This is a genomic window from Naumannella cuiyingiana (assembly GCF_013408305.1).
GTDB classification, from domain to species: Bacteria; Actinomycetota; Actinomycetes; order Propionibacteriales; family Propionibacteriaceae; genus Naumannella; species Naumannella cuiyingiana.
In genome coordinates this window covers 959,352-1,015,182 of sequence record NZ_JACBZS010000001.1, presented here as the reverse complement: position 1 = coordinate 1,015,182, position 55,831 = coordinate 959,352, and the positions used below count along the sequence as shown (strand labels likewise).

The 55,831-nt window shown below is 70.9% G+C and carries 55 protein-coding genes (2 of these 55 only partly in view); 34 read left to right on the top strand and 21 right to left on the bottom strand.

Features of this window, described 5'->3' with window-relative positions:
- A protein-coding gene (gene glmM, locus GGQ54_RS04640) for a phosphoglucosamine mutase (RefSeq protein ID WP_179444329.1) crosses the window boundary here: on the top strand, positions 1-430 show its end. Its footprint begins 923 nt before the window's first position; only the last 430 of its 1,353 coding nucleotides appear in the window; the start codon falls outside the window, past its left edge; its stop codon occupies positions 428-430.
- On the opposite strand, the gene coaA is transcribed toward glmM, so the two are convergent.
- Positions 427-1,419 (bottom strand): type I pantothenate kinase, encoded by a 993-nt coding sequence (gene coaA / locus GGQ54_RS04635; protein WP_179444328.1) that lies wholly within the window; start codon positions 1,417-1,419, stop codon positions 427-429. The two genes, glmM and coaA, sit on opposite strands and share 4 nt — an antisense overlap.
- Positions 1,420-1,527: 108 nt before the next feature.
- On the opposite strand from coaA, the gene GGQ54_RS16660 reads away from it, so the two are divergent.
- From GGQ54_RS16660 to GGQ54_RS04600, 8 genes are all read left to right on the top strand, one after another.
- The gene (locus tag GGQ54_RS16660; RefSeq protein WP_218843701.1) at positions 1,528-2,562 is read left to right on the top strand and encodes a carbohydrate ABC transporter permease; all 1,035 of its coding nucleotides are present in this window, start codon (positions 1,528-1,530) and stop codon (positions 2,560-2,562) included.
- Positions 2,559-3,464 carry an ABC transporter permease subunit gene (locus GGQ54_RS17550; RefSeq protein WP_218843699.1) on the top strand — a complete coding sequence of 302 codons (906 nt, stop codon included), beginning with the start codon at positions 2,559-2,561 and terminating at the stop codon, positions 3,462-3,464. The genes GGQ54_RS16660 and GGQ54_RS17550 overlap by 4 nt, the downstream gene beginning before the upstream one ends.
- A gap of 67 nt (positions 3,465-3,531) precedes the next feature.
- Positions 3,532-4,974: an N-acetylglucosamine/diacetylchitobiose ABC transporter substrate-binding protein gene (gene ngcE, locus GGQ54_RS04625; protein WP_179444327.1), complete on the top strand. Its 1,443-nt coding sequence runs from the start codon at positions 3,532-3,534 to the stop codon at positions 4,972-4,974.
- Between the two features lie 103 nt (positions 4,975-5,077).
- Positions 5,078-6,940 (top strand): glutamine--fructose-6-phosphate transaminase (isomerizing), encoded by a 1,863-nt coding sequence (glmS, locus tag GGQ54_RS04620; RefSeq protein ID WP_179444326.1) that lies wholly within the window; start codon positions 5,078-5,080, stop codon positions 6,938-6,940.
- Between the two features lie 8 nt (positions 6,941-6,948).
- Positions 6,949-7,308: a holo-ACP synthase gene (locus tag GGQ54_RS04615; protein ID WP_179444325.1), complete on the top strand. Its 360-nt coding sequence runs from the start codon at positions 6,949-6,951 to the stop codon at positions 7,306-7,308.
- Between the two features lie 58 nt (positions 7,309-7,366).
- Positions 7,367-8,749 (top strand): NAD(P)H-hydrate epimerase, encoded by a 1,383-nt coding sequence (locus GGQ54_RS04610; RefSeq protein WP_343045851.1) that lies wholly within the window; start codon positions 7,367-7,369, stop codon positions 8,747-8,749.
- Complete coding sequence (gene alr / locus GGQ54_RS04605; RefSeq protein ID WP_179444323.1) at positions 8,746-9,906, top strand: alanine racemase; 1,161 nt, start codon at positions 8,746-8,748, stop codon at positions 9,904-9,906. Before GGQ54_RS04610 ends, alr begins: the two co-directional genes overlap by 4 nt.
- Complete coding sequence (locus GGQ54_RS04600; protein ID WP_179444322.1) at positions 9,899-11,149, top strand: alpha/beta fold hydrolase; 1,251 nt, start codon at positions 9,899-9,901, stop codon at positions 11,147-11,149. Before alr ends, GGQ54_RS04600 begins: the two co-directional genes overlap by 8 nt.
- 3 nt (positions 11,150-11,152) lie before the next feature.
- On the opposite strand, the gene GGQ54_RS04595 is transcribed toward GGQ54_RS04600, so the two are convergent.
- A complete protein-coding gene (locus GGQ54_RS04595) occupies positions 11,153-12,292 on the bottom strand; it encodes a glycosyltransferase (protein ID WP_179444321.1) in 1,140 nt (379 codons plus the stop codon).
- A 75-nt stretch (positions 12,293-12,367) separates the two neighbouring features.
- Positions 12,368-12,940 (bottom strand): TetR/AcrR family transcriptional regulator, encoded by a 573-nt coding sequence (locus GGQ54_RS04590; RefSeq protein ID WP_179444320.1) that lies wholly within the window; start codon positions 12,938-12,940, stop codon positions 12,368-12,370.
- Between the two features lie 33 nt (positions 12,941-12,973).
- On the opposite strand from GGQ54_RS04590, the gene tsaE reads away from it, so the two are divergent.
- From tsaE to tsaD, 4 genes are read left to right on the top strand one after another with little or no spacing between them, the layout of a single operon-like run.
- Positions 12,974-13,939: a tRNA (adenosine(37)-N6)-threonylcarbamoyltransferase complex ATPase subunit type 1 TsaE gene (tsaE, locus tag GGQ54_RS17545; protein WP_343045850.1), complete on the top strand. Its 966-nt coding sequence runs from the start codon at positions 12,974-12,976 to the stop codon at positions 13,937-13,939.
- On the top strand, positions 13,932-14,615 hold the full coding sequence (gene tsaB, locus GGQ54_RS04580; RefSeq protein WP_179444319.1) for a tRNA (adenosine(37)-N6)-threonylcarbamoyltransferase complex dimerization subunit type 1 TsaB: 684 nt from the start codon (positions 13,932-13,934) through the stop codon (positions 14,613-14,615). The genes tsaE and tsaB overlap by 8 nt, the downstream gene beginning before the upstream one ends.
- A complete protein-coding gene (locus GGQ54_RS04575) occupies positions 14,612-15,052 on the top strand; it encodes a GNAT family N-acetyltransferase (protein WP_179444318.1) in 441 nt (146 codons plus the stop codon). The genes tsaB and GGQ54_RS04575 overlap by 4 nt, the downstream gene beginning before the upstream one ends.
- A complete protein-coding gene (gene tsaD / locus GGQ54_RS04570; protein ID WP_179444317.1) occupies positions 15,049-16,092 on the top strand; it encodes a tRNA (adenosine(37)-N6)-threonylcarbamoyltransferase complex transferase subunit TsaD in 1,044 nt (347 codons plus the stop codon). Before GGQ54_RS04575 ends, tsaD begins: the two co-directional genes overlap by 4 nt.
- Positions 16,093-16,534: 442 nt before the next feature.
- On the opposite strand, the gene GGQ54_RS04565 is transcribed toward tsaD, so the two are convergent.
- Together GGQ54_RS04565 and GGQ54_RS04560 are read right to left on the bottom strand one after the other, a co-directional pair.
- A complete protein-coding gene (locus GGQ54_RS04565) occupies positions 16,535-17,425 on the bottom strand; it encodes a hypothetical protein (protein WP_179444316.1) in 891 nt (296 codons plus the stop codon).
- 20 nt (positions 17,426-17,445) lie between these two features.
- Positions 17,446-18,018 (bottom strand): hypothetical protein, encoded by a 573-nt coding sequence (locus GGQ54_RS04560; protein ID WP_179444315.1) that lies wholly within the window; start codon positions 18,016-18,018, stop codon positions 17,446-17,448.
- 192 nt (positions 18,019-18,210) lie between these two features.
- On the opposite strand from GGQ54_RS04560, the gene GGQ54_RS04555 reads away from it, so the two are divergent.
- The 4 genes from GGQ54_RS04555 to GGQ54_RS04540 all read left to right on the top strand — a co-directional run bounded on the left by GGQ54_RS04555 (position 18,211) and on the right by GGQ54_RS04540 (position 21,079).
- Complete coding sequence (locus tag GGQ54_RS04555; protein ID WP_179444314.1) at positions 18,211-18,579, top strand: TadE/TadG family type IV pilus assembly protein; 369 nt, start codon at positions 18,211-18,213, stop codon at positions 18,577-18,579.
- Positions 18,576-18,995, top strand: coding sequence for a TadE/TadG family type IV pilus assembly protein (locus GGQ54_RS17285; RefSeq protein ID WP_179444313.1), 420 nt, complete (start codon positions 18,576-18,578; stop codon positions 18,993-18,995). Before GGQ54_RS04555 ends, GGQ54_RS17285 begins: the two co-directional genes overlap by 4 nt.
- A gap of 68 nt (positions 18,996-19,063) precedes the next feature.
- Positions 19,064-19,405, top strand: a complete 342-nt coding sequence (locus tag GGQ54_RS04545; protein WP_179444312.1) for a pilus assembly protein TadE — start codon at positions 19,064-19,066, stop codon at positions 19,403-19,405.
- 87 nt (positions 19,406-19,492) lie between these two features.
- Entirely contained in the window at positions 19,493-21,079 is a 1,587-nt protein-coding gene (locus GGQ54_RS04540; RefSeq protein WP_179444311.1) for a catalase, read from the top strand.
- A gap of 40 nt (positions 21,080-21,119) precedes the next feature.
- On the opposite strand, the gene GGQ54_RS04535 is transcribed toward GGQ54_RS04540, so the two are convergent.
- Complete coding sequence (locus tag GGQ54_RS04535; RefSeq protein WP_179444310.1) at positions 21,120-21,392, bottom strand: hypothetical protein; 273 nt, start codon at positions 21,390-21,392, stop codon at positions 21,120-21,122.
- Between the two features lie 105 nt (positions 21,393-21,497).
- Between GGQ54_RS04535 and GGQ54_RS04530 the strand changes: the two genes are divergently transcribed.
- On the top strand, positions 21,498-21,938 hold the full coding sequence (locus tag GGQ54_RS04530) for a DUF6918 family protein (protein WP_179444309.1): 441 nt from the start codon (positions 21,498-21,500) through the stop codon (positions 21,936-21,938).
- Between the two features lie 4 nt (positions 21,939-21,942).
- Here GGQ54_RS04530 and GGQ54_RS04525 read toward each other — a convergent pair whose 3' ends face one another.
- Positions 21,943-22,704 carry a methyltransferase domain-containing protein gene (locus tag GGQ54_RS04525; protein ID WP_179444308.1) on the bottom strand — a complete coding sequence of 254 codons (762 nt, stop codon included), beginning with the start codon at positions 22,702-22,704 and terminating at the stop codon, positions 21,943-21,945.
- 32 nt (positions 22,705-22,736) lie between these two features.
- On the opposite strand from GGQ54_RS04525, the gene GGQ54_RS04520 reads away from it, so the two are divergent.
- From GGQ54_RS04520 to mptB, 5 genes are all read left to right on the top strand, one after another.
- Positions 22,737-23,906 (top strand): THUMP-like domain-containing protein, encoded by a 1,170-nt coding sequence (locus GGQ54_RS04520; protein WP_179444307.1) that lies wholly within the window; start codon positions 22,737-22,739, stop codon positions 23,904-23,906.
- A 158-nt stretch (positions 23,907-24,064) separates the two neighbouring features.
- Positions 24,065-24,358, top strand: a complete 294-nt coding sequence (groES, locus tag GGQ54_RS04515; RefSeq protein ID WP_179444306.1) for a co-chaperone GroES — start codon at positions 24,065-24,067, stop codon at positions 24,356-24,358.
- Between the two features lie 15 nt (positions 24,359-24,373).
- Positions 24,374-25,975: a chaperonin GroEL gene (gene groL, locus GGQ54_RS04510; RefSeq protein ID WP_179444305.1), complete on the top strand. Its 1,602-nt coding sequence runs from the start codon at positions 24,374-24,376 to the stop codon at positions 25,973-25,975.
- 159 nt (positions 25,976-26,134) lie between these two features.
- Positions 26,135-27,040 carry a TIGR01777 family oxidoreductase gene (locus GGQ54_RS04505; protein WP_179444304.1) on the top strand — a complete coding sequence of 302 codons (906 nt, stop codon included), beginning with the start codon at positions 26,135-26,137 and terminating at the stop codon, positions 27,038-27,040.
- A gap of 35 nt (positions 27,041-27,075) precedes the next feature.
- Positions 27,076-28,563, top strand: a complete 1,488-nt coding sequence (mptB, locus tag GGQ54_RS04500) for a polyprenol phosphomannose-dependent alpha 1,6 mannosyltransferase MptB (protein WP_179444303.1) — start codon at positions 27,076-27,078, stop codon at positions 28,561-28,563.
- On the opposite strand, the gene GGQ54_RS04495 is transcribed toward mptB, so the two are convergent.
- Both GGQ54_RS04495 and GGQ54_RS04490 read right to left on the bottom strand, forming a co-directional pair.
- On the bottom strand, positions 28,515-30,068 hold the full coding sequence (locus GGQ54_RS04495; protein WP_179444302.1) for an AbgT family transporter: 1,554 nt from the start codon (positions 30,066-30,068) through the stop codon (positions 28,515-28,517). The genes mptB and GGQ54_RS04495 overlap by 49 nt on opposite strands.
- A gap of 69 nt (positions 30,069-30,137) precedes the next feature.
- Positions 30,138-32,324: an alpha-N-acetylglucosaminidase gene (locus GGQ54_RS04490; RefSeq protein WP_179444301.1), complete on the bottom strand. Its 2,187-nt coding sequence runs from the start codon at positions 32,322-32,324 to the stop codon at positions 30,138-30,140.
- Between the two features lie 171 nt (positions 32,325-32,495).
- Here GGQ54_RS04490 and guaB point away from each other — a divergent pair, with 171 nt between their 5' ends.
- From guaB to GGQ54_RS04475, 3 genes are read left to right on the top strand one after another with little or no spacing between them, the layout of a single operon-like run.
- Positions 32,496-33,986: an IMP dehydrogenase gene (guaB, locus tag GGQ54_RS04485; protein ID WP_179446420.1), complete on the top strand. Its 1,491-nt coding sequence runs from the start codon at positions 32,496-32,498 to the stop codon at positions 33,984-33,986.
- Positions 33,987-34,022: 36 nt separating this feature from the next.
- The gene (locus GGQ54_RS04480; protein ID WP_179444300.1) at positions 34,023-35,126 is read left to right on the top strand and encodes a GuaB3 family IMP dehydrogenase-related protein; all 1,104 of its coding nucleotides are present in this window, start codon (positions 34,023-34,025) and stop codon (positions 35,124-35,126) included.
- A 14-nt stretch (positions 35,127-35,140) separates the two neighbouring features.
- Positions 35,141-35,425 carry a chorismate mutase gene (locus GGQ54_RS04475; protein ID WP_179446419.1) on the top strand — a complete coding sequence of 95 codons (285 nt, stop codon included), beginning with the start codon at positions 35,141-35,143 and terminating at the stop codon, positions 35,423-35,425.
- A 25-nt stretch (positions 35,426-35,450) separates the two neighbouring features.
- Here GGQ54_RS04475 and GGQ54_RS04470 read toward each other — a convergent pair whose 3' ends face one another.
- From GGQ54_RS04470 to GGQ54_RS04455, 4 genes are all read right to left on the bottom strand, one after another.
- Complete coding sequence (locus tag GGQ54_RS04470) at positions 35,451-36,482, bottom strand: Rv2578c family radical SAM protein (protein ID WP_179444299.1); 1,032 nt, start codon at positions 36,480-36,482, stop codon at positions 35,451-35,453.
- Positions 36,483-36,530: 48 nt separating this feature from the next.
- A complete protein-coding gene (gene epsC / locus GGQ54_RS04465) occupies positions 36,531-37,139 on the bottom strand; it encodes a serine O-acetyltransferase EpsC (RefSeq protein ID WP_179444298.1) in 609 nt (202 codons plus the stop codon).
- A 32-nt stretch (positions 37,140-37,171) separates the two neighbouring features.
- Positions 37,172-38,101: a cysteine synthase A gene (cysK, locus tag GGQ54_RS04460; protein WP_179444297.1), complete on the bottom strand. Its 930-nt coding sequence runs from the start codon at positions 38,099-38,101 to the stop codon at positions 37,172-37,174.
- 130 nt (positions 38,102-38,231) lie between these two features.
- Positions 38,232-39,368 (bottom strand): alpha/beta fold hydrolase, encoded by a 1,137-nt coding sequence (locus GGQ54_RS04455; protein ID WP_179444296.1) that lies wholly within the window; start codon positions 39,366-39,368, stop codon positions 38,232-38,234.
- A gap of 120 nt (positions 39,369-39,488) precedes the next feature.
- Between GGQ54_RS04455 and GGQ54_RS04450 the strand changes: the two genes are divergently transcribed.
- Positions 39,489-40,436 carry a helix-turn-helix transcriptional regulator gene (locus GGQ54_RS04450; RefSeq protein WP_179444295.1) on the top strand — a complete coding sequence of 316 codons (948 nt, stop codon included), beginning with the start codon at positions 39,489-39,491 and terminating at the stop codon, positions 40,434-40,436.
- Positions 40,437-40,441: 5 nt separating this feature from the next.
- Here the strand turns inward: GGQ54_RS04450 and GGQ54_RS04445 are convergent, their stop codons facing one another.
- Both GGQ54_RS04445 and GGQ54_RS04440 read right to left on the bottom strand, forming a co-directional pair.
- Positions 40,442-42,094 (bottom strand): FAD-binding dehydrogenase, encoded by a 1,653-nt coding sequence (locus GGQ54_RS04445; RefSeq protein WP_343045849.1) that lies wholly within the window; start codon positions 42,092-42,094, stop codon positions 40,442-40,444.
- Positions 42,095-42,122: 28 nt separating this feature from the next.
- The gene (locus GGQ54_RS04440; protein WP_179444293.1) at positions 42,123-42,548 is read right to left on the bottom strand and encodes an RbsD/FucU family protein; all 426 of its coding nucleotides are present in this window, start codon (positions 42,546-42,548) and stop codon (positions 42,123-42,125) included.
- Positions 42,549-42,601: 53 nt separating this feature from the next.
- Here GGQ54_RS04440 and guaA point away from each other — a divergent pair, with 53 nt between their 5' ends.
- Positions 42,602-44,170, top strand: coding sequence for a glutamine-hydrolyzing GMP synthase (guaA, locus tag GGQ54_RS04435; protein WP_179444292.1), 1,569 nt, complete (start codon positions 42,602-42,604; stop codon positions 44,168-44,170).
- 12 nt (positions 44,171-44,182) lie between these two features.
- Here guaA and GGQ54_RS04430 read toward each other — a convergent pair whose 3' ends face one another.
- Genes GGQ54_RS04430 through GGQ54_RS04420 form a run of 3 tightly spaced genes read right to left on the bottom strand, consistent with a single transcriptional unit; the run spans position 44,183 to position 45,875 of the window.
- On the bottom strand, positions 44,183-44,488 hold the full coding sequence (locus GGQ54_RS04430; protein WP_179444291.1) for a PspC domain-containing protein: 306 nt from the start codon (positions 44,486-44,488) through the stop codon (positions 44,183-44,185).
- A 26-nt stretch (positions 44,489-44,514) separates the two neighbouring features.
- Positions 44,515-44,697, bottom strand: a complete 183-nt coding sequence (locus GGQ54_RS04425) for a hypothetical protein (protein ID WP_179444290.1) — start codon at positions 44,695-44,697, stop codon at positions 44,515-44,517.
- A complete protein-coding gene (locus GGQ54_RS04420) occupies positions 44,694-45,875 on the bottom strand; it encodes a PspC domain-containing protein (RefSeq protein WP_179444289.1) in 1,182 nt (393 codons plus the stop codon). The genes GGQ54_RS04425 and GGQ54_RS04420 overlap by 4 nt, the downstream gene beginning before the upstream one ends.
- 144 nt (positions 45,876-46,019) lie before the next feature.
- Between GGQ54_RS04420 and GGQ54_RS04415 the strand changes: the two genes are divergently transcribed.
- Positions 46,020-47,375 (top strand): ATP-binding protein, encoded by a 1,356-nt coding sequence (locus tag GGQ54_RS04415; RefSeq protein WP_179444288.1) that lies wholly within the window; start codon positions 46,020-46,022, stop codon positions 47,373-47,375.
- Positions 47,372-48,043 (top strand): response regulator, encoded by a 672-nt coding sequence (locus tag GGQ54_RS04410; protein WP_179444287.1) that lies wholly within the window; start codon positions 47,372-47,374, stop codon positions 48,041-48,043. Before GGQ54_RS04415 ends, GGQ54_RS04410 begins: the two co-directional genes overlap by 4 nt.
- A gap of 77 nt (positions 48,044-48,120) precedes the next feature.
- Here GGQ54_RS04410 and GGQ54_RS04405 read toward each other — a convergent pair whose 3' ends face one another.
- Positions 48,121-48,390, bottom strand: coding sequence for a GlsB/YeaQ/YmgE family stress response membrane protein (locus GGQ54_RS04405; protein WP_179444286.1), 270 nt, complete (start codon positions 48,388-48,390; stop codon positions 48,121-48,123).
- Positions 48,391-48,510: 120 nt separating this feature from the next.
- Here GGQ54_RS04405 and GGQ54_RS04400 point away from each other — a divergent pair, with 120 nt between their 5' ends.
- A complete protein-coding gene (locus tag GGQ54_RS04400; RefSeq protein ID WP_179444285.1) occupies positions 48,511-48,855 on the top strand; it encodes a hypothetical protein in 345 nt (114 codons plus the stop codon).
- Between the two features lie 15 nt (positions 48,856-48,870).
- Here the strand turns inward: GGQ54_RS04400 and GGQ54_RS04395 are convergent, their stop codons facing one another.
- On the bottom strand, positions 48,871-50,046 hold the full coding sequence (locus GGQ54_RS04395; RefSeq protein WP_179446418.1) for a phospholipase D-like domain-containing protein: 1,176 nt from the start codon (positions 50,044-50,046) through the stop codon (positions 48,871-48,873).
- Between the two features lie 149 nt (positions 50,047-50,195).
- Between GGQ54_RS04395 and pcrA the strand changes: the two genes are divergently transcribed.
- The gene (gene pcrA, locus GGQ54_RS04390) at positions 50,196-52,595 is read left to right on the top strand and encodes a DNA helicase PcrA (RefSeq protein WP_179444284.1); all 2,400 of its coding nucleotides are present in this window, start codon (positions 50,196-50,198) and stop codon (positions 52,593-52,595) included.
- A 66-nt stretch (positions 52,596-52,661) separates the two neighbouring features.
- On the opposite strand, the gene GGQ54_RS17540 is transcribed toward pcrA, so the two are convergent.
- Positions 52,662-53,735, bottom strand: a complete 1,074-nt coding sequence (locus GGQ54_RS17540; protein WP_179444283.1) for a peptidoglycan DD-metalloendopeptidase family protein — start codon at positions 53,733-53,735, stop codon at positions 52,662-52,664.
- A gap of 513 nt (positions 53,736-54,248) precedes the next feature.
- Here GGQ54_RS17540 and sucC point away from each other — a divergent pair.
- Both sucC and sucD read left to right on the top strand, forming a co-directional pair.
- A complete protein-coding gene (sucC, locus tag GGQ54_RS04380) occupies positions 54,249-55,424 on the top strand; it encodes an ADP-forming succinate--CoA ligase subunit beta (RefSeq protein ID WP_179444282.1) in 1,176 nt (391 codons plus the stop codon).
- Positions 55,425-55,436: 12 nt separating this feature from the next.
- Positions 55,437-55,831: the beginning of a succinate--CoA ligase subunit alpha gene (sucD, locus tag GGQ54_RS04375; RefSeq protein ID WP_179444281.1), read on the top strand. It continues 505 nt past the right edge of the window; 395 of the gene's 900 nt are visible here — the first part of the coding sequence; its start codon is at positions 55,437-55,439; its stop codon lies off the right edge, out of view.

The window sequence follows — 55,831 nt, the reverse complement described above, 5'->3', positions numbered from 1 at the left end:
CGGCGACCGCTACGTGCTGGAGCTGATGAACGCCCAGGGCTTCTCGCTCGGCGGTGAACAGTCCGGCCACGTGATCATGTCGCGCTGGGCCTCCACCGGGGACGGCACCCTGACCGCGCTGCAGTTGCTGCGCCGGATGGCCGATACCGGCCGCTCGCTCGCCGACCTGGCGTCGGTGATGCACCGGCTGCCGCAGGTCCTGGTCAACGTCTCCGGTGTCGACAAGGCCCGGGCCGGGACCGATCCCGGCGTGCTGGAGGCCGTGCAGGCCGCGAGCCGGCGGCTGGGCGACTCCGGGCGGGTGCTGCTGCGCCCCTCGGGCACAGAGCAGCTCGTCCGGGTGATGGTCGAGGCCGCCACCCACGAGGAGGCCGACGCCGTCGCGGATTCCCTGGCCGGCGTGGTGCGGGAGCACCTCGGCCTCGGCTAGAGCTTTCTGATCCGCACCCATTCGACGCTGTGGTCGGCGGCCTTGCGCAAGATGGCCGTGGCACGGCCGCGGGTGGGGGCGATGTTGCTGACCAGGTTGGGGCCGTTGATGCTGTCCCAGATCTCGCCGGCACGGGTGACGGCCTCGTCCCGGCTCAGGTCGGCGAACCGGCGGAAGAACGAGCGCGGATCGCGGAACGCGGTCTCGCGCAGCATCAGGAACCGGTCGATGTACCAGCGCCGTACGTCGTCGACCGAGGCGTCGACGTAGACGGAGAAGTCGAAGAAGTCGCTCAGCGCGAGGCCCGCGGTGCCGTCCGCGCGAACCCGGGCGGGCTGCAGCACGTTCAGGCCCTCGACGATCAGGATGTCGGGCTGCTCCACGACCACCTGCTCGCCCGGCACGATGTCGTAGACCAGGTGGCTGTAGACCGGCGCCTCCACCCGCGGCAGGCCGGACTTCACGTCGACCACGAACCGCTGCAGGGCCCGCCGGTCGTAGGACTCCGGGAAGCCCTTGCGCAGCAGCAGACCGCGGCGCTCCAGCTCGGCATTGGGGTAGAGGAAGCCGTCGGTGGTGACCAGGCTGACCCGCGGGTGCTCGGGCAGGTTGGCCAACAGCTCGCGCAGCAGCCGCGCTGTCGTGGACTTCCCGACCGCCACCGAGCCGGCCACACCGATCACGAACGGGGTACGCCGCACCGAGAGCCCGAGGAAGGCGTTGCTGGCGCGATAGAGATCGCCCGTGTGCTGCACATACTTCGAGATCAACCGGGTCAGCGGCAGATAGACCTCGACGACCTCGTCCAGGCTGGTCGGGTCGCCCTGGCCGCGCAACTGGTTCAGCGTCTGCTCGTCCACCGTCATCGGGGTCGAGGCGGCGAGGCGGGCCCAGTCGGCCCGACGGAGTTGGACGAACGGGCTCTGGCCGACCTCGCGGAGGTCGGCCGGACCGGGCGGGGCGACGGCGCCATGATTCACGCCCGCCATTGTGCCGGACCGCTCGCGGGCGCTCCCGGCGGCGTCGCACGCGGCATCATCAGATAACTCTTATGCAACATACTGTGCGTTTCGCGGTCAGAACTGTGCGATACCCATATGGTTGGCACGCTGATCCGGCCGGACGAGCTGCCGGATCCGGCCGCGGGCTGCGGCGCGGTCGACCGGACGGGCACGAGCGTGGGAGGCGCGATGCACAAGGGAAAGACGCTCTTCCTGTTCTCCTTCCTCGTGGTGCCGGTCCTGATCTTCGCGCTCTTCGTGATCTCGCCCTTCCTGCAGATCTTCTATCTGGCGCTGACCGACTGGACCGGCTACACGCCGAACTACAACTTCGTCGGGCTGCAGAACTTCCAGTCGCTGTTCAGTCAGGCGGGCGTCCTGGACCGCGAGTTCTGGGCCGGCCTGCGCAACAACCTGATCCTGCTGGTGGTGGTGCCGGCGATCACGCTGACCATCGCGCTCTTCTTCGCCACCATGCTGAATCTCGCCGGCAGCACCAGGGCCGGACAGCTCAAGGGCGTCAGCGGCGCGGGCTTCTACCGGCTGCTGTTCTTCCTGCCGCAGGTGATCTCGGTCGCGGCGCTGGCGATCATGTTCCAGCAGACCTTCCAGCCGAACGGCCTGTTGAACTGGCTGGTACGCCTGATCACCTTCTCCCCGCCCGGCCCGAACGAGGCCGCCGGGCAGGCCTGGCTCGCGCAACCGTGGACCGCGCTGGGTGTGGTGATCTTCCTCCTGGTCTGGATGAACGTCGGCTTCTACATGGTGCACTTCACCGCCGCGATGGCGGCCATCCCGCGCGAGCTGCTGGAGGCGGCGGCGATCGACAAGGCCAGCAAGGTGCAGACCTTCTTCCGGGTCACGCTGCCGCTGCTCTGGCCCGCCGTGCAGACGGCCCTGGTCTATCTGATGATCATGTGTCTGGACGTGCTGGCCATCGTCAACCTGATGACCATCGGGCCGGGCGGGCCGGACAACGCGACCACCGTGATGGCGCTGTCGGTGTTCAAGGCCAAGACCCAGGGCCTGTTCGGCTTCTCCTCGGCCGAGGGCGTGATCGTGTTCGCCGTGACGGCGATCGTGGCCGCTGTGATGTTGCGGATCACCCGCAGGGAGCAGGTGGAGCTGTGAGCACGAAGGTGCAGGCCGCGCCGGGCGTACCCTCCCCGGAGCCGGCATCCGATATCGCACCCGAGAAGGTGCACGCGCGCTCCGGTCCGCTGATCGGGATCACCCACGTGCTGCTCGCGGTCTGGGCGCTGGTCGTCGCGATCCCGGTGATCTGGGTGTTCATGAGCTCGCTGAAGACCGACAACGAGATCTTCGTCGAGTCCTACCGGCCGCCGTTGGTCCCGCAGTGGGACAACTACGCCCGGGCCTGGAACGAGGCGAACTTCTCGATCTACTTCATGAACAGCGTGATCGTGGTCAGTTGCTCGGTGGTGCTGGTCATGCTGCTCGGCTGCATGGTCTCCTACTGCATCGCCCGCTACGTCTTCCCCGGGCGCAAGGCCCTGCACTTCGTGTTCATCGTCGCCAATGCGATCCCGCTGTTCATTGCGCTCGTCCCGCTGTTCGGGATCATGCGCTCGATGGGCCTGCTGAACACCTATCAGGGCCTGATCCTGGTCTACGTCGCCTGGGCGATGCCGTTCACCGTGTTCTTCATGACCTCCTATTTCGCGGCGCTGCCGAAGGAGGTCCAGGAGGCCGCCTTCGTCGACGGCGCCGGCCACTTCACCACCTTCTTCAAGGTGATGTTGCCGATGGCCCGGCCGGGCATCGTCGCGGTCGGCCTGTTCAACACCCTCGGGCTGTGGAACCAGTACCTGATCCCGCTGTTCATCAACACCGACCCGAGGATGTATGTGATCACCCAGGGGCTGGGCAAGATGGCTTCGGAGGCCGGGTACGCCTCGGACTTCTCCGGGTTGTTCGCCGGCCTCGTGATCGGCATGGCGCCGGTGCTGATCGTGTACCTGTTGTTCCAGAAGCAGATCCAGACCGGGATGACAGCGGGGGCGGTCAAATGATCGCCGCCGACCCGGAGACCCAGACCATCCCGGCAATGTCGCCGGGCAGGAGAAGGAGAGTTGACCGATGTCCGATGAGCTGAATCCGGCGGCGGCCTTCGTCACCCGGCGCACCGTGATCAGGACCGCGGCGATCACCGCAGCCGTCGCCGGCACCGGGCTGGCCAGCGCCTGCGCGACCGGTGGTGGTGGCGGTACGCCCGGCGGCGACGCCGGCGGCACCGAGGAGAAGACGGCCGAGAACCCGTTCGGCGTCGACAAGTCCAAGCCGCTCGAGGTCGTCATCTTCAACGGCGGCTACGGCGACCAGTACGGCACCGAGCATGTCGCCCTCTACAACAAGTGGGCCGGCGGCGACGTCGCCAAGATGGTCTCGACGACCAAGATCGCCACCGAGCTGCAGCCGCGGTTCTCCGGCGGCAATCCGCCCGAGGTGATCGACAATGCCGGCGCGGACGCCATGCCGACCTCGGCGCTGGTCGCGCAGAACCAGCTCGCCGACATGACCGTCCTGCTGGACGCCCCGACCATCGATGACCCGAACACCAAGATCCGCGACTACCTGCTGCCCGGCACGGAGGAGATCGGCTCCTACGACGGCGTGATGCGGGCGCTGAACTACATCTTCTCGATGTGGGGCTGGTGGTACTCCTCCAAGCTGTTCGACGAGAAGGGTTGGCAGATCGCCAAGACCTGGGACGAGTTCCTGGCCCTGTGCGACACGATCAAGGGCACGGGCCTGGCGCCGATCATCCACACCGGCGTACACACCCAGTACATGACCGCCATGCTGACCTCGACCGCCATCAAGAACGGCGGCCTGGACATCATGTTGAAGATCGACAACCTCGCCGACGACGCCTGGACCAACGACTCGGTGCTGATGGCGGCCAAGGAGTACCAGGAGCTGTACGACAAGGGCTTCATCTTCAACGGCTCCGAGGGCATGGACCACACCACCAGCCAGGCCGAGTGGCTGAACGGCCGCGGCGCGCTGCTGCCGTGCGGCTCGTGGCTGGAGAACGAGATGAAGGGCAAGGTGCCGGACGGCTTCGACATGAAGACCTTCCCGACCCCGTCCAGCCCCGGCGACCAGTTGCCGTTCGAGGCGCTGCACGGCGGCGCGGGCGAGCCGTTCATCGTTGCCGAGCAGTCGGCGAACAAGCCGGGCGGCATGGAGTACCTGCGAATGATGCTGAGCAAGGAGGCGACCACGCAGTTCGCCAACCTGACCGGCAACCTGTGCGCGGTGAAGGGCGCCGGCGACAACCTGACCGACCCGTCGACCGCGCTGAAGTCGGTCGCGGACTGGGTCAGCGCCGCCGGCGAGAACGTCTTCTACCCGCTCGCGTTCACCTGGTACGCCGCGCTCAAGGACGGCCAGAAGGACCCGATGCGGGCCCTGCTGAACGGCAGCATGAAGGCCGAGCAGTACTGCGAGACCATGCAGGGCGTGTCCGACTCGGTGAAGAACGACCCAAAGATCACCAAGTTCAACCGCACCGCCTGAGGATTCTTCGGCAAGCAGCGGCTGACGAGGCCCGTCCCGGCGCGACCGGGGCGGGCCTCGCGCGTTTTCCGCGGATCGCCGACCGGCGGGTAATCTGCCCGCCATGTGCGGAATCATCGGCTACGTCGGGCCCCGGAGCCTGCCCGAGGTCCTGGTCAATGGCCTGCGTCGGCTCGAGTACCGGGGCTATGACTCGGCCGGCATCGCGGTCGTCGACGGGGGCGAGACCCGGGTGGCGAAGAAGGCCGGCAAGCTGGCGAACCTGACCGCCGAGCTGGCCGAGGTCCCGCTGCCCGACGGCAGCGCCGGCATCGGGCACACCCGGTGGGCGACGCACGGCGCGCCGAACGACGTGAACGCCCACCCGCACCGGGCCACCGGCAGCAACGGCAACGGCTCCGACCGGGTCACGCTGATCCACAACGGGATCATCGAGAACTACGCCGAGCTGGCCGCCGAGCTGGCCGCCGACGGGCTCGTCCCGGTGTCGGAGACCGATACCGAGATCGTCGCGCTGCTGCTGGGCCGCGAGGTCGAATCGGGTACGCCGCTGCCGGCGGCCATGCGGGCGGTGTGCCGGCGGCTGGAGGGGGCCTACACCCTGGTCGCCGTCGACTCGGACGATCCCGACCGGGTGGTCGCCGCGCGGCGCAACTCGCCGCTGGTGGTCGGCGTCGGCGAGGGGGAGAACTTCGTCGCCTCCGATGTGGCGGCCTTCATCGAGCACACCCGCGAGGCGATCGAGCTCGGGCAGGACCAGATGGTCGTGATCACTCCCGAGGGCGTCGAGGTCACCGACTTCGACGGCGCGCCGGCGCCGACCCGTGCCTATCACGTCGACTGGGATCTGACCGCGGCCGAGAAGGACGGCTACGACTGGTTCATGCGCAAGGAGATCTTCGAGCAGCCGCGCGCCGTCGCCGACACCCTGCTCGGGCGTACCGATGCGGAGGGCCGGCTGCTGCTGGACGAGTCCAGCATCTCCGCCGAGGAGCTGCGCGCCATCGACAAGATCATCGTGGTCGCCTGTGGCACGGCGTTCTATGCCGGGCTGGTGGCCAAGTACGCCATCGAGCACTGGACCCGGATCTCGTGCGAGGTCGAGCTGGCCAGCGAGTTCCGCTACCGCGACCCGATCGTCGACGCCCGCACCCTGGTGGTCACGATCTCCCAGTCCGGCGAGACCATGGACACGCTGATGGCGATCCGGCACGCCCGCGAACAGGGCGCGAAGGTGATGGCGATCTGCAATACCAACGGCTCGACGATTCCGCGCGAGTCCGATGCGGTGATCTACACCCATGCGGGCCCGGAGATCGGCGTTGCCTCGACCAAGGGCTTCCTGACCCAGGTCGTCGCCTGCTATCTGCTCGGGCTCTATCTCGCCCAGGTGCGCGGGACCAAGTTCGGCGACGAGGTGGCGGCCACGCTGGCCGAGCTGCAGCGTACCCCCGAGGCGATCCAGCGGGTGCTGGACGACCTGGAGGTCGTGCACAAGCTGGCGCGCGACCTGGTCGACGCGCCATCGGTGCTCTTCCTCGGTCGGCACGCGGGCTACCCGGTGGCGCTGGAAGGCGCGCTGAAGCTGAAGGAGCTCGCCTACATCCATGCCGAGGGCTTCGCCGCGGGCGAGCTGAAGCACGGCCCGATCGCCCTGATCGACACCGACCTGCCGGTCTTCGTCGTCGTGCCGCCGAAGGGTCGCGACCAACTGCACGACAAGGTGATCTCCAACGTGCAGGAGATCCGGGCCCGCGGCGCGCGGACCATCGTGCTCGCCGAGGAGGGCGATGCCGACGTCGCGGCCTATGCCGACACCTTGATCACCCTGCCGAAGGTGCCGACCCTGCTGCAGCCCCTGCTGGCCACCGTGCCGCTGCAGGTGTTCGCCTGCGAGCTGGCCACGCTGAAGGGTCACGACGTCGACCAGCCGCGCAATCTCGCCAAGTCGGTCACCGTCGAGTAGGCAGGCGGATGATCATCGGCATCGGCGTCGACGTCTGCCAGATCGACCGCTACGCCGCGGCGGAGGATCGCCGTCCCGGCTTCTCGGCCCGCTGGCTGACCGAGGCCGAGGTTGCGCTGCCGCTGTCGTCGCGGGTGGCCCGGTTCGCGGCGAAGGAGGCCCTGGCCAAGGCGTTGCTGTCCGAGGGCGGCCTGCGCTGGCACGATGCGGAGGTGGTGCGCGACGAGCACGGCCGACCCCGCTTCGAGATCACGGGCACGGTCGCCGCGCGCGCAGCCGAGCTCGGCGTGGACAAGATCCATCTGACGCTGTCCCACGACGCCGGGATCGCCGCGGCGTACGTGATCTGCGAGCGGAGCGAGCCGTGAGGCCCCGGCTCGCGCGGTTCCGGACGGTGGGGCACGCGTCGTGAGGTACGCGTGGACGGTGGCGGCGATTCGCGCCGCCGAGGAGGCAGCACCGGAGCTGGCGACCGGCGAGCTGATGCGGCGCGCCGCGGAAGCGGTCGCCCGCGAGGCCGGTCCCGATCGGCCGGTGCTGATCCTCGCCGGCCCGGGCAACAACGGCGCCGACGGCCTGTGGGCGGGGGAGCGGCTGGCCCGCGCCGGCGCCTCCGTGGCCGCCTGCGCCGTCCTCGGCGGCGCCGACGACACCGCGGCGGCCGCGCTCACGGCGGCGGGCGGGTCGATGATCGACATCGACGATGCGCTGGCCATGATCGGGCCGCAGGTGTTGATCATCGATGCGATCCTCGGCATCGGTGCCCGGCCCGGGCTGCGGGGCGCGGCAGCCGATGCGGCGCGACTGGCGCGCGAGCGTGGGGGGCCCGTGCTCGCGGTCGACCTGCCGTCCGGCCTGGACGCCGACGGTGCGGTCGCGCCCGGGTCCGCGTTCCGCGCGGATCGCACGGTGACCTTCGGCGGGCGCCGCCTGTGTCACCTGCTCCGCCCCGCCGCCGATGCCTGCGGCGAGGTCGTGGTGGCCGACATCGGCATCGACCTGCGCGCGGAGGCGGCGCTGCTCGCCGGTTGGCAGGCGGCCGACGTGGCCCGCGCCTGGCCGGTGCCGGGGGCCGGCGACGACAAGTACTCCCGCGGGGTGCTCGGCATCGACACCGGCTCGGCGCGCTACCCGGGGGCGGCGGTGCTGTCCTGTACCGGCGCGGCCTGGTCGGGCGCGGGCATGATCCGCTACGCCGGCCCGGGCGAGGCTGGCCGTGAGGTGGTCCGCGCACTGCCCAATGTGACGATCGGCACCGGCCGGGTGCAGGCATGGCTGCTCGGCTCCGGCTGGGGCGAGCGGCCCGATGCCCGCACCCGGGTGGACAGCGTGCTGGCCCTCGGCCTGCCGACCGTGCTGGACGCGGACGCCATCGCGGCCCTGCCGCGGCACCCGCTCTCCGGGCGGGTGCTGCTCACCCCGCATGCCGGGGAACTGGCCCGGCTGCTGGACACCGAACGCGCCGTGGTCGAGGCCGACCCGATTGCTGCCGGTCGCCGCGCGGCCGAGATGACCGGCGCCTGCGTACTGCTCAAGGGCACCAACCAGTTCGTCCTCGCGCCCGGGCACGATCAGGTGTGGCTGGCGGCCCCCGGCCCGGCGTGGACCGGTCAGGCAGGCTCCGGCGACACGTTGGCCGGCATCTGCGGAACGCTGCTCGCCGCCGGCCTGCCGGCCGCCGATGCTGGCGTGGCGGCCGCATCGCTGCAGGCGATCACTGCCGAGTGGCACCCCGGCCCGTACCCGCCGCAGGCGCTGGCGAGCTACCTGCCGGCGACGATCGCCGCGTTGCTCCGGGAGGCGCGATGACCGACCACCCGGCCCCCACCGACCCGCGAACCGCGTCCGCCGTGATCGATCTCGGCGCGCTGCGCGCCAACCTGGCGGCGATCGGCGCGCTGGTCGCCCCGGCGCGGGTGATGTTGGTGGTCAAGGCCAACGCCTACGGGCACGGCATGTTGCCGATCGCGCGGGCCGCGCGCCGGGCGGGGATCGAGTGGCTCGGCGTCGCCACGCCGCAGGAGGCCGCGGCGCTGCGGGCCGACGGCGACACGGGGCGGGTGCTGGCCTGGTTGTACGGCGAGGACACCGAGCTCGCCCCCCATGTGGCCGCGGGAATCGACCTGACCGCGCACCGGCCGGCGCAACTGGCCCGGCTCGCGGCCGCCGCGCGGGCGACCGGCTCGACCGCCCGGGTACACCTGAAGGCCGACACCGGGCTGCACCGCAACGGGGCCCGGCCCGAGGACTGGGCGGCCCTGTGCGCGGCGGCCGCCGAGGCGGAGACCGACGGGCTGATCGAGGTGGTCGGCATCTGGTCGCACTTCGCCAGCGCCGACAGCCCCGAGGATCCGAGCATCGCCGACCAGCAGGCGGCCTACGAGCGGGCGGGCCGGATCGCCCACGAGCACGGCCTCCGGCCGCCGATCCGGCACCTGGCCAACTCGGCCGGCGCGCTGGCGACCCCGGGATCGCGGTTGGACCTGGTCCGGATCGGGATCGCCGGCTACGGCGTCGATCCCGCCGACGGCAAGCTCGCGGCCGATGCCGGGCTGGACCTCGCGCCGGTGATGCGGCTGCGCGCCCAGTTGGTGGCCGTGAAGCCCCTGCTGGCGGGGGAGTCGGTGTCGTACGGGCAGACCTGGACGGCGCGCACCGACACGGTCGTGGGGCTGGTGCCGCTGGGGTACGCCGACGGCGTCCCGGTCGCGGCCAGCAACGTCGCCTCGGCCCGCGTCGGCGACCGGCTCGCCCCGATCCGTGGGCGGGTCTGCATGGACCAGTTGGTGATCGACCTGGGCGCCGGCGCGACGGAGCGGCCCGGCGACGAGGTCGTGCTGTTCGGTGCGCCGGAAGGACCCCGGGCCGAGGACTGGGCACGCGAGACGGGCACCATCGGCTACGAGATCCTGACCAGGGTCAGCGGCCGGGTGCCGCGGGTGATCATGGAGGAGCCAGATGTCTGAGGGCAGTCGGAGCGCCGGGCGCGGGGCGGTACGCGGGGCCACGGACGCCGCCCGGCGAGGACTCGCCGCCGGACACCGGGTGCCCGGGGTGGCGCCGCGGTCGGCCGCGGAATGGGTGCACCGGCTCGCCGGTGGCCCGCGCCCGGCCCGGGCGTACCCCACGCCTGGGGCGTCACTGACCGCCGGCGGGATCGCCAAGGGCGTCGGCATCGCGGCCGGCGTCACCGCGCTGGCGGTGGGTGCAGTGGCGGCCGGGCTGGAGGTGCAGTCCCGGGTGCTGGCGCGGCGGCTGCGCGATGTGGATCGCGAGACCGCGGACCTGTTCGCGCTGCACAGCGAGGGCCGCGAGCTGACCACCCCCGACGGCGTCCGGCTGCACGTCGAGGTGGTCGAGGCGCCGGATGCGCCCGACGACCTGACGGTGGTCTGGGTGCACGGGTACGCGCTGAGCATGGACAACTGGTACTTCCAGCGCAAGGCATTCGCGGGGCAGTTCCGGTCGGTGTTCTACGACCAGCGCTCGCACGGCCGGTCCGGGCACTCGGCCCCCGAGCTGGCCCGCGTGCCGCAACTCGGCGCGGACCTCGAACAGGTGATCGACGAGGTCGTCGGCGACGCGCCGATGGTGCTGGTCGGGCACTCGATGGGCGGCATGACGATCATGAATCTCGCCCGCCGCCGGCCGGAGTGGTTCGGCGAGCACGCCCGGGTCCGCGGTGTCGCGCTGCTGAACACGAGCTCCGGCGCGATGGGTCGGCACTCGATCGTGCCGGGGATCCCGGGCACGTTGTTCTCCCGGCTGGCGCCGCCCGTGCTGACCACGCTGAACCGGCTGCCGGGGTTGGTCGGCCACGTCCGCCGGCGCAGCGGCGATGTGAGCTTCGTGGTCGCCCGGCGGCTCAGCTTCGCCGATCGGAACGTGTCGGCGAAGAAGGTCGAGTTCCTCAACGAGATGTTGCAGGCCACCCCGCTGGACGTGGTCGCCGACTTCTACCCGACCTTCGCCACGCTGGACGAGTCCGGGTCGTTCGCGGCGCTCGCCCGGACCGACCTGTTGATCATCGGCGGCACCGATGACCTGATCACGCCCTACAGCCACACCGAGACCTTGATCGAATCCCTGCCCGGCGCGGAGCTGCTGCGGCTCACCGAGACCGGGCACATGTCCATGATCGAACGCGACGAGCAGGTCAATGCGGCGCTGGCCGGACTGTTCGGCCGGGTCCGCGCCGCGTCCGGCTGACGCTCAGAACGGCAGCGAGGCCCGCTGGGCGCGATGCTCGGCGATCGCCTCGGCGTAGTGGCCGAGCAGCCGGTCGCACATGTAGGGCCAGGTCCGGTGTTCGACGGCCGCCCGGGCGGCGGCGCCGAAGTTCGCCCGCTTGCGGTCGTCGCCGAGCAGGTCGCGGACGTGGGCCCGCATGCCGGCCAGATCGCCGGGGGAATACAGCCAGCCCGTGCGGCTGGGGTCGATCAGATCGATCGGGCCACCGCGGGCCGGGGCGATGGTCGGTACGCCGGAGGCCTGCGCCTCCTGGATCGACTGGCAGAAGGTCTCCAGCTCCCCCGGGTGCACGAACAGGTCCATCGACGCCAGCGCCCGGGGCAGCTCGTCGCCGGTGCGCTGACCGAGGAAGACCGCGTGCGGCAGGATCTGCTCCAGCTCCGCGCGCCGCGGCCCCTCGCCGATGATCACCGTGCGGGTGCCGGGCAGGTCGGCCAGCACCTCCAGGTCGTCGACCTGCTTCTCCGGTGCCAACCGCCCGACATAGCCGATCAGCATCTCGCCGCGGCGGGCGTACCGACGCCGGAAGGCCTTGTCCCGCTTGGCCGGATGGAACCGGACCGAGTCGACGCCGCGGCCCCACAGGCCGACGCGCCGGACGCCGATGTCGATGAGCTGCTTGCGGGCCGCCCGGGACGGGGCGAGCGTCATGGTGGCGAGCTGGTGCACATTGCGTACCCACTTCCACAGCAGCGGTTCGGCCTGGGGCAGGCCGTAGCGCGCGGCATAGGTGGGGATCTCGGTCTGGTAGATCGCGACCGTCGGCAGGTCGAGGCGGCGGGCCGCGGCCAGCGCCCGCTGACCCATCGCGAACGGCGCGGCGAGGTGCACGACATCGGGGGCGAAGGCGGACAGCTCGCGCTCGATCAGCCACTGCGGAGTGGTGGCGACCCGGAAGCTCGCATAGCCGGGCATCGCGACCGACGGCAGGTGCACGACGGGGAAGCCGGCATAGCGCGCCGGCGCCCGGCCACCGGCCGACGGCGCGAGCACGATCGCCTCGTGCCCGTTGTCCCGGAGATGCTCGAGCACCCGCAGGACGGAATGGGTGACCCCGTTCACCTGCGGGAGGAAGGACTCCGTAACCACAGCGACCCTCACGTGTGTCACCTCACTCGCTCTCCTGGTCACGCAGCCATCGGGGATCGAACGTGTCCCCGAACACAAGGTAACGAATCAGCCAACGCCCGGGCGCTCGGGTCGGTAGCGGGCTGCGAGGCCGTCGACGATCACCGTCAGCCCGAAGTCGAAGCTGTCGGGCACCGGCGCGTCCTCGACCACTCCCAGGCCGCGGAACTGGTCGCGCGCCTGCCAGGCCAGGGTCTGTCCCAGCACGTAGTGCAGCGCGGTCTCGGCGGCCGCGGTCGCGTCGGCTTGGGGAAAGCCGGCCGCACGGAGCAGGGCGCGGGCCGCGGCCGCGGGGTCGAGCCCGCTCTCCGGCCCGGCCAGCGCGACGGCGCTGGAGACCAGCTCGGCGCCGTCGCGGTGGGCGAGCAGCCGGGAACGCAGCGCGTGCGCCCAGGCGGTGAGGCCGGCCGCCCAAGCGGTCGCAGCGGCGGGGGCGGGTTCGCCGACGATCCGGCGGGCCAGCCGGATCAGCAACTGCTGCTTGTTCGGCACGTGCCAGTAGAGCGCCCCGGGCGCCACGTCGAGCGTCGCCGCGATCCGGCGCATCGAGAGATCGCCCAGGCCGTAGCGGTCGAGGATCCCCAGCGCGCAGCGCTCGATCTCGTCGGCGGTCAGTGGCATCGGGGCATATCGTGCCACCACTACAATCGCCCGGTGCCGAAACACGAGGGGACGGGCGGTCCCGGCGACGAGCTCGAGGCGCTCGACATCGCCCAGGCCGGCCCGGAGGACGCGGCGGAGATGGTCGCGGTGATGCACGCGGCCTTCGCCGCGCGCGGGCCCGTCGACCCGCCGCCCGCGGCACTGGCGGAGACCCCGGCGACCATCGCCGAGGCGGTACGCCGCGGCGGCGGTGTGCTGGCCCGGATCGGCGCCGAGCCGGCCGGCGTCGTCGTGCTGGTGCCCGCCGGGGAGGGCGAGGTGACGCTGACGCGGGTGTCGGTGCATCCGCGGTTCCAGCACCACGGGATCGCCGCGCAGATGATCGCCGCCGCGCACGACGTGGCGGCGCGGGCGGGATTCGTCCGGGCGCGGCTGCTGGTCCGGCGGGAGTTCCCCGAGCTGGCCCGCCGGTGGGCCCGGCACGGCTACCGGATCGACGAGCAGACCGCCGAGGGCGGGATCTGGGTCCGCGACCTGCCGGTCGCGGTCGGCGTACCCACCGCCGAGGCGATGACCGAGCTGGGCCGCCGACTGGCGAGCCTGCTGCGCGGCGGCGATGTGCTGATCGCCACGGGTGATCTCGGCGCCGGCAAGACGACGCTGGTGCAGGGCATCGGCGCCGGGCTCGGGGTGGAGGAGGAGGTGATCTCGCCGACCTTCGTGTTGTCGCGGGTGCACCGCACGGGGCCGGGTACGCCGGACCTGGTGCACGTCGACGCCTATCGTCTCGGCTCGGCCGCCGAGGTGGACGATCTTGATCTCGATGCCTCGCTGGCCGGTTCGGTCACGGTGATCGAGTGGGGTCGCGGGGTCGCCGAGCAGCTTGCCGACGAGCGGTTGGAGCTGGATCTGCTGGTCGAGCCAGGCGGTGGGCGTACCGTCCTGATCGATCCGGTCGGCCGCCGCTGGGACCGCGCCGAGCTGCGCGAGCTGGCCCGGGCGTTGGCCCATGTCTGATCAGGCGCGGGGGCCCGTGCTGGGGATCGACACGTCCGCGGGGATCGCGGTCGGGGTGGCAGCCGGCGGGCGGGTGCTGGCCCGGCGCTGGTTGGGCGACTCCCGGCTGCACGTCGAGCGGGTCACGCCGCTGATCGCCGAGGCGTTGGCGGAGGCGGGCATCGCCGCGACCGGGCTCGGAATGATCATCGCCGGGATGGGGCCGGGCCCGTTCACCGGGCTGCGGGTCGGCATCGCGTCGGCGCAGACGCTCGGCACGGCGCTGGGCGTGCCGGTGCGCGGGGTGTGCAGCCTGGACGCGGTGGCCGCGGCGGTGGCCGAGCCGCCGGGTGAGTTCTGCGTGATCAGCGATGCGCGGCGGGGCGAGGTGTACTGGGCGCTCTATGGCGCGGACCGGGCGCGGATCGGCGAGCCGCGGGTCACCCCCGCCCAGCAGGTGCCCGATGTCGCGGTGACGGGACCGGGCGTGGCGTTGGCGCCGGAGCTGGCCGGGCGCGCGCTTGCCGGCGGGCCGGAGCAGACCGACGGCGGCGTGCTGGCGCTCGTCGGTCCCGGACTGCCGGAGATCGGGCCGGAGCCGCTGTACCTGCGGCACGCCGATGCGAATGTGCCGACCAGCCGCAAGTCGACCCTGGTCAACCGGTCCGGGCGCGTCCGTCTGCGGGGCAGACCATGATCGCCGCCCCGGTGATCAGGGAGGCGGCGGCAGCCGACCTGGATTCGATCATGGAGCTCGAGGTGGCGGGGTTCGTCGCCGGGGGCTGGTCCGCGGCGGGCTGGCAGGGCGAGCTTGCCGCGCCGGATCGCGTGGTGCTGGTGGCGGCCGACGGGTCGGGGCTGCTCGGGGTGATCACGGTTCGGCGCTCCGATGTCGCCGAGCTGAACCGGATCGTGGTCGCGCCGCGGGCGCGGCGGCGCGGGGTGGCGCGGGCGTTGCTCGCGGCCGCGGGGGATCGGCTGCCGGCGGGGGAGTGCTGGCTCGAGGTGGCCCAGGACAATGCGGCGGCGTTGGGGTTCTATCGGGCCGAGGGGTTTGTCGAGGTGGGGCGCCGTCCGCGCTACTACCCGGGCGGGGTGGCGGCCGTGATCATGAAGCGGGAGGTCGGGCGATGAGCGGGCCGCTGATCCTCGGGATCGAGACCTCGTGTGACGAGACGGGCGTCGGGGTCGTCCGCGGGGGAGAGCTGCTGGCGCACGAGGTGGCATCGTCGGTGGACGAACATGTCCGGTTCGGCGGTGTGGTGCCGGAGATCGCGTCGCGGGCGCATCTGCTGGCGATGCAGCCGACGCTGCGCCGGGCGCTGGCGGCGGCCGATGTCGATCTTGGCGAGTTGGACGGGATTGCCGTCACAGCCGGACCGGGGCTGATGGGCGCGCTGGTGGTCGGTATCGGGGCGGCGAAGTCGTTGGCGTACGCGACGAACAAGCCGCTCTACGGGGTGAACCACCTGGCCGGCCATGTCGCGGTGGACATTCTTGATCATGGTCCGTTGCCGGAGCGGTCGTTGGCGCTGCTGGTTTCCGGTGGGCACACGTCGCTGCTGCGGGTGGACGACATCGCGAGGTCGATCACGCCGATCGGGGCGACGATCGATGATGCGGCGGGCGAGGCCTATGACAAGGTGGCGCGGGTGTTGGGGTTGGCGTACCCCGGCGGGCCGGTGATCGACAAGGCGGCGGCCGGGGGCGATCCGCGGGCGATCCGGTTCCCGCGCGGGCTGACCTCGCCGCGTGATCGTGAACGGCATCGCTTCGACTTCTCGTTCTCCGGGCTGAAGACGGCGGTGGCGCGCTGGGTCGAGATCGCGGAGGTGGAGGGCCGGGAGGTTCCGGTGGCCAATGTGGCGGCGAGCTTCCAGGAGGCGGTCGCGGATGTGTTGACGGCCAAGGCGGTCGATGCGTGCCGGGCCGAGGGCGTGACGGATCTGGTGATCGGCGGTGGGGTGGCGGCGAACTCGCGGCTGCGTTCGCTGCTCGCCGAGCGTGCGGGCGCGGCCGGGATCGGGGTACGCCGTCCGCGCCCGGGCCTGTGCACCGACAACGGCGCCATGATCGCCGCGCTCGGGGCGGAGGTCGTCGCGGCTGGGCTGCCGCCCTCGGGTCTGGAGTTCGGCGCCGACTCGGGCCTGCCCGTCTCCCGCGTCCTGGTCTGATCATCCCCTCGCCTCCGATTGTTTCCGCAGTTATGCCCGCTCTGCGGGCCGCAGAGCGGGCTTGACTGCGGGAGGGATCTGGAGAGCGGGGTGCGGCGATCGATTGCGCCGACCCCGGATCGCCCGGGAACTGGTGGGAGCGCGCTGCTGCCGGGCGATCACGGTGGCAAGTCGGACCTGACGGGGTGACGGTCGGCTGGCTCATCGGCGGTTGCCGCGCCTGAGGTTCTTGAGCGGTGGGGCGATCGGGGAGCGCCACGATGTCGATGACGTGGGAGAGTTCTGGGTAGCGAGTGCCTCACGCTCGGCGAGGTGGGCGGTCGGCAATCTCATCGGGTACGAGTGTGCGTTTTGTGGTCATCTTGGTCGCGGGGATGACGACAAATCGCACATGCTTGTGCGCGGCGGGCGCTGCTTGGGGGCCGGCTGTGGTTGGGGGTGGTCAGCGTGGGGCGGTGATGAGCGCCTGGAGTTCGCCGATGGGGATCTGGGTGCTGGCCTGGTTGCTCACGGTGATCACGCCGGATTGTCCGCCGGCGGTCCAGGCGACGTCCCAGGTGTAGATGGCGGTGACGGTGTAGCCGTCGGGTGGGGACATTTTCTGGTAGCGGTGCGAGCAGGGGCCGTCGCTGCCCGGTTCGTCGCGATGGTTGAACGGGCGGCCTTTCAGCGCGCAGCGCAGGGTGGTGCCGTCGCCCATCTTGACCGCGATGTTCGGTTTGGCGGCGTCGAGTGAGACGCCGAGGCCTTCGATGTTTTGGGAGTCGTTGACGGGGGTGAGTGAATCCGGGTCGGCGTGCACCCAGACCGGGAAGCCGACGGCCAGCATCTTGTATTTGTTCTTGTTCCAGTCCGGGCTCAGCCCCGGCGGCTTGGCGGTCAGGCGGATCTTCGCGACCGCACGACGGGCGGCTTCCTCGGGCGCGATGGTCGGCGCGGGCGGCGCGCCGTCCCCTCCGCCTGGATAGTTCGGGCACAGCACGGACACGGTCGGGTCATCCAGGCACACCGACAGGTGAACCATCTCGCCGTTGCCGTTCGCGCTCGGTACGCCACCCGTCTGCTCGGCAACCTCGCGCTCCTCCTTGGAGAAACCCGCCCAAGGATCGGGGGCGGGGCCGCGGCCCACACTCCCGGTGCCGTTCGTCTGAGCATTCGATGAGTTGCTCTCCCGCTCATCCTTGGTTCTGATGTCAAGTTCAACATCGGAGTAGCCGTAGCTATTCGCCCGTTCTTCCGTTGGCTGAGCGCTAGGTGGCGGAGTCTCATCCGTCGGCGCACCTACTGCCATAGGGCCCGCTGCCAGCGTGATCATGAGCACGGCCAGCGCCACGATCCCCGACCGTAGTGCGGTCAGCATTTCTCTATCTGGCTTCCGCGTAGCTTCGCGACCTTCCAGCCAGCCGGCGCAGACTCGTCGTAGTACAGGGATGGAAAGACCTCCTGAAAGGCCTCGGTCACCGGGCCTGAACCATTCGGCCCTTGAAGCTTGAGCTTCGACAAGTCACGGCACGCTCGGAGTTCCACGACGTGACCCCCCGGTGCGCCGGGAACTGGTCGTGATGAGCGGAGTTCGATGCCGCGGGCGCTGCGTGAGCCGGTGGTGCGCTCTTTGGCGTCATAGAGCACCACGGCATCCTCGATGACGAGCTTCCGTTCGTCCCCCATGGTCGTGGCCAGCACACTGTCCGGGGGATCGTCCGCTGGGAAGCCGCCCTTGCTTCCGGTCTCTTCCAGCATCTCCTCATACCGCTTGTACGCCTCGATGGCGGCGGCATTCTTCTCGGCGAAGGGGGTCTGGGAGGGAGAGGGTGAGGGGGTGGGCGTTGGCGCAGGCTCGGATGCGGCGGGCGTGCAGGCGGCCAGGACAGCAACAACGGGCGCGATCACGAGCGCGCCGAAGCGCCGGAGGTCGGCAGCGATCACTGGGGGGCTCCTCTCGCCGATTTCGAGGATCCTTCCAGCAGCCCCGGCGCCCTGTCGATAGCCCCTCACATTTCTGTGGATATCCCCGTTTGCGCGGTGAAATCCTGTGCACAACTCGAACAACCTGTGGACACCGCAATACCCGCACGGCAGACTCCACGCAGGTCGTCCCCCCGGGCCGAAGGAGTCGCGATGCGCCGCAACGAGCGTGGGCTGAGCCATACGCTGGAGGCCGCGATCATTCTGCCGGCGATGATGATTCTGCTGATCGGAATCATCCAGATCGGCATTTACTGGCATGCGCGCAATTCGGCCGTCGCGGCCGCCCAGGTCACCGCCGAGCTCAACCGGCGGCACGGGGCCGGCGTCGCCGGCACGGAGGCCGGTTACCGGATCATCGAACGCGTCGGGATGCGTGCGCCCGCGATCACGGTCGATCGCGGCCCCGAGCGTGTCATTGTCACCGTCACCGGATCGGCGCCGACCCTTGTCGAGCTCCCCGGTATCGGCGTGATCAAGGAGACCGCAACGATGCCGATCGAGCGGATCACCCGACCATGAGGCGCGACGAGCGCGGCATGTCGTTGTCGATCGAGGCCGTGATCATCTTCCCGGCCATCCTCGCGTTGATCTTCCTGGTGATCGTCTCCGCGCGGTACGCGATGGCGCAGACGACCGTCGAGTCCGCCGCCGGATCCTCGGCCCGCGCCGCATCCCTGGCCCGCTCTGCGCCCCAGGCCCGGTCCGATGCCGCCGCCGTCGCCACGGCCAACCTTGCCACCGCCGGCCTGCGCTGCGCCGAGACCTCCGTGACGACCGATGTCGCGGGATTCGCCGCTCGGGCGGGCACCCGCGCGGAGGTCAGCGTCACCGTCACCTGCACGCTGCAGTCCTCCGACATCGGCCTCCCGGTCGGCAATGTGACCGTCACCCGCACGGGTGTCGCGCCGATCGACCGCTACCGGGAGCGCCGATGAGACCAAGATCAAGATCGGTACGCCGATGCGAGCGCGGCCTGTCGCTCGCCGTTGTCGTGGCGATGTCGATGACCATGGTGGTCCTCATTCTCGGGCTGGTGGTCGACGGCGGCCGGCAACTCGCCGCCCAGCAGGAGGCGGAGGCGATCGCCCAGCGTGCCGCGCGCTCCGGCGTGGATGCGTCCGCGGCCGGCGAGCTCCTCGGGCGAGTTGATCATGCCGCCGCGGATCGCGCGGCGAGCCGGGTGCTGGCCGAGTCCGGCGTACCCGGTGCAACCCTCGCCGCCGCCGGCCGGCTGCGGGTCACGACCAGCGTCCAGAAGCCGACCGTCTTTCTCTCGGTGATCGGCATCGGCACGGTCACCGGCACCGGCGAGGCGGAGGCCCGACTGCTCCCGGCACGCCCCTGACCCATGCCCTTTCTTGACCGAATCCAGAGAGGGCTAGGCTGAGGGACAGATCCACAACGTCTGAGCTAGGCACGAAGGAGGAGTCGCATGACCGACGCGAAGTTCACGAGCGATCCGCCCGCCGACACGCTGGCCGGAGTCGATGCGTCCGGGTCGACCACCGCCACGGGGGCCCCGGCCGCGAGCGACCGGCACAGCCTGACGATCGGCCCGAACGGTCCGATCCTGCTGCACGATTTCCATGCCATCGAGCAGATGGCCCACTTCAACCGTGAGCGGGTCCCCGAGCGGAACGTCCACGCCAAGGGCGGCGGCGCGTTCGGTACGTTCGAGACGACCGAGGATGTCAGTCGCTACACCAAGGCGGGGCTGTTCCAGCCCGGGGCGAAGGTCGACATGCTGGCCCGGTTCTCGACCGTCGCCGGGGAGCAGGGCTCGCCCGACACGTGGCGCGATCCGCGCGGATTCGCCCTGAAGTTCTACACCGACGAGGGCAATTACGATCTTGTCGGCAACAACACCCCGATCTTCTTCATCCGCGACACGATCAAGTTCCCGCACTTCATCCGGTCCCAGAAGCGCCTGGGCGGATCCGGGCTCCGCGACAACCAGATGCAGTGGGACTTCTGGAGCCTGAACCCCGAATCGGCGCACCAGGTCACCTACCTGATGGGCGATCGCGGCATCCCGCGCACCTGGCGACACATGAACGGCTACGGCTCCCACACCTACATGTGGATCAACGAAGCCGGCGAGAAGTTCTGGGTCAAGTACCACTTCCACTCCGATCAGGGTGTCGAGGGCCTGACCGGCGAGGAAGCCACCCGCATCGCCGGCGAGGACGCCGACTTCCACCGGCGCGACCTGCACACCGCTATCGAGAACGGCGAGTTCCCGTCCTGGACCCTGTCGGTGCAGGTGATGCCGTATGAGGAGGCCCGCGGCTATCGCTACAACCCGTTCGACCTGACCAAGATCTGGCCGCACAGTGACTATCCGCTGATCAAGGTCGGCACGATGACCCTGAACAAGAACCCGGACAATTTCTTCGCCCAGATCGAGCAGGCCGCGTTCGAGCCGTCCTCGCTGGTGCCCGGGATCGGGTTCAGCCCGGACAAGATGCTGCTCGGCCGGGTGTTCGCCTATGCCGACACGCACCGCTACCGGATCGGCCCGAACTACCACCAGTTGCCGGTCAACCAGGCCCGCGTACCGCGCAATGTCTACAACTTCGACGGTCCGATGGCCTACGAGCATCAGGGCAATGCACCGGTCTATGCGCCCAACTCCGAGGGTCGTCCGTTCGCCGACCTGACCGGACCCGCCGGCGACGGCTGGGAGGCCGACGGTGAGATGGTCCGCGAGGCCTACACCCTGCATGCCGACGACGACGACTGGAGCCAGGCCGGCACGCTGGTCCGCGAGGTCTGGGACGACGCCCAGCGCGAGGACTTCGTGAACACGGTCGCCGGACACCTGCTCGGCGGCGTGCACGGCGAGGTGCTGGAGCGCGCGTTCTGGTACTGGAAGAACGTCGATGCCGACACCGGAAAGCAGATCGAGGAGAAGGTACGCGCCGGCGTCGGCGGCGCGAACCCGGGCGGCGAGCCCGAGCTTGCCAAGGCCGACGCGGCCGATCCGATCGTGGAGTCGGCGACGCAGGCCGCCCAGTGATCACCGCCTGAGCACGGCAGCGTGCGCCCCGTCGCCTCGTTCACCGAGCGGGCGGCGGGGCGCCGCCGTTCCTGCGGCGGTACGCCGTGGACAGCCCCGCGACAAAGGTCACCAGCCCGATCAGAGCGACGGGCGTCAGCAGGATCGCGAAGAAGATCGAGAAGATCATCGCGTACCCGTGCGGGCCGTCGCGGCTGATCCAGGCGAACACCAACAGGCCGGCGATCAGGTGGGCCGAGACGGTGGCCATCACGGCACCGATGATCGCGGCGACACGGCCGCCGGGCGACAGGGGACCGGGAGGTCCGAACATGCCCACCAATCTAGGTCGGGGCGGGGTCTCGCGCGTCCTCGCCGTGATCCCTAGAGTTGTGCCGGACCCGGCGCCGCCGACCTCCCTCTCGACGAAAGTGATCCGATGAGCCTGACCGCCAACCTTCTCGCCGATGACCAGCGCCCCGCCGTGATCGCCGACCTGTCCGCCGTGGTGGATGCCGAGGTCCGCGAGAAGTCCGGCCTGTCCGGTGCCGCGATCAAGACCGGGTACGCCGCGGCGCGCAAGCTCGCCCCGAACCTCACCGAGCGCGGCCTGAACCGGATGCTGCCCGACTTCGCCGCCGCGCTCGACCCGTTCTGGGCCGACTTCACCGCCTCCGGTCAGACCGACTTCGGCGCCTATCTCGCCGGCCGCGGCGACGAGGCCACCGAAGCGCTGCTCGGCGTCGCCGACAAGCGGGTCCTCGGTTCGGACCGTGAGGGCATCAAGAAGGCCTACCGTGGCCTGCGCGGCAAGGCCGAGGACCACGTCCGGTCGGCCCTGCCCCGGGTCGGCGCCGCGATCCAGAATCGGGCCGGCTGAGCGGTCATCCCCTCCGGTCGGCCCAGGCGACCTCGGTGGCATAGGGCACCGAGACGCGGCCGTCGGCCGCCCGCGGTGCCGCGCCGACAGCGGCCATGATCAACTCCCGCGCCGGGTGCTTCACGGCGTCGTCGGCCGCGAGCCAGTAGCTACGGGTCTCGGCCAGCATCGCAAGATCAGCCTCGGTCATGATCATTCGCCACGGCACTTCACGGGTCTCGATCCGACCGAAGCCGGCGAGCCCCGCCGGCGCCTGCCGGCGAACCTCCCGCTCATGATCGGTCCGCGGGTCCACCGTGTGCATCGCGTCGGCGTAGCGGGCGACCCACGGCACCGACGTGTCCAGCTTGTTCCACAACATCGCCACCCGGCCTCCCGGGCGCAGGATGCGGTGCAGCTCGCGGGTGCCGGCCTCCGCATCCACCCAGTGCCAGGACTGGCCGAACGTGACCAGGTCTACGCTCGCGTCCGGCAGTCCGGTGTGCTCGCCCGTGCCGACCCGGGATTCGACGCCCGCGGGCACCAGCGCCAGCATCTGCGCCGCCGGGTCGATCGCCCACACCGACAGCCCTGCCGCAGTGAGCTGGGTGGCGAGCTTGCCCGTGCCCGCGCCGACATCGGCCGCGTCGCGCGCTCCGGCGGGGATGATCAACTCCATCGCCGCAGGCGGGTAGCCGGGCCGCAGCCGGTCGTAGGCGTCCGCGCCGGCCGTGAACGCGCCGGCCAGCTCCCGCCGTGCATCCGGCCTGTCGGCTCGATCCGCCACAGGCGTCACGCTAGCCGCCTAGCATGTGCGGCATGGACCCGGACACCGCGCGGGCGCTGGTCGGTACGCCCGGAGCCCGCGCGCTGCGGCTCGGCGCGGCCCTGGGCGATCCGGACTCGCTGCACGCGGCCAGTCGGCTGCGCGCGGAGGTCGGGCCCGCGCTGGCCGCCGCCGCCCTGGATCAACTGTCGCTGCGGCGGCGCGCGGCCGCGAAGTTCGGCGCCGACGCCGAGCGGTGGTTCTTCACCGCGGCGGGGCTGGAACAGGCCAGCCGGCCCGCCGTGTCGGCATGGCGGGCCCGGCGGCTGGCCGGGCACGCCGACGCCCTGCACGACCTCGGCAGCGGCATCGGCGCCGACTCGGCCGCGGCCGGCCGCCTTGGCCTGCGGCTCGCGCCGGTCGAGGCCGATGAGACGACGGCGATCTTGGCCGAGGCCAATCTCGGCGTACCGGTGACCGCAGGCGACGCGACCCGGGTGCCGCTCGACGCCGATGCCGCGGTCTTCGTCGACCCGGCGCGCCGGACCGCGCGCGGGCGGAGCTGGCGGCTGGCCGACCTGTCCCCGCCCTGGGACTTCGCCCGCGGGTTGCTGGCGCGTGCCGCGCCCACCTGCCTCAAGGTCGGCCCCGGCTTCCCGCACCGCGAGATCCCGGACGATGTCGAGGCGGTCTGGGTCGGGCACGGCGGCGATGCCGTCGAGCTCGCGCTGTGGTCGGGCCCGGGCGCGGAGCCAGGGCGCCGGTCGGTCGTGCTGCTCGGGGACGCACCGGCCGAGCTCACGCTCGGCACGGGTACGCCCGCCTCGATCGGCCCGGTCGCGGCGTACCTCTTCGAGCCGCATCCCGCGGCGATCGCCGCCGGCGCGGTCGACGACCTGGCCCACGCCCACGGGCTGCATCGCCTGGCCGGGCCGATCGCCTATCTCGCCGGGGACGAACCTGTCGACAGCCCGTGGCTGACCCGCTTCGCCGTGCGCGAGTCGATGCCGTGGAAGGAGAAGACCGTCCGCAGTTGGGTCCGGGAGCGCGGCGTCGGCAGCCTCGAGATCAAGAAACGCGGTATCGATGTCGATCCCGCACAACTGCGTCGCCGGCTGCGGCCGAGCGGTGACGCGGCGGCGACCCTGGTGCTGACGCCCACCGTCGACGGATCGCGGGCGCTGGTGGTCGAACGCGCGCCATCGGGTTGGCACTCGGCTTGACCGAGTGCTAACGAGGGCATAGATTCGGTGTTGGCACTCTCAGCGCGAGTGTGCCAGCCACAACTTGGGGTGGCACCCGCGACGACATCCCGAGTTCAGGCCAGGCATGTACACATACAGAACCCGTGAAGGGGCAGAACCCGTGAAAGGGGTTAGTCGTGGCAACGATCAAGCCGCTTGAGGACCGCGTGCTCGTGGAGCCGCTGGAGGCCGAGCAGACCACCGCGTCGGGTCTGGTGATTCCGGACACCGCCAAGGAGAAGCCGCAGGAGGGCAAGGTCCTCGCCGTGGGTCCGGGCCGGATCGACGACAAGGGCAACCGCGTACCGTTCGACGTCGCCGAGGGCGATGTCGTGATCTTCAGCAAGTACGGCGGCACCGAGGTCAAGTACGACAACAAGGACCTGCTGCTGCTCAACGCCCGCGACATCCTCGCGGTCGTCAACAAGTAAGGGGATCGAGCACCGATGGCAAAGACCCTGCAGTTCGACGAGGAGGCGCGGCGCTCGCTGGAGCGCGGCGTGGACGTCCTCGCCAACACCGTCAAGGTGACGCTGGGACCGAAGGGGCGCTACGTCGTCCTCGACAAGAAGTGGGGCGCGCCCACCATCACCAACGATGGTGTGACCGTGGCCCGCGATGTCGAGCTCGACAACCCCTACGAGAACATGGGCGCCCAGCTCGCCAAGGAGGTCGCCACCAAGACCAACGACATCGCCGGTGACGGCACCACCACGGCCACCGTGCTCGCCCAGGCGCTGGTCCACGAGGGCCTGCGGGCCGTCGCCTCGGGCTCCAACCCGGTCGGCCTGAAGCGCGGCATGGACGCCGCCGCCGGCAAGGTCGCCGAGGAGCTGAAGAAGAACTCCCGCGAGGTCCAGACCACGCAGGACATGGCCCACGTCGCCACCATCTCCGCCCGGGACGAGCAGATCGGCAAGCTGATCGCCGATGCGTTCGACAAGGTCGGCAAGGACGGCGTGATCACCGTCGACGAGTCGCAGACCTTCGGCACCGAGCTCGAGTTCACCGAGGGCATGCAGTTCGACAAGGGCTATCTCTCGCCCTACTTCGTCACCGACACCGAGCGGATGGAGGCGGTGATGGATGACCCGTACATCCTGATCAGCTCCTCCAAGATCAGCTCGATGAACGAGCTGCTCCCGGTGCTGGAGAAGGTCATCGCCGCCAACGGCACGCTGTTGATCATCGCCGAGGACGTCGACGGCGAGGCGCTGTCCACCCTCGTGGTGAACAAGATCAAGGGCACCTTCAACTCCTGCGCGGTGAAGGCCCCGGCCTTCGGTGACCGGCGCAAGGCCATGCTGGACGACATCGCCACCCTGACCGGCGGCACCGTCGTCTCGCCCGATCTCGGCATGAAGCTCGACCAGGTCAGCCTGGACGACCTCGGCCGGGCCCGCCGGGTCGTGGTGACCAAGGACGAGACCACCATCATCGACGGCGCCGGCGATGCCGCGGCCGTCGAGGGTCGGGTCGCGCAGCTCCGCAAGGAGGTGGAGAACACCGACTCCGACTGGGACCGCGAGAAGCTGTCCGAGCGGATCGCGAAGCTCGCCGGTGGCGTCTGCGTGATCAAGGTCGGCGCCGCCACCGAGGTGGAGCTGAAGGAGAAGAAGCACCGGATCGAGGACGCGGTCTCCGCGACCCGGGCGGCGATCGAGGAGGGCATCGTCGCCGGCGGCGGCGCGGCCCTGATTCACGCCGCCAAGGTGCTCGACCCGGGCAAGGCGACCGGTGACGAGGCGGTGGGCGAGCAGATCGTCAAGCGCGCCGTCGTCGAGCCGCTGCGCTGGATCGCCGAGAACGGCGGCGAGCAGGGCTATGTCGTGGTGTCCAAGGTTGCCGAGATGGGCCCCGGCGAGGGTTACAACGCGGCCACCGAGGAGTACGGCGACCTGATCGCGGCCGGCGTCATCGACCCGGTCAAGGTGACCCGCTCCGCGCTCGCCAATGCGGTCTCGATCGCCTCCCTGCTGCTCACCACCGAGACGCTGGTGGTCGAGAAGCCCGAGGAGGAGGACGAGCCCGCCGGGCACGCCCACTGAGGTCACGTACCTGCCCCACGCCGACGCCGGGTCCCGCAGCAGCGGGGCCCGGCGTCGCGTTTTCCGGCCACCGACCGATCTCTCCCGCAGCCGATGCCGCATCGAATCGGTTCGAAGGGTCATCACCTGCGGGAGGGGTCAGCGGCATAGGGTGGTCCGGTGAACACAGCAGCCCCGGAACGCGTCGCCGTCGCCGGTTCCTCCGGCCTGATCGGGTCGGCGCTGGTCGATGAGCTCACCTCGGGCGGCATCGACGTGATCCGGCTGGTACGCCGTCCCGCCGCGGCGCCGGGCGAGCGGCAGTGGGATCCGCGCAGCGGCTGGATCGACGGCGCCGGGCTGTCCGATGCCGATGCCGTGGTCGGCCTGTCCGGGGCGGGCATCGCGTCCGGTCCCTGGACCGACGCCCGCCGCGCCGAGCTGCGCGATTCGCGGCTCGACCCGACCCGCACGCTCGCCGCCGCGCTGGTCGACGCCCCGCGCTGTCGCACCTTCCTGTGCGGCTCCGCCGTTGGCTTCTACGGCAGCCGCGGCGACGAGATCCTCACCGAGGACCAGCCGGCCGGCACGGGCTTCCTCGCCGGCCTGGTCACCGAATGGGAGGCCGCCGCGCGCGAGGCGCCCGCGCACGTCCGCGTCGTCAACCTGCGCACCGGCCACGTCCTCGCCGCCGACGGGGGCCTGCTCGGCGCGCTGCGCGTGCCGTTCCGGGCGGGCCTCGGCGGTCGGCTCGGCTCGGGCCGCCAGTGGATGCCGTGGATCACCGCCGCCGATCACGCCCGCGCCCAGCGTCACCTGCTGACCTCCGAACTGACCGGCCCGGTCAACCTCGTCGCGCCGCATCCGGTGACCAACGCGGAGTTCACCCGCGGCCTCGCGGCGGCGCTGCACCGGCCGGCGATCGTGCCGACGCCACTGCTGCCGATCCGCGCCGCGATGGGCCGTGACTTCGTCGACGAACTCCTGCTCGCCTCCCAGCGCGCGGTGCCGCAGCGCCTGTCCGATGACGGGTTCAGCTTCGACCAGACCGAGTTCCGGGGGGCCCTCGCCACCCTCTTCCCCTGAGCGGATCCGCCGCCGGACCTGCCATGATGGCGCAGATGTCTGCGCCCCCACCGTCCCCGCCGGCCAGGTCCTGGGTGCCAGCGCTGATCGCCGGCTGCCTGGGCTCGATGCTGCTCGGCGCCGCCATGTTCACCCCCGCGTTCCTGCCCGAGGCCAGCCCCGCCCAGGCCGTCGCGCCGGCCCTGGCGAATCCGGCGGGTACGCTGGCCGGCCGGATCGCCGTGATCGCCGCCGTGCCGATCATGGTGGCGGCCTGGCTCGGGATCCGGCGGGCGATGATCGCCCCGGGTGGGCCGAGCCGCTGGCTGGTCCTCGCGGCCTGGTCGGCGCCGCTGCTGCTGGTGCCCCCGGTGTTCTCCAACGATCCCTATCTCTACGCCGACCAGGCCTGGATCGTGCAGCAGGGACAGAACCCGTATCTGGTCGGGCTGTCCGCCGTGCCCGGTCCCTATGCCGAGCAGGTCGATGCGTTCTGGCGCGGCTCGACCGCCGTCTACCCGGCGCTCAACCTCGCCCTGATCTGGCTGTCGGCCGCCGTCACCGGCTTCCACCCCTACTGGGGCGTGATCGCCATGCGGCTGCCCGCCCTCGCCGGGGTGGCGCTGCTCGGTGCGCTGCTGCCGGCTCTCGCCCGCGCGGCCGGGGCGAATCCGCGCCATGCCGCCTGGCTCGGACTGCTGAACCCGCTGGTGATCATCCATCTGGTCGGTGGAGCCCACAACGACGCCCTGATGATCGGACTGATCGCCCTCGCCCTGTGGCTGGGGCTGGGCCGCCACGGGCTGTGGCTCGCCCCGATCGCGCTCGGCCTCGCCGTCGCGGTGAAGCAGCCGGCCGCCTTCGCCGGCCTGGGCCTGGCCTTCCTGATCGGCGAACAACGCCGCGGCGATCTCGGTGCGGCGGCGCGCGATCCACAGGTGCGCTCCCGGCGGGCGGATCTGGTCGGGATGACCGTCCCGCTCGCCGTCACCGCCGCGATCTCGATCGGCACGTTCGCGCTCGTCTCCGCGGCCACCTTCGGCTTCGGCTGGCTCACCTCGCTCGCGCTGCCCGGCAGCGTGCTCAGCCCGGCGCCGGTCAACCTGCTGGTCCAGTTCGGCGTACCCGCGATCGTCGCGTCCTGGCTCGGCCGCGCCGCGCTGGTGCTGATCATCGCCGCCGCGGTGTGGCGCTACGCGCCGCGCAACCCCTGGCGGGTGTTGGTGATCAGTCTCTTCGCCGTGGCGCTGACCGGGGCCGTGCTGCACGGCTGGTACCTCGCCTGGGGCACCTGTTTCCTCGCCCTGGCGCGCTTCGGTCGTTGGGCCGAACGGCTCGCCGTCGGGGGTCTGGTGATGATCTTGGTCTATCTGTCGATGGCGGAGTACCTCGGCTGGATCGTGCTCGCCCAGATCGCCATCGGGATCGGCGCGGCGGTGATCATCGACCAGCTCGCCTATGGCCGGTTGGGTACGCCACTGCGCCGGCTCGTCGCTCAGAGGGTGGCCGGCGCCCCCGGCCCGAAAGGGATGCCGAGCAGGTAGAAGACGCAGAACAGCGCCATCCACACCACCCAGACGACCATCGCCAGCGGGATCGTGAAGCTCGCCAGCGTGCCGATCCCCGCGGAGGCGCGATAGCGCTGCAGGAAACCGAGGGTGAGCGCGAAGTACGGGCTCATCGGGGTCACGCAGTTCGTCACCGAATCGGCGATCCGGTACATCGCCTGGGTCGTCTCCGGCGGGATGCCGAGCAGCATCAACATCGGCACGAAGATCGGCGAGGCCAGCGACCACATCGCCGAGCCGGAGGTGATCATCAGATTGAGCAGCGAGATCACCACGCCCATCCCGAGCAGGATGCCCAGCGACGGGGCATTGGCGCCGCGCAGCGCCTCGGCCCCGGTGATCGCCAGCACCTCACCGATCCCGGACCACTTGAAATAGGCCAGGAACTGTGCGATCGCGAAGAACAGGACCAGGATCGGGGCCATCTGCTTGAACCCGTCGATCATCGCATCGGTGATGTCGGAGGCGGACCGGATCGACCCGGTGATCCGGCCGTAGCAGATGCCGAGCAGGGCGAAGAAGATTCCGATCAGCCAGGCCATTCCGCTGAACACCGGCGAGTCGGTGATCCCACCGTCCTCGCCGCGCAGCCACGAACCCTCCGGCACCATCGCGACGACCAGCGCGATCAACAGCACCGCCGCGAGGATCCCGGTCATCCGCAGCGCGCGGCGCTCGACCGTCGTCACCTCCTTGGCGGCATCGGCGGCCAACCCCTCGGCGTCGGTATCGGCGACGAGTTCGGGCCGCCTGGCGAGCAGGGTCTCGGTGACGATCGTGATGGTCAGCGCGATGATCACCGAGGACGCCAGCGCGAAGAAGTAGTTCGACACCGGGGTCACGACATAGGCCGGGTCGATGGTCTGCGCCGCCGCGGTGCTGATCGAGGACAACAACACATCGGTGGTGGTCAGGATCGGCGCGGCGTCGTAGCCGGCCGAGATCGAGACGAAGGCGACGATGATGCCGAGGATCGGCGAGCGGCCGAGCGAGCGGAACAGCAAGGCGCCGAGCGGGATGAGCGTGACATAGGCCGCATCGCCGGCGACATGGCCGAACATGGCCGCCAGGGACAGCGCGAAGGTCGCGAACCGGGCGGGTACGCGCGCCAGCGAGTTGCGCAAGAATGCCTCGATCAGCCCGCTCCGGTCCGCGATCGCGATGCCGAGCATCGTGGTGATGATGGTCGCCATCGGCGGGAACTTCGCGTAGTTGTCCGTCGCCGAGGAGACGATCATCGCGATGCCCTCGCGCGACAGCAGGCTCTGCACGGCGACGGTCTTGCCGTTGGCCGGGTTCACCGCGGCCACGCCCGCGGCCGCGAGGATCGCGCTGAGCACGATCACGACCACGGCCAGGATGACGAACAGCCAGAACGGCGCGGGCAGCTTGTTGCCGACCCGCTCGATGACGGAGAAGACCCGGAACGCCGCCCGCAGCGCGCGGGATTCCGGTTGGGCCTGCGGGGCGGACGCGCTCACGGGCTACCTCCGGGGTGGGGGACGATGCGTCCGTACCCTAGTTACCCACACCGCGACCGGATCCCGAGGTCACCACTCAGACTCGACCCGCTTCGCCAGCGCGTAGGTTTCGCCGGAGGGCGTCATGGTGAAATCGCGATCCACATCGGCCACCCAGGCGCGCTCCATCGCGTTCCAATCGATCCGCTCCGGTTCCGATCCGCTCTCCAGGGCGGTACGCAGGGTGGCGAAGTACCGTTCCCAGCGCGGCAGGTAGAACGTGCCGATCAGGTCCTGCCAACCGCGGTTGCAGTAGTCGTTGAGGCCACCGTCGGCGAGCGCGTCATTGCCCCAGAGCGTGAGCATCTCCTTGTAGTCATAGACGTAGCGATCCTCCTCCCCGGCATCGCCTGCCGACGCGCGCGCCTGCGCGATCCACGGGCCGAGTTGGAACCCGCGGATCGTGCCGACCAGGTCGTCCTGCAGGCGCATCTGGTCCAGCCAGCTCGCGGTCAGCTCGTTGAAGGTATCCAGGTCGCCGTCGCGGTAGGCAGACCGGATCCGGGGCAGCAACGCGCGCGAGTTGTTGTCCAGGACCTGCCGCGCCACGCTCATCAGGTCCAACCGGTAGGTGTCGCTGTCGCGCAGCGCCGGCGCCACGGCAAGCAGTGCCGGCAGCGCCGTCGCGAACTCGCCGGCGTAGTAGCGGATCAATTTCGGCGACCACTCCGCGGCGGTACGCACATCCAGCGCGGGGCGCGCCGCGAACAACCCGTCCTGGGCCTCGTGCCACCCGTCGGCCGGCATCCGGTACGCCGTGCGGCCCATCGCCTGCCAGGCCCTCGTCGCGTTCTGGTCCGAGGCGCCGTAACGGCGGGTCGCGTAGTCGGCCATCCATTGGTCCAGATCGACCGGCTCGTCGCGCCAGGCGAGCTCGGCGAAGAACTGCAGCGGCAAGACGTCGCCATGACCGCCCTCGGGGGACAGCGCGATTCCGTCGAGGGAACTGCCTGGCTTGTTGCGCCACTCGTGGTAGCGCGTGTTCCACACGCCGAGATTTGCGCCCATCGTGGTGTGTCCGCCGTAGTTCCAGACGGGCCCGAAGGCGTACGGAATCCCGCCCCAGGTCTTCTCCCGATCGAGACCCGAGTAGCGGTCGGAGACGAAGTCGACGATCCAGGTGGTCTTCGGATCGAGGTGGGTGAGCATCTCGCTCTTCGGATTCTCCTGCCAGCCGTGCATCTGCCAGATTCCGCCGGGCACGTTCGCCTGCAGGGTCTCCTGGATGGCGCGGCCGGCAATGTCGAGCGGGTAGGGCGACCTGCCGCCCTCGGTGAACGGATTCATCGCGAAGAGTTCGAACTCGCCGAACAGCTCACGCTGGATCGCGTAGAAGCGCGCCGCGGCCTCGCGGTAGGGCGCGGAGTCCGGATTCAGCCACGACAGCATGCGCTGGGTGAACCAGTAGCCGCGGTCGGCGACCTCCGCTCCCGGATTGCGTTCGGCGAAATCCTCGGGCACGAAGCCGACGAAGCCCGGCACCAGGGGCTGCATGCCGAGTGCCCGCATCCGCTCGGCGATCCGCTGGCCGAGCTTCACCCGACGCTGCTGGTCAGCCTCGCTGATCCCGCCGTCCTCCAGCGTCCAACCGCCCTGCCACATCCCGGCGGCGCGGTGTGCCGCCGGGGCGGTCCAGGCGAGGGCCTCGGCGCGGCTGTAGCCGAACTCCTGAAGCATCCGGTGCGCGACGTCCTCCATGCCAACGGGCATGAAGATCGCGTTGTAGCCCTGCAGCGCGAGGATGTCGATCTCGCGCTCCCAGTCCTCGAAGGTCCAGTGTGGGCCGGTGTAGTCGGTCCAGATGTCGTTGCCGAACAGGCGTCGGCCGGCATTGGCGCGCTGTCGGATCTCCGTCCGCGGTGCGGGCAGCGGGTTGGGCAGGTCGACCTGCGCGGCATCCCAGGACACGTCGGCGGCGAGCACGTACTTGAGGTACCAGTTGAATCCGGTCAACAACACAACGGGGGAGGTGCCCTCGATGACGGGTCGGCCGCGCTCGCCGCTGATCCGGAAGTATTCCTCGTCGGCGCGCACTGCGCGGAAGTGGATCTGGGCCGCGGCACGGCGTCCGGCCACGCGCCGGACGGCGTCCACGGCCGGTTTGGTGGAGAACACGGGCCGCGCCGCACGGGCGGTCTCGGTGCCGCCGAGTGCGGCCGCCGCAACGCCGGCGGCGGTCGCGGCGAGGAGGGTCCGCCGGGCAAAGGGCGCGTTCATAGATGCTCTCCTTTGAGCGTAGAAACTACGATTTGAAACACAGATATGAACAGATAAGCACAGATTGCGTGCCAGCGGTACACCGTGGTCAACCGCGCCTCCGGCGGCGCAGGGCCCGCGGCGACGCACTACCATTGGCGAGTGCCCGACGACCAGCTCTCCCCGTCCGGCGTGCCCGCGCCGTTTGCCACCCTCGGTCTGACCTTCGACGATGTCTTGTTGCAGCCGAACGAGACCGACGTGATCCCCAGCGAGGCCGACACCACTTCGCGGGTGTCGAAACGGATCGAGGTACGCATCCCGCTGCTCTCCTCGGCGATGGACACCGTCACCGAGACGCGGATGGCCGTGGCGATGGCGCGCGAGGGCGGCCTCGGCATCCTGCACCGCAACCTCTCCATCGCCGACCAGGCCGCGATGGTCGACCAGGTCAAGCGCTCGGAGGCCGGGATGGTCGACGAGCCGATCACCATCGGCCCGGATGCGACGCTGGCCCAGGCCGACGAGTTGTGCGGGCACTACCGGATCTCCGGCATCCCCGTGGTCGGCCCCGACAACGTGCTGCTCGGCATCGTGACCAATCGCGACATGCGTTTCGAGAGCAACGGCTCGCGGCCGGTACGCGAGGTGATGACCCCGATGCCGCTGGTGACGGGCCGGCAGGGGATCAAGCCCGACGAGGCGATGGCCCTGCTCGCCCAGCACAAGATCGAGAAGCTTCCCCTGGTCGATGACGCCGGCCGGCTGACCGGTCTGATCACGCTGAAGGACTTCGTGAAGTCCGACCAGTACCCGCATGCCTCCAAGGACGACCAGGGCCGGCTCCGCGTGGGTGCCGCCGTCGGCTTCTTCGGCGACTCCTGGGAGCGCGCGATGGCGCTGGTCGAGGAGGGTGTCGATCTGCTCGTGGTCGACACCGCCAACGGCCACGCGCGCGGCGTGCTCGACATGATCGCCAAGCTGAAGACCGAACCGCTCGCCGAGCATGTCGACATCGTCGGCGGCAATGTGGCGACCCATGCCGGTGCGAAGGCGCTGTGCGAGGCGGGCGCCGATGCCGTCAAGGTCGGCGTCGGGCCGGGTTCGATCTGCACCACCCGGGTGGTGGCCGGCGTCGGCGTACCGCAGGTGACGGCGATCCACGATGCGGCCCGGGCCTGCCGCGCGGCCGGCGTGCCGGTGATCGGCGACGGCGGGCTGCAGTACTCCGGCGACATCGCCAAGGCGCTGGTCGCCGGCGCGGACGCGGTGATGCTGGGCAGCCTGCTCGCCGGCTGTGACGAGAGCCCGGGCGAGCTGACCTTCATCAACGGCAAGCAGTTCAAGACCTACCGGGGGATGGGTTCGCTCGGCGCGATGGCCGCCCGCGGGCGCAAGGGCTCCTACTCCAAGGACCGCTACTTCCAGGGCGATGTGGCCAGCGACGACAAGCTGGTGCCCGAGGGGATCGAGGGTCAGGTGCCCTATCGCGGCCCGCTCAGCGCCGTGGCGTACCAGTTGGTCGGCGGCCTGCGGCAGTCGATGTTCTACACCGGGGCCCAGACCGTGCCGGAGCTGCATGCCAAGGGCCGCTTCGTGCGGATCACCTCCGCCGGGCTGCGCGAATCGCACCCGCACGACATCCAGATGACCGTCGAGGCGCCGAACTACGCCACGAGCTGATCGCGCCCGCCATCCACCACCACCGAGGACGTGACCATGATCGACATCGGCCGTAGCAAGCGCGCCAACCGGGCCTATTCCCTCGATGACGTGGCCATCGTCCCGTCGCGCCGCACCCGCGGGGCGGAGGAGGTCTCCCTGACCTGGAAGATCGACGCGCTGACGCTGGACTTTCCGCTGATCGCCGCGCCGATGGATTCGATCATGTCGCCGGCGACCGCGATCGAGGTCGGGAAGCTCGGCGGGCTCGGCGTGCTGAACCTGGAGGGACTGTGGACCCGGTACGCCGATCCCGAGCCGGTGCTCGCGGAGCTGGCGGGCATCGATGATCAGCTCGAGGTGACCCGTCGGATGCAGCAGATCTATGCCGAACCGATCAAGCCGGAGTTGATCACCGAGCGGATGAAGGAGATCCGGGCCGCGGGCGTACCGGTCGCCGGGGCGCTGTCGCCGCAGCACACGCAGGACTACTACCAGGTCGTCGAGGCCGCGGGCGTGGACTTCTTCGTGATCCGCGGCACCACGGTCTCCGCCGAGCACGTCTCGAGCGATCGCGAGCCGCTGAACCTGAAGAAGTTCATCTACGACCTGGACGTGCCGGTGATCGTGGGCGGCTGCGCGACCTACCAGGCGGCCCTGCACCTGATGCGGACGGGCGCGGCCGGGGTGCTGGTCGGCTTCGGCGGCGGCGCCGCGCACACCACCCGCGACGTGCTCGGCATCGCGGTGCCGATGGCCTCGGCGATTGCCGACGTGGCCGAGGCGCGGCGCGACTATCTCGACGAGTCCGGCGGCCGCTATGTGCACCTGATCGCCGACGGCTCGATCGGCAAGTCCGGGCAGATCGCCACGGCCATCGCCTGCGGCGCCGATGCCGTGATGGTCGGCAGTCCGCTCGCCAGGGCCGAGGAGGCGCCGGGCCGGGGCTGGCACTGGGGAGCGGAGGCGTGGCACGCGGAGCTGCCGCGCGGTGAGCGGGTGCCGCAGGCGCCGATCGGTACGCTGCGCGAGATCTTGCTGGGGCCGTCCCGCGTCCCGGACGGCACGATGAACCTGGTCGGCGCCCTGCGCCGTGCGATGGCGACCACGGGCTATACCGAGGTCAAGGAGTTCCAGCGGGTCGAGGTCGTCGTCTCGTGAGCGATCCGGGCGCGCTGCCGGAGGAGCTGGTACGCCTGCGCGGCAGCATCGACAACATGGATGCCGCGCTGTTGCATCTGCTGGCCGAACGGTTCAAGATCACCCAGCGGGTGGGGGAGATCAAGGCCACGCACGGGCTGCCCCCCGCCGATCCGGGGCGGGAGGCCCGGCAGATCGAACGCCTGCGGGCGCTGGCCGTCGAGGCCAATCTCGATCCCGATTTCGCGGAGAAGTTCATCAACTTCATCGTCGCCGAGGTGGTTCGCCATCACGAGGCGATCGCCGGCGAGCACGGCTGAGCGGCCTCGCGGAGCCCGTCGGCGATCAGAACAGCGGATCGGCGGCCGGTTGCGGTGCGGCTCGCGGCCGGGGTCCGGCGGGCCGGGCGCGGCCCCGTGGTCCTGGGGCGCGTTCGAACCGGTGCCGGGAGCGGGCGCGGACGATGCGGGCGGCGAGCTCGTCGCGGTAGCCCTTGGCGGCGTAGGCGCCGGTGGCGTACAGCTCCTCATACAGCCCGACCAGGTCGCCTCGCTCGCGGCGCAGCCAGGCGAAGTACCACTCGCGGGCGCCCTTGCGCAGGTGCAGCGGGCCCATCGTGGCCGAGGTTGCCCCGGCCTCGGCCAGCCGGGCGAAGGCCCGGTCGAGATGATCATCGCCGTCGGTCAGGCCGGGCAGGATCGGCATCGCGAGCACGCCGCAGCCGAGCCCGGCGTCGCGGACCGCTCGCACGGTGGCGAGGCGGGCGGCGGTGGTGGGCGTACCCGGCTCGATGCGTTGCTGCAACTCGTCGTCGAAGATCGCGATCGACAGCGAGATGTCGACGGGTACGCTGCGGGCCGCCTCGGCCAGCAGCGGCAGGTCGCGGCGGACCAGTGACCCCTTGGTCAGGATGGAGATACCGACGCCGTGCCGGGCCAGCGCGCGGATGATCTTGGGCAGCAGGCGATAGCGACCCTCGGCCCGCTGGTAGGGATCGGTGTTCGTGCCGAGCATCACCCGCTCAGGAAGCTCGCGCCGACGGCCGAGCTCCCCGGCCAGCACCTCGGCGATGTTGATCTTGACCACGATCCGGGAATCGAAGTCGGCTCCGGCGTCGAGATCGAGATAGGTGTGGGTATTGCGGGCGAAGCAGTAGACGCAGGCGTGCTGGCAACCGCGGTAGGGATTGATCGTGGTGGCGCCGGCCATGAACCCGTCGCCGGGCACCTTGTTCAGGGCGCTGCGAGCGGCGACCTCCAGGAACTGCATGCCGCGGAACTCCGGGGTGTCGAAGGTCCGCAGCAGGGCCCGGCCCGAGGTCATCCCGGGCAGTGCCGCGTCGTCGGTCGCGTCGAGCAGTTGGCTGTCCCATCGCACCCGTCAATTAGAACACATGTTCGGCGGGTGGGTCGGAACGGTGGAGCGTCAGATGATCCACTCCGGTTCGAGCGGGGCGTCGGCGGCGGTGCGCACCTTGCCCGGTACGCCGACCACGGTGCTGCCGGGCGGGACGTCCTTGGTGACGACGGAATTGGCGCCGACCCGGGAATAGGCGCCGACGGTCACCGGGCCGAGGATCTTGGCCCCGGCACCGGCGACCACGCCGTCTTCGAGGGTGGGGTGCCGCTTGCCCCGGTTCAGGGTGCGGCCGCCGAGGGTGACCTGGTGGTAGAGCATCACATCGTCGCCGATCTCGGCGGTCTCGCCGATCACGACGCCGGAACCGTGGTCGATGAAGAAGCGACGGCCGATGGTCGCGCCGGGGTGGATCTCGATGCCGGTCAGGGTGCGCGCGATGTTCGACACGACCCGCGCGGGAATCCGCAGCGCCGACCTGCGCCACAGCGCATGCGCGATCCGGTGTGCCCAGACGGCGTGCAGGCCCGGGTAGGCGAGCACGAGTTCGAGGCGGCTGCGCGCGGCCGGGTCGTTGCGGAAGGCGGCGTCGAAGTCTTCGGCGAACCGGGCACGGGCGCGAGCGAGCAGGCCACCGCTCGCCTCGCGCGCGGGCTGATCAGCAGGATTGTCGACCATGATCACTCCTCCGTGCCCGGCCGCGGACGACGTCAGTTCAGCAGGTCCGAGTAGAGGATGGTGGACAGGTAGCGCTCGCCGAAGTCGGGGATGATCGCGACGATGGTCTTGCCCGCGTTCTCCGGCCGATTGGCCAGTTCGGCGGCGGCGGCGATCGCGGCGCCGGAGGAGATGCCGACCAGCAGGCCCTCCTGGGCGGCGGCATCCCGGGCGTACTTCACCGCGGTGTCCGCGTCGACCGGGATGATCTCGTCGATCACGTCGCGGTCGAGGATCTCGGGCACGAAGTTGGCGCCGATGCCCTGGATCTTGTGCGGGCCGGCGGTGCCCTCGGTGAGCAGCGGCGACTCCTTGGGCTCGACGGCCACGATCTTGACCTCCGGCTTGCGCTCCTTGAGCACCTGGCCGACGCCCGTCACCGTGCCGCCGGTGCCGATGCCGGCGACGAAGATGTCGACCTGGCCGTCGGTGTCGTTCCAGACCTCCTCGGCGGTGGTCTCGCGGTGGATCTTCACGTTGGCCGGGTTCGCGAACTGCCGGGCCAGGACGGTGTTGTCGGCCTTGGCCAGCTCCTCGGCCTTGGCGACGGCGCCCTTCATGCCCTCCGAGCCCGGGGTGAGGATCAGCTCGGCGCCGAAGGCGCGAAGCAGCGCGCGACGCTCCAGCGACATGGTCTCCGGCATGGCCAGCACGACCTTGTAGCCGCGGGCCGCGCCGACGAACGCGAGCGCGATGCCGGTATTGCCCGACGTGCCCTCCACGATCGTGCCGCCCGGCTTCAGCTCACCGGACGCCTCGGCGGCATCGATGATCGCCGCGCCGATGCGGTCCTTGACGGAGTTGGCCGGGTTGTAGAACTCGAGCTTGCCGAGGACCGTGGCGTCGTTCTCGCCGGTCACGCGGTTCAGCTTCACCAGCGGGGTACGCCCGACGAGTTTCGTCGCATCTTCGAAGATCTGCATGGCCACTAGAACACCCGAGCGCGCGACCGGATTCCAAACATCTCGACATGTGAAATTTCAATCGTGTTCAACCATCGGCGGGACCGGGCGCGGTCGCGCCGGCGCTCGCCGGCGGGACCGGTACGCCGACCTAGCGTCCGGCGACGTCGCCGGCGAAGGCGCGGACCTCGGCAACGAAATCGTCCGGGACCTCCAGCGCGGCGAAGTGGCCGCCGCGGGGCATCTTCGTGTAGCGGATGAGGTTCAACTGCCGCTCGCACCACTCCCGGGGCGACTGCGCCTCCCGCGGGAAGACCGCCACTCCGGCGGGCACGGTCGGCGCGGCGGGCGGGGGTGCGCCCCAACCCCCGGCTGCCGCCTCGTAGTAGGCGTCCGCCGCCGAGGCCGCGGTGTTGCTGAACCAGTACAGGCAGAAGTTGGTCAGCAACTCGTCCCGGTCGCCGAAGGCCGCCTCGACGTCGTGATCGTCGGCGCCGGTGTCGATCAGCCCGAGCTGGAACGCGGCCAGCCCCGCGGGGGAGTCCGACAGCGCGGGCCCGACGATCTGCGGCTTGGTCGACTGCACCATCGCGTACGCGCCCTGGGTCATGAACCAGCGCCCGATCCAGGCCGCGTACTCCTGCTCGGCCTCGCTCAGGTCCGGCTCCTGGCCGGTCGGGTAGTCGGCATTGGTCAGGAACAGCCCGCTCACGGCCTCGGGCTGCTGCCTGGCCAGCTCCATCCCGATCACCGTGCCCCAGTCGCCACCGCCGACCAGGAACCGCTCGTACCCGAGCTCGGTCCGCATCAGTTCGGTCAACAGCCCCGCCGTCTCCTTCGGGGGTCGCGCCGGGCCGCCGGTCAGCGGAAACCCGGGCAGCGACGGCGCGATCACATGGAACGCCGGCGCCGCGGGATCCTCGGGCTCGGCCAGCGCGTCCAGCACCCGCCGGTACCGAAACGGCGTGTCCGGCCAGCCGTGCAGCAACAACAGCGGGCGCGCGTCCTGCCGGGTGCTGACGCGGTGCACGAAGTGCAGGCGCACGGGCCCCTCGGCGCCGGTCACCTCGGCGACGAACTGGGGGATCTCGTTCAGCCGGGCCTGCTCGCGCGACCAGTCGTACCCGTCGAGCCAGTACGCCACGAGCTCGCGCAGGTACTCACCGGAGGTGCCCCGGGCGAAGTCGCGGTTCGCCGCCACCGTCGGGAACCGGGTGTCGGCCAGTCGGCGGCGCAGGTCGGCGACCTCGTCGGCGGGGATCTCGAGTCGGAATGGGGTTGCGGTCACGGCGGACCCTCCTTTGTCGTGGTCGGCGGGCTCCCGCCGGTGCCGCTCCGCGCGGCGACAAGTCCAAACTGGGGCCCAAATCGGACACCAATTGTCCGGAAAAGCGAAAGAATGTCGCGTATGGATCGGATGACCCGGCTGCTGGACCACCTGCGCGGCGTGCCCGGCGCGACGGTCGCCGAGCTCGCGCGCGAGCTCGGCGCGACCGAGCGGACGGTACGCCGCGATCTGGCCCGGGCCCGCGAGGGCGGCGTCGTGCTCGACGTGCGGCGCGGGCGCGGCGGCGGGGTGCGGCTGATCCGCGACACCCACCTCCCGGCGCTGCGGTTCACCGAGGACGAGGCGCTGGCGCTCGCTCTCGCCCTCGGCGCGGTTGCCGCCGACCCGCGGCTGTCGGCGATGGCGCGGTCCGCACGCCTTCGGCTCGGCCGGGTGCTGACGGATCGCTTCGGCGAGCGCGTCGCGGCGCTGGCCGACGTCCGGCCCGAGGAGCCGGTCTCGCTGCTCGGCGCCGACCCGGTGCGCGCGGAGGTGCTGCTCGACCTGTGCGTCGCGGTGGCGCGACGGCACCGGGTCGAACTCGCGTACCGCTCGGGGTCCGGTACGCCGACCCGTCGCCCGGTCGACCCCTACGAGGTGGTGCGGATGGCGGGCCACTGGTACCTGGTCGGCTTCTGCGGGCTGCGGCGAGGCATCCGCGTGTTCCGGATCGACCGGGTGGCAACCGTGCGCCGGACCGAGATCACCGTGCGCGCCCCGGACGATCTCGACGCGCCGGCGCTGGTCGCGGCGGGGGTACGCCGGTCGGCCGAGGACCCGGTGATCTGCGAGTTCGCGTTCGACGTCGACGCGCGACGGGCCCGCGAGCTGGCGCCGGCGTACCGGATGGAGCTGGTGGATCGCCCCGGCGGCGCGCACGGCATCATCCGCGCGTTGCCGCACCATCTGCCGCGGCTCGCGCGCTGGGTGCTCGGCCTCGACGTGGGCGTACGCGTGATTGCCCCGGCCGCCCTGCGCGACGAGCTGGGCCGGCTGGCCGACCGCGCGCACGCCCTCGCCGACGGCTGAGCAGGTCAGCCCAGGGCCGCGGCGCTCCGCCCGGCGATCCGGCCGCTCAGCAGGCACCCGCCGAGGAAGGTGCCCTCCAGCGCGCGGTGGCCGTGCGCGCCGCCGCCGCCGAACCCGGCCGCCTCGCCCGCGGCGAACACCCCGGGCAACGGCGTACCGTCCGGCGCGAGCACCCGGCCCTCCAGGTCGGTCTGCAGGCCGCCGAGCGTCTTGCGGGTCAGCGGGTGCAGCCGCACGGCGACGAGCGGGCCGCCGGCGCCGCGGCGCGGGCCGTTCCCGGCCAGCATCGGGTGCGGCGACGCGATCCGCATCAACCGGTCGCCGAGATAGTTGCGCGCCGCGCGCAGGGCGACCACCTGCGGGTCCTTGCCGAGCCCGGCCCGGATCTGCAGATCCCGCTCCCGGATCAGCTCCAACAAGGCGTCGCCATCGACGGTGTGGCCCGGCTCCAGCGCGTTCATCTGGGCGGCGAGGTCGCCGACCGTGCCCGCGGTGAGGAAGTCCACGCCCTCGCGGACAAACCGGCGCACCTCCGCCGTCGGTCGCCCGCCCGTCCGCCGGCCGAACATCCGCAGGTCCTTGCCGGTCAGGTCGGAGTTCTGCTCCGAGCCCGACAGCGCGAACTCCTTCGCCACCGTTGCCGCGTCGGTGACGAACCAGGAATGATCATGTCCCTGTTCGGTGATCGCCCGGAGCGCGCCGAGGGCGTCGAAGCCGGGAAAGTTCGGTGGCGGCAGGCGTACGCCGTTCGCGTCCAGCCACAGCGACGACGGCCCGGGCAGGATCCGGATCCCGTGATCGGTCCACAGCGGCGAGTGGTTGATCACGCCCTCGGGGTAGTGCCACATCCGGTTCCGGTTGACCAGCGCGCCGCCCGCGGCCTCGGCGATCGGCAGCATCGAGCCGTCGACGTAGTCGGGCACGCCCTTGATCAACTTCTCCGGGGCGCGACCGGGCCAGAACTCGCGGACCAGGTCGAGGTTCCCGCCGATGCCGCCGCTGGCGATGATCACCGATTCGCCCCGCGCGGTGAACGATCCGACCACGTCCCGGTTGGTCGGTCGGCCACGCTCGGCGTCGTCCGGCGCGAGCAGGTCGCCGCTCACCGTGATCTCGCCGGTGACCGAGAGGTCGCGGACCAGGTGACGATGGGCGAAGGTGATCAACGGCGACGCGAGCGCCCGCGCCACGAACGGGTGCAGCAGCGCCGGGCCGGTGCCCCAGACGATGTGGAAGCGGGGTACGGAGTTGCCGTGCCCGCCGGCCGGCTGCCCGCCGCGCTCGGCCCAGCCGACCACCGGGAACAGCCCGACGGCCAGCCGGCGCAGCCACTCGCGCAGCTCGCCCGAGGCGAACTCGAGGTACGCCCGCGCCCACTGGCGGGCCTGCGCGTCGTTCGGCCCGTCCTCGAACTGCGCGGCGCCCAGCCAGTCGGCGTGCGCCAGCTCGGGGGAGTCGCGGATGCCGAGCCGGCGCTGCTCGGGCGAATCGACCAACAGCAGCCCACCGAACGACCAGAACGCCTGCCCGCCGAGGCTCTGCGGGCCCTCGCCGTCGACGACCAGCACCGACCGGCCCTGCTCGGCGGCCTCGCACGCCGCCACCAACCCGGACAGCCCGGCGCCGATCACGATCACGTCGGCCTCATGCCGCAGCACGCCGCCCTCCGTTCTGGTGCCGACCATCTCAGACCACCCCCTTGCGGATCAGGTAGCAGCTGTAGCCGATCGTCTCGCCCGTCTGCACGAAGGCGTACGCCTGCTGCGCCGCGTCGTAGAACGCGAACCGCTCCAGCGAGCCGATGCGGACCGGCGCGCCGTGTGCCGCATCGGCGAGGTTCTGCAGGGCCGCGGTCGACTCGTTGATCTTCTCCGGGGCGTCGTCGATCTCCATCCGCCGGATCGGCTCGGTCACGAACGAGTCCAAGGGCAACACGCTGAACAGCGCACGCGCCGCCGCAGCGGTGTCGGCGCCGCGCAGGTCGATCACCGGTTTGCCGTAGCGGTGCGCCGGGAAATTGCGGTCCACGAGGCCCAGTTGGTCACCGTGTCCCATCTCGTCGAGCAGATGCAGACACGCACCGCTCAGCAGCGGGTCGATCGACTTCAGCATGGGCGCCAGTCTGTCACCCGGGCCGCCGGGGCGACATCACTAGACTGCGCGCCATGCCCACCCCAGCCCCGTCGGCCGAGCACGACCTGGTCCTCGTCGTCGACTACGGCGCCCAGTACGCCCAACTCATCGCCCGCCGGGTTCGCGAGGCCCGGGTCTACTCCGAGATCGTGCCGCACACCATCACCGCCGAGGAGCTACGGGCCCGCAATCCGAAGGCCGTGATCCTCTCCGGCGGCCCGTCCTCGGTCTACGCCGAGGGTGCGCCGCAGGTCGATCCCGCGCTCTTCGGGACCGGTACGCCCGTGCTCGGCATCTGCTACGGCTTCCAGGCGATGGCGGCGGCACTCGGCGGTGATGTCGCCAGGACCGGCCGGCGCGAGTACGGCCGCACGCCCGTGCGGGTCGCCGGCACCGGGGCGCTGCTGGCCGGCCTGCCCGAGGAGCTGTCGGTGTGGATGAGCCACGGCGACGCGGTCGCCGCGGCACCGGGCGGGTTCGGGGTCCTCGCCGGCACCGCCGACACGCCGGTCGCCGCGTTCGAGGATCCGGCGCGGGGCCTCGCGGGCGTGCAGTGGCACCCGGAGGTGCACCACTCCCAGCTCGGCCAGCGGGTGCTGGAGAACTTCTTGTTCGACATCGCGAAGGTGCGCCCGGACTGGACGCCGGCGAACATTGTCGAGGACTCGGTCGCCGCGATCCGCGAGCAGGTCGGCGACGCGCGCGTGCTGTGCGCGCTGTCCGGCGGCGTGGACTCCGCGGTCGCGGCCGCGCTGGTGCAGCGGGCGATCGGTGATCAGCTGACCTGCGTCTTCGTCGATCACGGTCTGCTGCGGGCCGGCGAGGCCGAGCAGGTCGAGCGGGACTTCGTCGCCGCGACCGGCGTGGACCTCAAGGTCAGCGATGCCACCGACCGATTCCTGGACGCGCTCGCCGGGGTCAGCGACCCGGAGACGAAGCGCAAGATCATCGGCCGCGAGTTCATCCGCACCTTCGAGGCCGCCGCGCGCGAGGTGGCCGCCGACGGCGGGGTCGACTTCCTCGTCCAGGGCACGCTCTATCCCGACGTCGTCGAGTCCGGCGGCGGCGAGGGCGCGGCCAACATCAAGTCCCACCACAACGTGGGCGGGCTGCCCGACGACCTCGAGTTCACCCTGATCGAACCGCTGCGCACCCTGTTCAAGGACGAGGTGCGTGCCGTCGGCGAGGAGTTGGGGCTGCCCCCGGCCATGGTCTGGCGCCAGCCGTTCCCGGGGCCGGGGCTGGCGATCCGGATCGTCGGCGAGGTCACCCGGGACCGGCTCGAGCTGCTGCGCGCGGCCGACGCGATCGCGCGCGAGGAACTCACCCGGGCCGGCCTGGACCGGGAGGTCTGGCAGTTCCCGGTGGTGCTGCTGGCCGACGTCCGCTCGGTCGGCGTGCAGGGCGACGGGCGTACCTATGGCCACCCGGTCGTGCTGCGCCCGGTCAGCTCCGAGGACGCGATGACGGCCGACTGGTCGCGACTGCCGCACGAACTGCTGGAGCGAATCAGCACCCGGATCACCAACGAGGTGCCCGAGGTCAATCGCGTCGTGCTCGACGTGACGAGCAAGCCCCCGGGCACCATCGAGTGGGAGTGACCAGGGTCGGGATCAGCGCAGGTCGTCGCCCCGGTGCGGCGCGTCAGCGCCCGGCGTACCCACGGTGCCGTTGCTCGCGGCCCGGTCGGAGCCGCCGCGCATCTGCTGGATCGCCCAGTCCAGGCCGGAGCGGCCCTGCTCGTCGGGCAGCAGGAACCAGGCCGCAAGGTAGGCGAACGGCCCGATCCCGGTGAACAGGATGAGCGCGACCGTGACCAGGCGGGTCAGGCCGGCGTCGACGCCCAGATAGCGGGCGATGCCGCCGCACACGCCGCCGAGGATCTTGTCGCTCGAGCTACGGGTCAGTTTCTTCTCCATGGTGATCTTCCTTCCGGTGGTGGGGTCTAGGTCTTTCCGCGTGCCGACGCCATGCCGAGCACGCCCACGACGACGAGGGTCAGCGGGGTCGCGATGGCGACCAGGCCCCAGTTGATCGGCCGGTCGTAGGCGAGCAGGAGCGCGCCGCCGGCGGTCGCCAGGCAGGCGAGCCCGAGCAGCAGGGTCAGCACGTGGATCCGGCGCCTCATCGCGCGACCTCGATGCTCCCGGTGTCGACCTGCAGCACGATCACCGTGAGCGGCGCGTCCGGGTCGTTGGCGTAGTTCCAGGTGCCGGTGAGATCGAGGCCGTCCTGTTCGGCCTGCCCGGGCGCCGCCGCGCGACCGACGTCCACGGCATAGCGCACCTGGACGTTCCCCTCGCGCGGCAGCCGCACCCGCAGCGCCCCGACCGCGACCGAGTAGCGGTAGGTGACCGGCCGGTCGGCTGCAGCGGCGGACAGGTCGACATCGAGCGTGCCGACGTCCAGGTTCCGCGTGGTGGGTGCCGGGTCGTTCGCCGTGTGCACGATCCGCTCCTGCGGTGCGGAGAGGTCGCCGACGGTGGCCGCCGCCGAGGTGCCCAGGGTCGCGATCAACAACAAGGTGGCGACCACGGCGAGGCCGCGGGGTCGGCCGACGAAGGCGCCGATCACGAGCGCGAGCCCCAACGCGGCGGTGGGGACGGCGAGCCAGACGGGCAGCGGCAGGTGGGCCCCACCGATCCGCGCGATCACCAGTGCGAGCAAGGACAGCGCCGCCAGGATCAACCCGGCCCGGCGTACCCACCGCCCGGCGGGGGTGATCCGGTCCGCGGCCGAGCGGACGCGCGAGGCCGGCGGCAACGGGGGGTACGCCGTCGCCGCCGGCGACGCGACGGGGCGTACCGGATCGGAAACCGTCTGATCGAGCCGCCCGGGCCGATAGGTGGGCCACGACCCCGCCGCCGGCGCGCGCGGTGCGGGATCGGCGGGCGGCAGTGGCTCCGGAGCCCGGCCCTGCAGCCCGCGCTGGCGGGGGCGGCGGTAGCCGAAGTACCAGGCGGCGGCCAGCACCAGCGCGGGCATGATCCCGAAGGGTGCGATCGGTCCGACGATCCCGCCGACGAACAGACACGCGCCCAGCGCGGTCACCACCCACACCCACAGCGGCCACCGGCTCGCGCCGGGCACGAACCGCTCGATCGGCGGTTGATCCTCGTCGGTGGTCGGCATCAGCAGCCCGGCGATCGCGTACAGCACCAGCCCGATCCCGCCGCTCAGCGCCAGCAGCACGGCGGCGACCCGGACCAGTGTGGGATCGACCTGCCAGCGCTCGGCCACGGCGGCGCAGACACCGGCCACGACCGATCGGTCGCGCCGGCGCCGCGGGACGGGCAACTGGCTCATGCACCCATCCTTGCCGAGGGCCCGGGCCCGGACCATCGGGGCAGACCCCCATCTTCGCGGTCCGGTCGGCGGCGGCGATTCAGGGACCGGTCGGGGCGGCCGGGTGTGGCACGGGCGCTGTTGCCGTGTGAAGCTTGGCAGGTCATGACGAGCGCGGACCTGCACCCCAGCGGCCGGGGCCTGCCGACCGGACCGGCGGCGCCTGCGGACCGGGGCGCGCCGCCCGCGACAGCGCCGGCGGGTTCGCCCGAGCCGGAGGCGAGCGCGGCACAACGACCCCGCGCCGTGCGGCAGCCCGACGGGGCATGGCTCGCGGGCGTCTGTTCGGGCCTTGCCGAGCACCTCGGCTGGCCGGTGCTGGTGGTCCGGCTGGCCTTCGTCGGGCTGACGCTCGTGCAGTTTCTCGGGCCGATCCTCTACGCCGTCCTCTGGCTGCTGATGCCGCCGCGCGGCGCCCCCGAACAGGCGCCCGGACTGGCCGCGGCCGACCGCGCCGGGCACCGCACCGTGGTGCGCCCGCGCCGCGGGCGGGACCTGGGCGCCGTCGTGGCCCTTGGGGTGTTCGCGGTGGGGCTGATGTGGCTGTTGCAGCTCGCCGGGTGGGGGTACATGCCCCAGTTCTTCTGGCCGCTCGCCATCGCCACCGCCGGCATCGCGCTGGTCTGGCGCAGCGCCGATCCGGCCGGCCGGTCCGATCGCGACACGTCGCGCGCGCCGACATGGCTGCGACCGTTCGTGGCCTCCGGCCGGGCGCTCTCGGTGATCCGCGTGATCCTCGGCGCCGGCCTGGTCGGCTGCGGGATCGTCTGGATCGCCCTCGCCGAACTCGGCCCGCAGGTCTTTCCGGCCGCGCTGGCCGTGACCGGCCTGGTACTGGCGGGGGTGGCGATCGTCGCGGCGCCGTGGGTGCACCGCTCACGGCGCGCGCTGGCCGCGGCCCACGAGGAGAAGGTACGCGCGGAGCTGCGCGCGGACATGGCCGCCCACCTGCACGACTCCGTGCTGCAGACCCTGGCGCTGATCCAGCGCCAGTCGGGCGATCCGCGGGCCGTGCACACGCTGGCGCGCCGTCAGGAGCGGGAGCTGCGGGCCTGGCTGTACGACGAGGAGGCGGGGGAGACCACCCTGCGGGCGGCGCTGCGTCAGGCCGGCTCCGAGGTCGAGCTGGAGCGCGGCGTACCCGTCGAGGTGGTCGTGGTCGGCGATGCGGAGCTCGACGAGGGCGGACAGGCGCTGGTCCGCGCGGCCCGCGAGGCGATGGTGAACGCCGCCAAACACGCGGGCGCGGACAAGATCGACGTCTACGCCGAGGCCCACGACGATGTGGTGGAGGTGTTCGTCCGCGATCGCGGGCGCGGCTTCGACCCTGAGCGCGTCGGCGAGGACCGGCTCGGGATCCGGCAGAGCATCGTGGGCAGGATGGAACGGCACGGTGGGACGGCCCGGATCCGGTCCGCGCCGGGCGAGGGTACCGAGGTGAGACTGGAGATGAGGCAATGACACAACCGGCAGCAACCAACCGGGCCGCCGGCCCCCTGCGCGTGGTCGTGGTCGATGATCACGCGATGTTCCGGTCCGGCGTGCGGAGCGAGATCTCGGCCGGGGTGGAGGTCGTCGCCGAGGCCGCCGACGTGCCGAGCGCGGTCCGGGTGATCACTGCCGAGGTGCCGGACGTGGTGCTCCTCGATGTGCACATGCCGGGCGGCGGCGGGGTCGAGGTGATCAAGCAGGTGCACGCGGTGAACGGGGACCAGCGATTCCTTGCCCTGTCGGTCTCCGATGCCGCCGAGGACGTGATCGGCGTGATCCGCGTCGGGGCTCGCGGCTACGTCACGAAGTCGATCAGCGGCCCCGAGTTGATCGATGCGATCCGCCGGGTGGCCGAGGGCGATGCGGTGTTCTCGCCGCGGTTGGCCGGCTTCGTGCTGGATGCGTTCTCCGGGGCGATCGATGTCGCGAGCGTGGACGAGGATCTGGACCGGTTGTCCCAGCGCGAGCGCGAGGTGATGCGGCTGATCGCCCGCGGCTATGCCTACAAGGAGGTCGCGAAGGAGCTGTTCATCTCGATCAAGACCGTCGAGACCCATGTCAGCAGCGTGCTACGCAAGCTCCAGTTGTCGAACCGGCACCAACTGACGCGCTGGGCCACCGACCGGCGCCTGGTCTGAGCTGCGGTCAAACACAGCAGCGAAGGCCCGGAGCGTTGCGCTCCGGGCCTTCGCTGTTGATCAGACTGCGCGCTCGGTCAGGCTGCCGAGCGGTTCTTGGTGACGAGGCCGTAGATGAACAGCAGCAGCAGCGCCCCGATGATCGAGGTGATCAGGCCCTGGAAGCTGAAGACATCTGAGTAGTTGACGCCGAGGAGCATGCCGCCGAGGAAGCCCCCGAGCAGCGCGCCGGCGACGCCGAGCAGGATCGTTGCGACCCAACCTCCGCCCTGCCGGCCGGGGAGAATCGCCTTCGCGATCGCCCCACCGATCAAACCGATGACGATGTAGGCAATGATTGTTCCCATGGCAGACATGGTACGCCCAGTTGCCGAGAAATGTCGACACAACTCGGGGTAGCGTCAGGGTCGAGCGCAAACGGCGTGCCGACGCGGCCGTGCGGGTACGCTGCGGCTAGCGTGATGACCATGGAGTGGTTGATCCGCGTCCTGGAGCTGATCCAACTGCTTGGTTGGGCCTCGCTGTTCGGCGGCGCGCTGGTGCAGTTGCGGCTGGCCGAACCGGAGATCAACCGACCGATGTTCGGTGGCGTGCTGGTGCAGTTCGTGGCCGGTGTGGCGGTGGCCGTGATCAGCCTGCTGGGGCCGGGTCCGGTCAATCTCGCCAAGATCATCGTGGTGGGCGTGATCATGTTGGCGACGGTGGTGTTGGTGGTCCTGAACCGGCGGTTCGCGACTATTCCGCGCGGCCTGCTGGCGCTGATCATGGCGGTGACGGTGATCACCGCCGCGCTCGAAGTGCTCTGGGTCTGACCGCTTCCGCGGCGTTCAGAAGAAGGGGCGCAGCGGCGCGAGGATGATCTCGGTCAGCTTCGCCAGCGCCGAGCGCCGGTCCCACTCCTCAAGCGTGACCTCGACGCAGTTCTCCTGATCGGCGAGGAAGATGTCGGCCATCACCCGCGCGGAGTCCGGGCCCAGGATCTCGACATTGATCTCGTAGTTCCCGGCCAGCGACAGCCCGTCCAGGTTGGCCGTACCGATGGTGCACCAGACGTCGTCGATCGTCGCGGTCTTGGCATGCACCATCGCATTCTGGAACAGGAACAGGCGTACCCCGCCGTCCAGCAGCCGCCGGTAGAAGCCGCGGGACAACCAGTCGGCCACGACGTGGTTGGACTCCGCCGGCACGATGATCCGCACGTCGACCCCGCGCCGCGCGGCGGCGATCAGGGTCGCCGTCAGGCCCTCGTCGGGGATCAGATAGGCGTGCGTCATCCAGCAGTAGCGGGTGGCCCGGTCGATGGCCTCCAGGTACATCGCCCGGATCGGGAAGACGAACATCGACGGCACATTGCGGTGCACCCGCACGGGGCTCAGCCAGGTGCGCTCCTGCACGGCCGGCAGCACACGCCGGGTGTTGTCGTTCCAGAAGTCGATGAACGCGTTCTCCAGCTCCGGGACCGGCGAACCGGTGAACCGAACGTGGGTGTCGCGCCAGTCCGTTGCGTACAGGGCGCCGACGTTGTACCCGCCGACGAACGCGACCTGCGAGTCGACGATCAACAGCTTACGGTGATCGCGGGCCCAGTTCGTCGGCAGCCAGAACGCAGCGCCCCCGCGCAACAGCGGATGGGCGTGAACCCGGATCCGGTCGTCGAAGCGGAAGAAACTGCGCGGCACGACGAGATTGGCGAACTTGTCATAGATCACATACACCGAGATCCCGCGCTCGGCGGCCCGCGTCAGCGCCTCCTTGAACCGCTGGCCGGTCGCATCGGACTTCCAGATGAAGGTCTCGAAGAAGATCTCGTGCTCGGCGGCGTCGATGGCGGCGAGCATGTCGTCGTAGAGGTCCTGGCCGTAGGTGTAGATCCGCGCCTGACCGGAGTCGTCGGCGAGCGTCTGCGGCGAGCTGTGGGGGAAGCTTGCCGGTGCGCGGAAGCGTTTGCGGTAGGAATCGATCGCGACGAGCACAGCCATGATCAGTAGCTGTACGCCGAAGATCCCCAGCAGGATGCGGCGGACCCAGACCCCGATCTGCCGTACGCTCACGCCGCCATCATGACAGACGGGCGACGCCGGGCGGCGCCGTCGGTGGCAGCGGGCTGTGGCGCCTGGGCGGTGTCGGCCCGACGAACTAGGCTGGGCCGGCGATGAGCCCAGACCAGTCAGCAGCCGTCCCCGACGCCCCGGTGGAGCGCGCCCGGCGCAAGGAACCGCACGATCTGCTTGCGGGGCTGAACGATCCGCAGCGCCGCGCGGTCACCCACACCGGGGGCCCGGTGCTGGTGGTCGCGGGGGCGGGCTCGGGCAAGACCCGGGTGCTGACCCGCCGGATCGCGTGGCTGGTCGCCGAGCGGGATGTGCACCCGGGCTCGATCCTCGCGATCACCTTCACCAACAAGGCGGCCGCCGAGATGCGCCACCGGGTGGAGGAGCTCGTCGGGCCGCGCGCCCGTTACATGTGGGTCTCGACCTTCCACTCCGCCTGCGTGCGGATCCTGCGCGCCGAGATCTCCCGGTTCGGCATGGGGTCATCGTTCTCGATCTACGACGACGGCGACGCCAAACGGCTGATGCAGTTGGTTGCCTCCGACCTCGGTCTCGATCCGAAGAAGTTCGGCGTCCGTTCGCTGCTGAACTGGGTGTCGAAGGCCAAGAACGACCTGGTCGACCACGAGGAGGCGACGCGACGGGCCGCGAGCACCGGCGGCGCGGAGCAGGTCCATGCGGAGGCCTATGCCGAGTACCAGCGGCGCCTGGTCGCCGCAAACGCGCTCGACTTCGACGATCTGATCATGCACACGGTGCACCTGCTGCAAGGCTTCGACGAGGTCAGGCACAAGTACCGTCGGCGGTTCCGGCATGTGCTGGTCGATGAGTACCAGGACACCAATGCCGCCCAGTACGCCCTGGTCCGCGAGCTGTGCGGCCCGCCGGACGAGGCGGAGGCCGCGGCGGGGGAGACCGCCCCCGAGCTGATGGTCGTCGGCGACTCCGACCAGTCGATCTATGCCTTCCGGGGCGCGTCGATCCGCAACATCCTCGATTTCGAGAGCGACTTCGGCGGTGCGGAGACGATCTTGTTGGAGCAGAACTACCGCTCCACGCAGAACATCCTGAGCGCGGCGAATGCCGTGATCACCCGCAACGAGGGTCGCCCGGACAAGCGGCTGTGGTCGGAGGCGGGCGACGGCGAGCTGATCACCGGCTATGTCGCCGACACCGAGTACGAGGAGGCCGATTTCGTCGCGCGCGAGATCGGCGCGCTGCGCGATGCGGGCAAGACGACCTGGGGCGAGGTCGCGGTGTTCTTTCGCACCAATGCCCAGTCGCGGCCGTTCGAGGAGGTGCTGATCCGGGCCGGCCTGCCCTATCGGGTGGTCGGCGGGGTGCGGTTCTACGAGAGGCGCGAGATCCGCGACGCCATCGCCTACCTGCGGGCCATCGTCAATCCCGCCGACGATGTGTCGGTACGCCGGATCCTGAACGTGCCCAAGCGCGGCATCGGCGAGCGCGCCGAGGCCGCGATCGAGGCGCTGGCAACCCGGGACGGCGTACCGTTCACCGAAGCGCTCCGGCGCCATGCCGAGGCGCCCGGGCTGGCGACCAGATCGGCCAGGCAGATCGCGGGCTTCGTCGACTTCCTCGATGCCCAGCGCCAGCTCGTCGCCGACGGCGTGCCGGCCGACCAGGTGCTGACCAGCGTGCTCGACGGCTCGGGCTACCTCGCCGAGTTGCAGAACAGCAACGACCCGCAGGACGCCGGGCGCGTGGAGAACCTGCTCGAGCTGGTCTCGGTCGCCGGCGAATTCGTGTCCAGCGCCGGGGTGGTCGACATCACCGATGCGGACCTGGCGAGCGCCGACGACGGGGTCGACGGGGAGGGCCCGGCGGCACTGGCCGAGGGCGCCCCCGAGCCGGACTCCTCCCTACCGGCCTTCCTGGAGCGGGTAGCCCTGGTTTCCGACACCGACCAGTTGCCCGATGCCGAGGGAGCCGAGGGCGTGATCACGCTGATGACGCTGCACACGGCCAAGGGCCTGGAGTTCGACACCGTCTTCCTGACGGGCATGGAGGACGGGATCTTCCCGCACCAGCGCGCCCTGGGAGAGCCGGCCGAGCTCGAGGAGGAGCGCCGGTTGGCCTATGTCGGCCTCACCCGCGCGCGGCAGCGGCTCACCCTGACCCGGGCCGAGCGTCGCACGATGTGGGGCGCGCCCCAGCACAACCCCGCCAGCCGCTTCCTCGGCGAGATCCCCGACCGGCTGCTGGACTGGCGGCGGCTGGGCGGTGCGCCGCTGACCTGGGCCGCAGCCGATGCGTCGCGGCGTTCGCGCTCCCTGCGCGAGACCCTGGGCTCGGCGGCCGCGGCCCGCCAGCAGCGGGTGGAGTCGGTCGAGCCGGGCGAGAAGGTGCTGCACTCGGTGTTCGGCCTCGGCACGGTCGTTGCCGTCTCCGGCACGGGGGAGGGCATCCGCGCCGATGTGGACTTCGGCTCCTCGGGCCTGAAGCGGCTCGCGCTGCGGCATGCGCCGCTGGAGAAGATCTGAGGCCACAACCACGACGCAAAGCGGCCCCCGGCATCGTGCCGGGGGCCGCTTCGGTGGCTGGTCAGGTCAGAGCTGGACGCCCTTGGACAGCATCCACGCGTACGGGTCGGAGCTGCTGTAGACATCGCCGGGACGGACACCGGCCTTGTAGTACTCGAAGTGCAGGTGCGGGCCGAAGGTGCGGCCGGTCATGCCCACGGCGCCGATCTGCTGGCCGGCCTTGACGGTCTGGCCGGCGCTGACGCTGGTGGTGGACATGTGCGCATACAGCGTGGAACTGCCGTCGGAGGCGCGGATGATCACGTGGTTGCCGGCCCAGCCGCCACCGGTGGCGGGCATCACCACGCCGTCCACCGCGGCCCGGATCGGCGTACCGATCGGCGCCGGCAGATCCTGACCGGTGTGGTACCGCGACCACGAGCCGACCGCACCCCAGCGGGCGCCGAGCCGGTAGCTGCCCTTGGCGATCGGAGTGGTGCCGCCGCCACCGCTGACATCGCCGCTGACGGTCGTGTCGACGGGCGGGGCCGCCTGGTCAGCCGGCGGCAGGGTGCCGCCCTGGCGTGCGGCCTCCTCGGCCTTCTTCTTGGCCTCCTGGGCGCGCTTCTCCTCGCGGCGGGCGGCCTCGACCTCGGCCTCCATGGCGTCGTCGCGGGCGGAAGCGACGGCCTTGCGGGACTCGGAATTGGCCTCCTCGCTGGCGTCGGTCAGCGACGCGACGCGCTTGGCGGCGACCCGGTCCTCGACGGCCGCGTCCAGCTCGGCGCGGACGGTGTCGCGGCTCGCGCGGCCCTCACCGTCGCGGGAGAACGCCTCCAGGGTGCCGCCCTTGCGGTCGGCCTGTTCGGCACGCTCCGCGGCGCCCTTGGCGGCCTGGATGTCGGTATTGATCTGGTCGTTGCGGGGGGCGGGTTCGGCGCGGGTCGCATCCGGCTGGGCGGCCGCCGACACCGCGGACGTGCGGTTGGTCGCGCCATTGGCCTGAGCGGTAGCGGTCAGCGCGACCGAGCCGGCCACCGCGAGACCGAGCGCCGAGACCGCCAACGCGGCGATGCCCTGGGTGACGGTGGTGCGAACCGCCGAGGGGTCGCTCGAGGAACGGGTCCGGTCCTTGGTCCGGCCTGCCGCGCGCTTCGTCACTTAAACTCCCTCTTTGGCCGGCGACCTTCACCGGACCAACGTCGACTTTCGAGACCCCGCGTCGACGTCCAACCACGAACATAACGACCGGGCATCCCGAGATCAATCAGAACGTGGAAAAAACCTTAGCAATTCTCAGAATGGGCTGCCAAGTCCGGGGGGTGACGAACGGGGCGATGGGTGCGCCGAGCGCGCGGATGGCCGGCCGGCGAACCGCGGAAAACCCCGCCACGACGGGATCTCCGGCAGATCTTGGGAGCGGCCGAGGCGCGATGTGGTGTCGCTCACAGTTCTGTCAGGTACGCCGATCCGCGTGTCGTGCGACCGTCCGCCGGGTCCGGCGTACCCCCGGAACGACGCCTTCGCACGACCCCTCGCCTCAGCCCTCGTTCAGGAAGCGCCCGGGCCGCTCGTGGGGGCCGAGGGCCCGCGATCTGCCGCGGGGATCACGGGATAGGGTCACGGTGGCAGGGCGAGCGCCCGGGCTCACCGAGACGAAGGATTGGAGCGCTAGTGGATCTCTACGAATACCAGGCGCGCGACATGTTCGAGAAGCATGGCGTGCCGGTGCTCAGGGGGCAGACGGCGACCACCCCGCAGGAGGCGCGGGCGGCTGCGGAGCAGTTGGGCACCCCCGTGGTGGTCGTGAAGGCCCAGGTCAAGACGGGCGGTCGCGGCAAGGCAGGCGGCGTGAAGATCGCCAAGAGCCCCGAAGAGGCCGAGCAGCGCGCCGGCGAGATCCTCGGCATGGACATCAAGGGCCACGAGGTGCGCACGGTGATGATCGCCGAGGGCGCCGACATCGCCGAGGAGTACTACTTCTCGATCTTGCTCGACCGCGCCAACCGCGCCTACCTGGCGATGTGTTCCAAGGAGGGCGGCGTCGAGATCGAGCAGCTCGCCGAGGAGCGCCCCGAGGCGCTGGCCCGGATCGAGATCGACCCGCTGGTCGGGATCGATCAGGCCAAGGGCGCCGAGATCGCGCAGGCCGCGGGCTTCGATGCCGCGGACGTCGACAAGCTGGCCGATGTGTTCGCCAAGCTCTATGAGGTCTATGTCGCCGAGGACGCGACCCTGGTCGAGGTGAACCCGCTGGTGAAGACCGGTGCGGGGGAGATCATCGCGCTGGACGGCAAGGTCACCCTGGACGACAACGCCGAGTTCCGCCACGAAGACCACAAGGAGCTCGCCGACATCGCCGCCACCGATCCGCTGGAGGTGAAGGCGTCCGAGCTGGGCCTGAACTACGTCAAGCTCGACGGCAGCGTCGGGATCATCGGCAACGGCGCGGGCCTGGTGATGAGCACCCTCGACGTCGTGGCGTATGCGGGTGAGGAGTTCGCGGGCCAGCCCAAGCCGGCCAACTTCCTCGACATCGGCGGCGGCGCCAATGCCCAGGTGATGGCGAACGGGCTCGACGTGATCCTCGGCGACCAGGCCGTGCGCAGCGTCTTCGTCAATGTGTTCGGCGGGATCACCGCCTGCGACGAGGTCGCCAAGGGCATCGTGCAGGCGTTCGGCCTGCTCACCGAGCGCGGTGCGGACATCAAGCCACTGGTGGTACGCCTGGACGGCAACGCCGCCGAGGAGGGCCGCCGCATCCTGACCGAGGCCAACCTGCCGCAGCTCGAGCAGGTCGACACCATGGACGGCGCGGCCAAGCGGGCCGCCGAGCTGGCCGCCAACTGAGGAGCTGGAGAGATGGCTGTATTCCTGAACACCGATTCCAAGATCATCGTCCAGGGCATGACCGGCTCGGAGGGGATGAAGCACACCCAGCGCATGCTGCGCTCGGGGAGCAACGTGGTCGGCGGGGTGAACCCGCGCAAGGCCGGCACCGAAGTCGAGTTCGAGGGCGGGGTGAAGGTGCCCGTCTTCGGCTCCGTCGCCGAGGCGATGCAGGCCACCGGTGCGAACGTGTCGGTGATCTTCGTCCCGGCCGCGTTCACCAAGAGCGCGGTCGAGGAGGCGGTCGATGCGGGCATGCCGCTGATCGTCTGCATCACCGAAGGTGTGCCCGTGAAGGACTCCGCCGAGTTCTGGACCAAGGTCAAGAACTCGGACTCGCGCCTGATCGGACCGAACTGTCCCGGCCT

What these genes read in the sequence shown, in the direction of transcription:
- coaA (WP_179444328.1), bottom strand. Translation starts at nt 1,419, where the DNA reads ATGGCGGGCGTGAATCATGGCGCCGTCGCCCCGCCCGGTCCGGCCGAC.
- GGQ54_RS16660 (WP_218843701.1), top strand. Translation starts at nt 1,528, where the DNA reads ATGGTTGGCACGCTGATCCGGCCGGACGAGCTGCCGGATCCGGCCGCG.
- ngcE (WP_179444327.1), top strand. Translation starts at nt 3,532, where the DNA reads ATGTCCGATGAGCTGAATCCGGCGGCGGCCTTCGTCACCCGGCGCACC.
- glmS (WP_179444326.1), top strand. Translation starts at nt 5,078, where the DNA reads ATGTGCGGAATCATCGGCTACGTCGGGCCCCGGAGCCTGCCCGAGGTC.
- GGQ54_RS04615 (WP_179444325.1), top strand. Translation starts at nt 6,949, where the DNA reads ATGATCATCGGCATCGGCGTCGACGTCTGCCAGATCGACCGCTACGCC.
- alr (WP_179444323.1), top strand. Translation starts at nt 8,746, where the DNA reads ATGACCGACCACCCGGCCCCCACCGACCCGCGAACCGCGTCCGCCGTG.
- GGQ54_RS04600 (WP_179444322.1), top strand. Translation starts at nt 9,899, where the DNA reads ATGTCTGAGGGCAGTCGGAGCGCCGGGCGCGGGGCGGTACGCGGGGCC.
- GGQ54_RS04590 (WP_179444320.1), bottom strand. Translation starts at nt 12,940, where the DNA reads ATGCCACTGACCGCCGACGAGATCGAGCGCTGCGCGCTGGGGATCCTC.
- tsaB (WP_179444319.1), top strand. Translation starts at nt 13,932, where the DNA reads ATGTCTGATCAGGCGCGGGGGCCCGTGCTGGGGATCGACACGTCCGCG.
- GGQ54_RS04575 (WP_179444318.1), top strand. Translation starts at nt 14,612, where the DNA reads ATGATCGCCGCCCCGGTGATCAGGGAGGCGGCGGCAGCCGACCTGGAT.
- tsaD (WP_179444317.1), top strand. Translation starts at nt 15,049, where the DNA reads ATGAGCGGGCCGCTGATCCTCGGGATCGAGACCTCGTGTGACGAGACG.
- GGQ54_RS04555 (WP_179444314.1), top strand. Translation starts at nt 18,211, where the DNA reads ATGCGCCGCAACGAGCGTGGGCTGAGCCATACGCTGGAGGCCGCGATC.
- GGQ54_RS17285 (WP_179444313.1), top strand. Translation starts at nt 18,576, where the DNA reads ATGAGGCGCGACGAGCGCGGCATGTCGTTGTCGATCGAGGCCGTGATC.
- GGQ54_RS04545 (WP_179444312.1), top strand. Translation starts at nt 19,064, where the DNA reads ATGACCATGGTGGTCCTCATTCTCGGGCTGGTGGTCGACGGCGGCCGG.
- GGQ54_RS04540 (WP_179444311.1), top strand. Translation starts at nt 19,493, where the DNA reads ATGACCGACGCGAAGTTCACGAGCGATCCGCCCGCCGACACGCTGGCC.
- GGQ54_RS04535 (WP_179444310.1), bottom strand. Translation starts at nt 21,392, where the DNA reads ATGTTCGGACCTCCCGGTCCCCTGTCGCCCGGCGGCCGTGTCGCCGCG.
- GGQ54_RS04530 (WP_179444309.1), top strand. Translation starts at nt 21,498, where the DNA reads ATGAGCCTGACCGCCAACCTTCTCGCCGATGACCAGCGCCCCGCCGTG.
- GGQ54_RS04520 (WP_179444307.1), top strand. Translation starts at nt 22,737, where the DNA reads ATGGACCCGGACACCGCGCGGGCGCTGGTCGGTACGCCCGGAGCCCGC.
- groL (WP_179444305.1), top strand. Translation starts at nt 24,374, where the DNA reads ATGGCAAAGACCCTGCAGTTCGACGAGGAGGCGCGGCGCTCGCTGGAG.
- mptB (WP_179444303.1), top strand. Translation starts at nt 27,076, where the DNA reads ATGTCTGCGCCCCCACCGTCCCCGCCGGCCAGGTCCTGGGTGCCAGCG.
- GGQ54_RS04490 (WP_179444301.1), bottom strand. Translation starts at nt 32,324, where the DNA reads ATGAACGCGCCCTTTGCCCGGCGGACCCTCCTCGCCGCGACCGCCGCC.
- GGQ54_RS04480 (WP_179444300.1), top strand. Translation starts at nt 34,023, where the DNA reads ATGATCGACATCGGCCGTAGCAAGCGCGCCAACCGGGCCTATTCCCTC.
- epsC (WP_179444298.1), bottom strand. Translation starts at nt 37,139, where the DNA reads ATGGTCGACAATCCTGCTGATCAGCCCGCGCGCGAGGCGAGCGGTGGC.
- cysK (WP_179444297.1), bottom strand. Translation starts at nt 38,101, where the DNA reads ATGCAGATCTTCGAAGATGCGACGAAACTCGTCGGGCGTACCCCGCTG.
- GGQ54_RS04450 (WP_179444295.1), top strand. Translation starts at nt 39,489, where the DNA reads ATGGATCGGATGACCCGGCTGCTGGACCACCTGCGCGGCGTGCCCGGC.
- GGQ54_RS04440 (WP_179444293.1), bottom strand. Translation starts at nt 42,548, where the DNA reads ATGCTGAAGTCGATCGACCCGCTGCTGAGCGGTGCGTGTCTGCATCTG.
- guaA (WP_179444292.1), top strand. Translation starts at nt 42,602, where the DNA reads ATGCCCACCCCAGCCCCGTCGGCCGAGCACGACCTGGTCCTCGTCGTC.
- GGQ54_RS04430 (WP_179444291.1), bottom strand. Translation starts at nt 44,488, where the DNA reads ATGGAGAAGAAACTGACCCGTAGCTCGAGCGACAAGATCCTCGGCGGC.
- GGQ54_RS04425 (WP_179444290.1), bottom strand. Translation starts at nt 44,697, where the DNA reads ATGAGGCGCCGGATCCACGTGCTGACCCTGCTGCTCGGGCTCGCCTGC.
- GGQ54_RS04420 (WP_179444289.1), bottom strand. Translation starts at nt 45,875, where the DNA reads ATGAGCCAGTTGCCCGTCCCGCGGCGCCGGCGCGACCGATCGGTCGTG.
- GGQ54_RS04415 (WP_179444288.1), top strand. Translation starts at nt 46,020, where the DNA reads ATGACGAGCGCGGACCTGCACCCCAGCGGCCGGGGCCTGCCGACCGGA.
- GGQ54_RS04410 (WP_179444287.1), top strand. Translation starts at nt 47,372, where the DNA reads ATGACACAACCGGCAGCAACCAACCGGGCCGCCGGCCCCCTGCGCGTG.
- GGQ54_RS04405 (WP_179444286.1), bottom strand. Translation starts at nt 48,390, where the DNA reads ATGGGAACAATCATTGCCTACATCGTCATCGGTTTGATCGGTGGGGCG.
- GGQ54_RS04400 (WP_179444285.1), top strand. Translation starts at nt 48,511, where the DNA reads ATGGAGTGGTTGATCCGCGTCCTGGAGCTGATCCAACTGCTTGGTTGG.
- pcrA (WP_179444284.1), top strand. Translation starts at nt 50,196, where the DNA reads ATGAGCCCAGACCAGTCAGCAGCCGTCCCCGACGCCCCGGTGGAGCGC.